At 64.2% G+C, this 57,671-nt stretch carries 43 protein-coding genes and 7 pseudogenes (2 of these 50 cut by a window edge); 18 read left to right on the top strand and 32 right to left on the bottom strand.

Annotation, left to right across the window (positions count from 1 at the left end; translation table 11 throughout):
• From AB5975_20995 to AB5975_20915, 17 genes and pseudogenes are all read right to left on the bottom strand, one after another.
• Positions 1 to 601 carry the 5' end (the start) of a Fic family protein gene (locus AB5975_20995; protein XDR19018.1) on the bottom strand. It extends 926 nt beyond the left edge of the window, so 601 of the gene's 1,527 nt are visible here — the first part of the coding sequence; the start codon lies at positions 599 to 601; the stop codon falls past the left edge of the window.
• Between the two features lie 148 nt (positions 602 to 749).
• Positions 750 to 1,646, bottom strand: coding sequence for a LuxR C-terminal-related transcriptional regulator (locus tag AB5975_20990; protein XDR19017.1), 897 nt, complete (start codon positions 1,644 to 1,646; stop codon positions 750 to 752).
• Positions 1,643 to 3,055, bottom strand: coding sequence for an aminotransferase (locus tag AB5975_20985; GenBank protein XDR19016.1), 1,413 nt, complete (start codon positions 3,053 to 3,055; stop codon positions 1,643 to 1,645). Before AB5975_20985 ends, AB5975_20990 begins: the two co-directional genes overlap by 4 nt.
• A 34-nt stretch (positions 3,056 to 3,089) precedes the next feature.
• Positions 3,090 to 4,192: pseudogene (locus tag AB5975_20980) on the bottom strand (polyamine ABC transporter substrate-binding protein).
• Between the two features lie 173 nt (positions 4,193 to 4,365).
• Positions 4,366 to 5,067, bottom strand: a complete 702-nt coding sequence (locus AB5975_20975; protein XDR19015.1) for an NAD(P)H-dependent oxidoreductase — start codon at positions 5,065 to 5,067, stop codon at positions 4,366 to 4,368.
• Positions 5,068 to 5,110: 43 nt separating this feature from the next.
• Positions 5,111 to 6,522 (bottom strand): annotated as a pseudogene (locus tag AB5975_20970) (aldehyde dehydrogenase family protein).
• Complete coding sequence (locus AB5975_20965; GenBank protein ID XDR19014.1) at positions 6,515 to 7,705, bottom strand: pyridoxal phosphate-dependent aminotransferase; 1,191 nt, start codon at positions 7,703 to 7,705, stop codon at positions 6,515 to 6,517. The pseudogene AB5975_20970 and the gene AB5975_20965 overlap by 8 nt, the downstream one beginning before the upstream one ends.
• 24 nt (positions 7,706 to 7,729) lie before the next feature.
• Complete coding sequence (gene alr / locus AB5975_20960; protein ID XDR19013.1) at positions 7,730 to 8,959, bottom strand: alanine racemase; 1,230 nt, start codon at positions 8,957 to 8,959, stop codon at positions 7,730 to 7,732.
• Between the two features lie 34 nt (positions 8,960 to 8,993).
• Positions 8,994 to 10,601 (bottom strand): 5-guanidino-2-oxopentanoate decarboxylase, encoded by a 1,608-nt coding sequence (locus AB5975_20955; GenBank protein XDR19012.1) that lies wholly within the window; start codon positions 10,599 to 10,601, stop codon positions 8,994 to 8,996.
• Positions 10,594 to 12,711 carry an acetate--CoA ligase family protein gene (locus tag AB5975_20950; protein XDR19011.1) on the bottom strand — a complete coding sequence of 706 codons (2,118 nt, stop codon included), beginning with the start codon at positions 12,709 to 12,711 and terminating at the stop codon, positions 10,594 to 10,596. The genes AB5975_20955 and AB5975_20950 overlap by 8 nt, the downstream gene beginning before the upstream one ends.
• A gap of 16 nt (positions 12,712 to 12,727) precedes the next feature.
• Positions 12,728 to 13,888, bottom strand: coding sequence for an acyl-CoA dehydrogenase family protein (locus AB5975_20945; protein ID XDR19010.1), 1,161 nt, complete (start codon positions 13,886 to 13,888; stop codon positions 12,728 to 12,730).
• 55 nt (positions 13,889 to 13,943) lie between these two features.
• A pseudogene (locus AB5975_20940) lies at positions 13,944 to 14,714 on the bottom strand (enoyl-CoA hydratase/isomerase family protein).
• 338 nt (positions 14,715 to 15,052) lie between these two features.
• Positions 15,053 to 16,459: an amino acid permease gene (locus tag AB5975_20935; GenBank protein ID XDR19009.1), complete on the bottom strand. Its 1,407-nt coding sequence runs from the start codon at positions 16,457 to 16,459 to the stop codon at positions 15,053 to 15,055.
• A 196-nt stretch (positions 16,460 to 16,655) separates the two neighbouring features.
• Entirely contained in the window at positions 16,656 to 18,908 is a 2,253-nt protein-coding gene (locus AB5975_20930) for an ATP-binding protein (GenBank protein ID XDR19008.1), read from the bottom strand.
• Positions 18,905 to 19,680: pseudogene (locus tag AB5975_20925) on the bottom strand (substrate-binding periplasmic protein). Before AB5975_20925 ends, AB5975_20930 begins: the two are co-directional and overlap by 4 nt.
• Positions 19,677 to 20,393, bottom strand: coding sequence for a response regulator (locus AB5975_20920; GenBank protein XDR19007.1), 717 nt, complete (start codon positions 20,391 to 20,393; stop codon positions 19,677 to 19,679). Before AB5975_20920 ends, AB5975_20925 begins: the two are co-directional and overlap by 4 nt.
• Positions 20,394 to 20,466: 73 nt before the next feature.
• Positions 20,467 to 21,111: a TetR family transcriptional regulator C-terminal domain-containing protein gene (locus AB5975_20915; GenBank protein XDR19006.1), complete on the bottom strand. Its 645-nt coding sequence runs from the start codon at positions 21,109 to 21,111 to the stop codon at positions 20,467 to 20,469.
• 99 nt (positions 21,112 to 21,210) lie between these two features.
• On the opposite strand from AB5975_20915, the gene AB5975_20910 reads away from it, so the two are divergent.
• Positions 21,211 to 21,957, top strand: a complete 747-nt coding sequence (locus AB5975_20910; protein ID XDR19005.1) for an enoyl-CoA hydratase-related protein — start codon at positions 21,211 to 21,213, stop codon at positions 21,955 to 21,957.
• Positions 21,958 to 22,117: 160 nt separating this feature from the next.
• On the opposite strand, the pseudogene AB5975_20905 reads toward AB5975_20910, so the two are convergent.
• From AB5975_20905 to AB5975_20895, 3 genes and pseudogenes are all read right to left on the bottom strand, one after another.
• Positions 22,118 to 23,172, bottom strand: a pseudogene (locus AB5975_20905) (lipocalin-like domain-containing protein).
• On the bottom strand, positions 23,162 to 25,624 hold the full coding sequence (locus AB5975_20900) for an FtsX-like permease family protein (GenBank protein XDR19004.1): 2,463 nt from the start codon (positions 25,622 to 25,624) through the stop codon (positions 23,162 to 23,164). Before AB5975_20900 ends, AB5975_20905 begins: the two are co-directional and overlap by 11 nt.
• Positions 25,624 to 26,289 carry an ABC transporter ATP-binding protein gene (locus tag AB5975_20895; protein XDR19003.1) on the bottom strand — a complete coding sequence of 222 codons (666 nt, stop codon included), beginning with the start codon at positions 26,287 to 26,289 and terminating at the stop codon, positions 25,624 to 25,626. The genes AB5975_20900 and AB5975_20895 overlap by 1 nt, the downstream gene beginning before the upstream one ends.
• Positions 26,290 to 26,503: 214 nt before the next feature.
• On the opposite strand from AB5975_20895, the gene AB5975_20890 reads away from it, so the two are divergent.
• Entirely contained in the window at positions 26,504 to 27,571 is a 1,068-nt protein-coding gene (locus AB5975_20890; GenBank protein ID XDR19002.1) for a Rieske 2Fe-2S domain-containing protein, read from the top strand.
• A 12-nt stretch (positions 27,572 to 27,583) separates the two neighbouring features.
• The gene (locus AB5975_20885; protein XDR19001.1) at positions 27,584 to 28,534 is read left to right on the top strand and encodes a 2Fe-2S iron-sulfur cluster-binding protein; all 951 of its coding nucleotides are present in this window, start codon (positions 27,584 to 27,586) and stop codon (positions 28,532 to 28,534) included.
• Between the two features lie 6 nt (positions 28,535 to 28,540).
• Here AB5975_20885 and AB5975_20880 read toward each other — a convergent pair whose 3' ends face one another.
• From AB5975_20880 to AB5975_20870, 3 genes are all read right to left on the bottom strand, one after another.
• Positions 28,541 to 29,254: a GntR family transcriptional regulator gene (locus AB5975_20880; protein ID XDR23007.1), complete on the bottom strand. Its 714-nt coding sequence runs from the start codon at positions 29,252 to 29,254 to the stop codon at positions 28,541 to 28,543.
• 110 nt (positions 29,255 to 29,364) lie between these two features.
• Positions 29,365 to 30,618: an OprD family porin gene (locus AB5975_20875; protein ID XDR19000.1), complete on the bottom strand. Its 1,254-nt coding sequence runs from the start codon at positions 30,616 to 30,618 to the stop codon at positions 29,365 to 29,367.
• Positions 30,619 to 30,721: 103 nt separating this feature from the next.
• Positions 30,722 to 32,062 (bottom strand): MFS transporter, encoded by a 1,341-nt coding sequence (locus tag AB5975_20870; protein ID XDR18999.1) that lies wholly within the window; start codon positions 32,060 to 32,062, stop codon positions 30,722 to 30,724.
• Positions 32,063 to 32,622: 560 nt separating this feature from the next.
• Here AB5975_20870 and mrdA point away from each other — a divergent pair.
• The 5 genes from mrdA (at position 32,623) to AB5975_20845 (ending at position 38,162) form a co-directional block, all read left to right on the top strand.
• The gene (gene mrdA, locus AB5975_20865) at positions 32,623 to 34,518 is read left to right on the top strand and encodes a penicillin-binding protein 2 (protein XDR18998.1); all 1,896 of its coding nucleotides are present in this window, start codon (positions 32,623 to 32,625) and stop codon (positions 34,516 to 34,518) included.
• 297 nt (positions 34,519 to 34,815) lie between these two features.
• Positions 34,816 to 35,376, top strand: coding sequence for an FMN reductase (gene msuE, locus AB5975_20860; GenBank protein XDR18997.1), 561 nt, complete (start codon positions 34,816 to 34,818; stop codon positions 35,374 to 35,376).
• A 9-nt stretch (positions 35,377 to 35,385) separates the two neighbouring features.
• Entirely contained in the window at positions 35,386 to 36,573 is a 1,188-nt protein-coding gene (locus AB5975_20855; GenBank protein ID XDR18996.1) for an acyl-CoA dehydrogenase family protein, read from the top strand.
• Between the two features lie 9 nt (positions 36,574 to 36,582).
• Positions 36,583 to 37,683 (top strand): sigma54-dependent transcriptional activator SfnR, encoded by a 1,101-nt coding sequence (gene sfnR, locus AB5975_20850; GenBank protein XDR18995.1) that lies wholly within the window; start codon positions 36,583 to 36,585, stop codon positions 37,681 to 37,683.
• A 161-nt stretch (positions 37,684 to 37,844) separates the two neighbouring features.
• Positions 37,845 to 38,162 carry a DUF2388 domain-containing protein gene (locus AB5975_20845; GenBank protein XDR18994.1) on the top strand — a complete coding sequence of 106 codons (318 nt, stop codon included), beginning with the start codon at positions 37,845 to 37,847 and terminating at the stop codon, positions 38,160 to 38,162.
• 61 nt (positions 38,163 to 38,223) lie between these two features.
• Here the strand turns inward: AB5975_20845 and glcC are convergent, their stop codons facing one another.
• Positions 38,224 to 38,988 carry a transcriptional regulator GlcC gene (gene glcC / locus AB5975_20840; protein XDR18993.1) on the bottom strand — a complete coding sequence of 255 codons (765 nt, stop codon included), beginning with the start codon at positions 38,986 to 38,988 and terminating at the stop codon, positions 38,224 to 38,226.
• A 194-nt stretch (positions 38,989 to 39,182) separates the two neighbouring features.
• Between glcC and glcD the strand changes: the two genes are divergently transcribed.
• The 4 genes and pseudogenes from glcD to AB5975_20820 all read left to right on the top strand — a co-directional run bounded on the left by glcD (position 39,183) and on the right by AB5975_20820 (position 43,369).
• Positions 39,183 to 40,682: a glycolate oxidase subunit GlcD gene (gene glcD / locus AB5975_20835; GenBank protein ID XDR18992.1), complete on the top strand. Its 1,500-nt coding sequence runs from the start codon at positions 39,183 to 39,185 to the stop codon at positions 40,680 to 40,682.
• Positions 40,682 to 41,734 (top strand): glycolate oxidase subunit GlcE, encoded by a 1,053-nt coding sequence (gene glcE, locus AB5975_20830; protein ID XDR18991.1) that lies wholly within the window; start codon positions 40,682 to 40,684, stop codon positions 41,732 to 41,734. Before glcD ends, glcE begins: the two co-directional genes overlap by 1 nt.
• Before the next feature lie 9 nt (positions 41,735 to 41,743).
• Positions 41,744 to 42,979, top strand: a pseudogene (gene glcF / locus AB5975_20825) (glycolate oxidase subunit GlcF).
• A complete protein-coding gene (locus AB5975_20820) occupies positions 42,971 to 43,369 on the top strand; it encodes a heme-binding protein (GenBank protein ID XDR23006.1) in 399 nt (132 codons plus the stop codon). Before glcF ends, AB5975_20820 begins: the two are co-directional and overlap by 9 nt.
• A gap of 85 nt (positions 43,370 to 43,454) precedes the next feature.
• Here AB5975_20820 and AB5975_20815 read toward each other — a convergent pair whose 3' ends face one another.
• Positions 43,455 to 44,033, bottom strand: a complete 579-nt coding sequence (locus tag AB5975_20815) for a flavin reductase family protein (protein XDR18990.1) — start codon at positions 44,031 to 44,033, stop codon at positions 43,455 to 43,457.
• A gap of 196 nt (positions 44,034 to 44,229) precedes the next feature.
• Here AB5975_20815 and AB5975_20810 point away from each other — a divergent pair, with 196 nt between their 5' ends.
• Together AB5975_20810 and AB5975_20805 are read left to right on the top strand one after the other, a co-directional pair.
• Positions 44,230 to 44,568: a hypothetical protein gene (locus tag AB5975_20810; GenBank protein ID XDR18989.1), complete on the top strand. Its 339-nt coding sequence runs from the start codon at positions 44,230 to 44,232 to the stop codon at positions 44,566 to 44,568.
• 83 nt (positions 44,569 to 44,651) lie between these two features.
• Positions 44,652 to 46,085, top strand: a complete 1,434-nt coding sequence (locus AB5975_20805) for a PLP-dependent aminotransferase family protein (GenBank protein XDR18988.1) — start codon at positions 44,652 to 44,654, stop codon at positions 46,083 to 46,085.
• Here the strand turns inward: AB5975_20805 and AB5975_20800 are convergent.
• Entirely contained in the window at positions 46,078 to 47,274 is a 1,197-nt protein-coding gene (locus tag AB5975_20800; protein ID XDR18987.1) for a CynX/NimT family MFS transporter, read from the bottom strand. The genes AB5975_20805 and AB5975_20800 overlap by 8 nt on opposite strands.
• Positions 47,275 to 47,475: 201 nt before the next feature.
• On the opposite strand from AB5975_20800, the gene AB5975_20795 reads away from it, so the two are divergent.
• On the top strand, positions 47,476 to 47,913 hold the full coding sequence (locus AB5975_20795; GenBank protein ID XDR18986.1) for a carboxymuconolactone decarboxylase family protein: 438 nt from the start codon (positions 47,476 to 47,478) through the stop codon (positions 47,911 to 47,913).
• Between the two features lie 4 nt (positions 47,914 to 47,917).
• Here AB5975_20795 and AB5975_20790 read toward each other — a convergent pair whose 3' ends face one another.
• Entirely contained in the window at positions 47,918 to 48,937 is a 1,020-nt protein-coding gene (locus AB5975_20790) for an AraC family transcriptional regulator ligand-binding domain-containing protein (GenBank protein ID XDR18985.1), read from the bottom strand.
• Between the two features lie 170 nt (positions 48,938 to 49,107).
• Here AB5975_20790 and AB5975_20785 point away from each other — a divergent pair, with 170 nt between their 5' ends.
• From AB5975_20785 to AB5975_20775, 3 genes are read left to right on the top strand one after another with little or no spacing between them, the layout of a single operon-like run.
• Positions 49,108 to 50,292 carry an acetyl-CoA C-acyltransferase family protein gene (locus AB5975_20785; GenBank protein ID XDR18984.1) on the top strand — a complete coding sequence of 395 codons (1,185 nt, stop codon included), beginning with the start codon at positions 49,108 to 49,110 and terminating at the stop codon, positions 50,290 to 50,292.
• Positions 50,293 to 50,305: 13 nt separating this feature from the next.
• Positions 50,306 to 51,154 (top strand): 3-hydroxybutyryl-CoA dehydrogenase, encoded by an 849-nt coding sequence (locus AB5975_20780; GenBank protein XDR18983.1) that lies wholly within the window; start codon positions 50,306 to 50,308, stop codon positions 51,152 to 51,154.
• A 12-nt stretch (positions 51,155 to 51,166) separates the two neighbouring features.
• Entirely contained in the window at positions 51,167 to 51,748 is a 582-nt protein-coding gene (locus AB5975_20775; protein XDR18982.1) for a TetR/AcrR family transcriptional regulator, read from the top strand.
• A gap of 150 nt (positions 51,749 to 51,898) precedes the next feature.
• On the opposite strand, the gene AB5975_20770 is transcribed toward AB5975_20775, so the two are convergent.
• The 5 genes and pseudogenes from AB5975_20770 to AB5975_20750 all read right to left on the bottom strand — a co-directional run.
• Positions 51,899 to 52,276, bottom strand: coding sequence for a response regulator (locus tag AB5975_20770; protein ID XDR18981.1), 378 nt, complete (start codon positions 52,274 to 52,276; stop codon positions 51,899 to 51,901).
• 44 nt (positions 52,277 to 52,320) lie between these two features.
• A pseudogene (locus tag AB5975_20765) lies at positions 52,321 to 53,546 on the bottom strand (ATP-binding protein).
• Positions 53,540 to 54,115 carry a chemotaxis protein CheB gene (locus tag AB5975_20760; GenBank protein ID XDR18980.1) on the bottom strand — a complete coding sequence of 192 codons (576 nt, stop codon included), beginning with the start codon at positions 54,113 to 54,115 and terminating at the stop codon, positions 53,540 to 53,542. The pseudogene AB5975_20765 and the gene AB5975_20760 overlap by 7 nt, the downstream one beginning before the upstream one ends.
• Positions 54,112 to 54,933 carry a protein-glutamate O-methyltransferase CheR gene (locus AB5975_20755; protein XDR18979.1) on the bottom strand — a complete coding sequence of 274 codons (822 nt, stop codon included), beginning with the start codon at positions 54,931 to 54,933 and terminating at the stop codon, positions 54,112 to 54,114. The genes AB5975_20760 and AB5975_20755 overlap by 4 nt, the downstream gene beginning before the upstream one ends.
• Positions 54,930 to 57,671, bottom strand: the 3' portion of a protein-coding gene (locus AB5975_20750) for a response regulator (GenBank protein XDR18978.1). It continues 726 nt past the right edge of the window; only the last 2,742 of its 3,468 coding nucleotides appear in the window; the start codon falls outside the window, past its right edge; the stop codon is at positions 54,930 to 54,932. Before AB5975_20750 ends, AB5975_20755 begins: the two co-directional genes overlap by 4 nt.

Raw genomic sequence — 57,671 nt, 5'->3', positions numbered from 1 at the left:
GCGACTCCTTGAAGGTCAACCAGCTGGCGCTGCGCAGCAGAATGTCGGCACCGAAGGCCTGGTCGAGTTCACCCAATGCAGCCGCCAGGTCGAATGCCAAGGCATTTTGAACCTCCTCGGTACGGCGTAGCACCGGGCAGAAACCTGACGTACCCGGCAAGTTGTCGTTTACCCGCCAGCGGCGCACACGCAGTGGCGAGGTACGAACCAAATATTTATGACTGGCGACGGCATCACAGTAGGCACCATTGCCGACATCCGGCACATCCAGTCGGGTGCCTGTGAGCCATTCGTAGAAAAAACCGGTACGGCGGGCAAACTGGCCAAAAGGGGATTGCCTGCACCAGGCCTCGACCGGCTCAGGGCCCACGGCAGCAAACAAGCGCGCAAAGAACTCGAGGTGAATGTCCTCGTATTTGAGGCCGAATTCGAAATGCCCTGCAAAATTGTCCGATGGCCGATAGCTTGGCGGGTATTGATTGCTCACAAGCCCGTCGCTGTCACGGCTCACCCGGGTGGTTCCGATCGTCGATTCGACACGAAGTGGCTGCACCATCGTGATGCCATATCGATCGGCCAACGCCCTGAATCCTACCTGCATTGCTGAATCCTTTACCTTTTGCCCGAAAACGCTATCTACTCAAAGAATTTACGCGAAAACATTAACGCCGCAAGTACGAAATGACTAACGGATCAACGAAAACATTAACAAATGGCGATTTCTGGTGAAAAACGCTAACAGGGTGGCATCAAGCGACTACCACCGCAGTCCCCTGTCGCAACCAGTCGATAAACCGTGCAAACAGCTCCGACTGCGAGTTGATCTCCAGCTTCAGGTACAGGTTCTTGCGGTGCATGCGCACGGTCTCCGGGGAGATACCCAGTTCCAGCGCAGTGGACTTCACCGAATGCCCACGCAAGATCATGTGTGCCACCTCTCGCTCACGGTCGGTCAGCACTTGGCAGCCAAAACTGTCGAACGCCGCCTGCAGGCTGCCGCGCTCGGCTGAGGCAGGCTCGGGGTCCAGGTTGTGCCTGGCATAGCGCCCCAGCAGTTCGCGGACCATCGGTTCCAGCGCACGCAACAGGTCGATTTGCCCGGCACTCAGGCGCGTGCCGCTGCAGCCCTGGAACAGGCTCAGCGACAGCTTGCGGCCTGCGCTGAGGTCGACGATGTAGTAGCTGTCTTCACTGCAACCGGTGCCCAGGTAATAGGCCTTGTAGTAGTCGCTGTCGAAGAAGTTGTCGGGGGCGATTTCCTGCAAATGGTAAAAGCCTTCGGCCAGCCCGCTTTGCACGGCCAGGCAGAACGGGTCGAGCAGGTAGCCTGCGCTGAAATAGCGCTCCAGCACTGCGGCGCGGTGCAGCTCGGGAATGCCTTGCTGATAGAGCAACTGCGGTGCGCGCCCCTGGCACTCGAGGCTGATCATCATCGACTCCACCTGCACCAACTGGCCGATGGCAGCGGCCACATATTCCAGTGCATCGGGGGTTTCGCTTTGCGCCAGCGCGCGCTGCAGCGCCGCGTGCCATTGCTGCAGCGCGCCCATCGTGAGGGTAAGCGGGGTGTCGGGAGAGGCCTGTGTCATGCCCGGCAGTCTAGCTTGCCAGGCACGCCCCCGCACAGCCCTTTGCGCCAGGTTCATCGGCCCTGGTACAGGCCAAGCGCAGTCAATTCACGTGCTGTTTCGATGATGCACTGGCGCAGGGTCTCGACGATTTCGTCCACCTGCGCATGGGTGATGATCAACGGTGGCGACATCACGTTCAGGTGCATGATCGGGCGTACCAGCAACCCTTTGGCCTGGGCCTTGCTGTGGATGCGCTCACCGATGTTCACCTCGTCCGGGAACAGCGCCTTGCTGGCTTTGTCGGCAACGAACTCGACACAGGCCATCAGCTTCATGCAGCGCACATCTCCCACCAGCGGCAGCTCGCGCAAGCTTTGCAGGCGCTGCTCCAGGTAACTGCCAACGTCCTTGACGTGATCGAGCAGTTGCTCGCGCTCGATGATCTCGATGTTCTTCAGCGCCGTCGTGCAGCACACCGGGTGACCACTGTAGGTGAAACCATGAGTGAAGCAGCGCCCCTTGCCCGGCTCGGCGATCACCTCCCAGATACGCTCGGAGAAGATGCACGCGCCCAGCGGCAAGTAGGCCGAGGTCAGGCCCTTGGCGGTGGTGATGATGTCGGGGGTGACGCCAAACAGTTCTTCACTGGCGAAGAAGGTGCCCAGGCGTCCGAACGAGGTCACCACTTCATCGGCGACGAACAGGATGTCGTAGGTCTGGCACAGTTGCCACATGCGCAGGAAGTAGCCCTCGGGCGGAATGATCACCCCGCCCGAACCCATGATCGGCTCGGCGAAGAACGCCGCCACGTTGTCGGCGCCCAGCGACAGGATCTTGTCTTCGAACTCGGCCACCAGGTAGTCGAGGAACTCGGCCTCGTCCATGTCGTCCGGCGCGCGGTACGGGTTGGGGTTGGACACGTGGTGGATCAGGTCGTGGTGATAATCGAACTCCGGTACCCGGTCGGCGGCCTTGTTGCCAATCGACATGGTCAGGGTGGTGGAGCCGTGGTAGGCGTTGTAGCGAGCGATGATGTGTTTCTTGTGCGGCTTGCCACGGCAGTTCTGGTAGTACTGGATCAGCCGGTAGGCGGTGTCGACAGCGGTCGACCCACCGGTGGTGAGGAACACATGGTTAAGGTCGCCCGGCGCCAGTTGCGCAAGCTTCTGGCACAGTTCGATGGCCACGTCGTTGGCCATGTCGGAGAACGGGTTGGAGTACGCCAGCTGGCGCACCTGGTCGGCGATGGCCAGGGCCATTTCCTCGCGGCCCAGGCCGATATTGGTGCACCACATGCCGCCGACGGCATCGAGGAAGCGGTTGCCGTGGGCGTCACGAATGTACGCGCCCTCGCCGGCGACGATGTTCAACGCACCTTGCGCGCGGTGCTCATCGAACACATGGTAGCCGTGCATGTAGTGGGCCTTGTCGGCTTCGACCAGCGGGTCGTGGGCAATGACGAATGCTTTGCTTGGGGTGGCCATGGGCAGCTCCTTGGCGGGAATCGTTGGGCAGTGTTCAGAAACCGGTCTTGACCGTGCTCCAGACCCGGGTGATGGCACGCATGTCCTTCGGGCTCTGGGTTTTCTGCGCGAACAGGCGTTCACGGGTTGACGCGTCCGGGTAGATGGCCGGGTCCTGGCGGATGTCATCACGCACCAGCGCGGTCGCGGCGGCGTTGCTGTTGGCGTAGTGGATGTAGTCGGTGACCTTGGCCATGGTCTGCGGCTGCAGCAAGAACTCGATGAAGCGGTGGGCGTTGGCCGCGTGCGGTGCATCCTTGGGGATGTACAGGTTGTCGAACCAGATCAGCGAACCTTCCTGGGGATGAAGAACGACAGTTTGATGTCCTTCTTCGCTTCCACCGCGCGAGCCTGGGCGGTGGCGTAGTCACCGGACCAGGTCAGCGCCAGGCAGACATCGCCATTGGGCAGGCTGGTGAGATAATTCACCGAGTCGAACTTGCGAATGTACGGGCGGATGCCCAGCAGCAGCTGTTCGGCCGCCTTGAGGTCAGCCGGCGACGCGCTGCGCGGGTCCTTGCCCAGGTACTGCAGGGCCAGCGGGATCACTTCGGTGGGTGCGTCCATCAGGGTGACGCCGCAGTCGGCAAAGCGCGAGACGATCTTGGGGTCGAACAGCATGGCCAGCGAGCCGATCGGTGCGTCGGGCATGCGCGCCTTGATCTTGTCGACGTTGTAGGTGACCCCCGAGCTGCCCCAGGTGTAGGGCGCCGAGTACTTAAGGCCCGGGTCGTAGCCCTGCAGGTTGTCGACCACCTGTTGGTCGAGGTTGTGCCAGCTGGGCAGTTGCTGCTTGTCCAGCGCCTGGAATACCCCGGCACTGATCAGCGGGGGAACGAGGGAGGCGTTGAGCATGACCAGGTCGTAACCGGAGCGGCCGGTGAGCAGTTTGGTCTGTACCGTTTCGTAGCCGTCGAAGGTGTCGTAGATGACCTTGATGCCGGTGGCCTTCTCGAAGTCGGCCAGGGTGGTTTCGCCGATGTAGTCGGTCCAGTTGTACAACCGTAACGTATTGGCGCTGTCCACCTCTGCCGCCTGGGCCAGGCTGGCGCCAGACGCCAGCAGCAGACCACCAATCACCTTCAGTACCTTGCGCATGGCAACTCCATCGTGTGAATGCTCCGGAATCGAGCCGATGGGTTCACTATCGTGGGATTTGCCGAGGGGGGACATACCCCGAATGTGTGGGTGGTCGCTTTTAGTGCCTAGCTGCGTGCGCGCTTTTTTGTAGGAGCGGCATCGTGCCGCTCATACGAGAAACCGCGCACGGCTCAAGGGAGTGGGTATAACGCCTCATCGAACTGTGCCAGGCGCGGGAACACCAATGGCTGGTCGTCCGACAGTTGCTCCAGGCGCTGCCGGTACTGCTGTAGAAAATCCTGCCGCGCCTCATCGCTGATATACGGCACATGCCAGGCCACGAACGGCGGCAGCACCTCGAACCCGACATAGGCCAGCGTGCCCCGCAGAATCGGCCGCAGCATGTCCTCCAGCGGGCCATGAATCGCCCCCTCGCCAAACATGTGCTCGCGCCCACCCAGGGTCACGGTCACCAGCGCCTTCTTGCCGGCCAACCCACCTTGGTCGTAGAAGCGCTTGCCGCCATAGCACACCCCCGACACCAGCACCCGGTCGATCCAGCCCTTGAGCATGGCCGGTGCCGAGAACCAGAAAATCGGGAAGTTCAGCACCAGCAAGTCGGCCCACAACAGCTTGTCCAGTTCCTGCTGGATATCTGCGGCAATGCCGCCGCGCTTCACGCCCTGGCGCTGCTCCAGCGCATACACCAGGTATTCGGGGTTCTCACGCTGGGTAAAGTCATCGGCACTGGCCACCGGGTTCCAGCCCATGGCGTACAGGTCGCTGACCTGCACCTGGTGGCCCTGGGCGCGAAAGGTTTCCACGGCCTGGTCACGCAGGGCTGCGGTGAACGATTGCGGCTCGGGGTGAGCATGGACGATCAGTACATTCACAAACACTCTCCTCATACAAAACTGGTTGTCTTGCCGCAGGGGCTCAGCACTGCACCGCTTTGACCTCGACGAACTCCGCCAGGCCCTCCTCACCCCACTCGCGGCCGTTGCCCGACTGCTTGTAGCCACCGAACGGCGCCTGGTAGTTGAACCCGCCTCCGTTGATGAAGCACTGCCCGGCACGTATCTGCCGCGCCAGGGCAAGGCCCCGCTCGCGGTTGCCGGCCCACACCGCGCTGGACAGGCCGAACGACGAATCATTTGCCAGCGCAAGCGCCTGGGCCTCGTTGGCATAAGGGATCAGGCACAGTACCGGGCCAAAGATTTCTTCCTGGGCAATGCGCATGCGGTTGTCGACGTCGGCGAACAACGTCGGCGCCACGTAGAACCCGCGCTCGAAGCCGCCGTAATCACCGCCGCACACCAAGCGCGCGCCCTCCTCCTGGCCTGCGCGAATGTAGTCGAGCACGGTACGCCGCTGGCCTGCCGAACACATCGGCCCGAGGAAGCTGGCCGGGTCACGCGGGTCGCCCATGACCAGTGCACGGGTTTCGGCCTCGGCAATGTCCAGTGCCTCGGCATAGCGGCTGGCCGGCAACAGCATGCGGGTCAGCGCCGTGCAGGTCTGCCCCGAGTTGATCATCACGTCCTGCACGCCATGGCGCACCGCAGCATGCAAGTCGGCGTCGGCGGTGATCAGCAGCGGCGACTTGCCGCCCAGCTCCAGGCACACACGCTTCACCGTCGGCGCGGCCGCTTGCGCCACCCGCACCCCGGCGCCGGTGGAGCCGGTGAACGACACCATGTCCACCTGTGGGTGTCGGGCCAGCGCCTCGCCGACCTTGGCCCCGGGGCCACTGACCAGGTTGAACACCCGGCCGGCAAGCCGATGGCATCGACCATTTCAGCCAGCAAAAACGCGTGCAACGGCGTTTCCTGGCTAGGTTTGACCACCACTGTGCAACCTGCAGCCAAGGCTGGCGCCAGCTTGCCGATCATCTGGTGCAGCGGGTAGTTCCAAGGGTTGATGAATGCGCATACGCCAACGGCTTCGCGGTACACCAGCGAGTTGCCGACTTCACGCACTTCATCCATCAGCCCGGCCAGCTCGGCGTACTGCGCCAGCCCGGCAATCGGGCCTTCGACCTGCACCGCCTGGCACCACTGCACCGGCATGCCCAGCTCATCGGTGATGACCGCTGCCATTTCCGCCGCACGGTTTTTCAGCTGCGTGGTCAATGCCCGGATATACCCTGCGCGCACATTGGACGGCGTGCGCGACCAGCTATCGAAGGCCCGTCGCGCCGCCATCACCGCCCGCTCGACATCGGCCTCGTCGCCCAGCGGTACACGGCCGATGGCCTGCTCACTGGCCGGGTCGATCACCTCGGCCACGCCCTGCCCGCTCGGCACCTGCCAGGCGCCGTCGATATAAAGCCGCGCATACTCACGCATCGGCCTGCTCCTGCATCAGTTCGCCAGCACAGCGGGCAATGCGCTGGCAGGCGTCGGCCAACGCCTCGCTGCCGAGCACCAGGCCCAAGCGAATGTGCCCGGCGGCGCTGGGGCCAAAGGCCTCACCCGCCAGCACCGACACGCCCTGGCTGTCCAGCAGGCGGTCGGCGAAGGCCTGGGCGCTGAGGCCGGTATCGCGGATATCGACCATCACGAACATGCCGCCGTCGGGCTTGAGCGCCTTGATACCAGGGCAGCCTGCCAACTGCTCGCACACCAGGTCGCGGCGCTGGCGGTAGGCCTCACGCATGGCATCCAGCTCGGGCAGTTGCTGTTCCAGCGCCACCACGGCGGCATCCTGGATAAAGTCCGGCGAGCCGTACAGCATGCACAGGGCGAGGTTTTCCAGGTGCGTGGCCAGCTCGGCCGAACCGACTACCCAGCCCATGCGCCAGCCGGTCATGGCATGCGACTTCGACAGGCTGTTCAGGGTCGCGGTGCGCTCGGCCATGCCCGGCAGGCTGGCGGGGCTGACATGCTCGCCTTCATACAGCAGCTCGCTGTACACCTCGTCAGAAATCAGCCAAAGGTCATGGGCGATGCACAGCTCGGCCAATGCCTCCCAGGTGGCACGCGGCAAGCTCGCCCCCGACGGGTTGTGCGGGCTGTTCAGGGCCAGCGCGCGGGTGCGCGGGGTAATACGCTCGGCAACGTCACGCGGGCACACGCGAAAGCCGTTCTCCGGCTTGACCGGCACCGGCACCACCTTGGCACCACAAGCCCCGAACACCGCCTCGTAGGTGACATACATCGGTTCGGCGACGATCACCTCGTCGCCTGCTTCGAGCACGCATTGGGCCACGCAGTACAGCGCGCACTGGGCCCCCGCCAGCACCGTCACCTGGTCGGCGCTTACCGCCTGGCCGCTGCGTTGCCGGTGGCGGTTGGCGATGGCCTGGCGCAGGGCCAGCTTGCCGCGCACATCGGCGTAATGGGTGTGGCCGGCCCGCAGGCTGTCGATGGCCGCCTCGACAATCGGCGCGGGGGTGTCGAAGTCTGGGTCACCCACCGACAGCAGCAGGATATCCTTGCCCTCGGCCTGCAGCGCCAGGGCGCGGTAGTGGATGTCCCAGGCCGCGGCCCCGTCGCCGGCGATGCGTTGAGTGAGCTTGGCGTAGCGCATGGCAATCTCCCTTCAATAGCGGTTTCAGTCGACGAGAATCTTCGGGTTGGAACTGCCCCACACGGTGTACAGATCGGCCAGCAGCGCGCCGTTGATTTCTTCCATCTCGGCCTGGGTGATTTCGCCCCCGGCCTGTTTGCCGAACAGCACCACTTCGTTGCCGCCCTTCACGTCCGGGAAGTCGGTGACATCCACCATCAGCGTGTTCATCGACACCTTGCCCACCACCGGCACACGGTGGCCGTTGATCAGCACATGGCCCTTGTTGGTGAACACCCGGCGGTAGCCATCGGAGTACCCGACCGTGATGTTGGCCAGGCGCGAGTCACGGGTCAGGGTAAACGTGCGGTCATAGCCGACGGTGTTGCCGGCCGGGTAGCTGTGCACCGCCGCCACGTGCGACTTGAACTGCATGGCGCGTTTGTACTCGGTACGCTCCGGCACGGTATCGCCGAACAGCGCGCCACCGGTGCGCACCATGTCCAGGCGCGCCTCCGGCACTTCCAGGGTGGCGAACGAGTTGGCCGCATGCAGGGTGAGCTTGCTGCGGTCGAGCTTGGCGTGCTTGATCAGCCAATCGGTCTGCTCATTGAATGCCGCCAGGCCCTTGCGCACATCGTCCTTGTCTTCGACGGCGAAGTGGGTCATCAACGCAACCAGCTCGAGGTGTTTCTGGTCGGTGATCTGCAGCGCTTCGCCACGGCCGGACCAGCTGCCCATTTCCACCCCATTGCGGCTCATACCGCTGGAGTTGAGTGCCATATGGATACGCAAGGTCTTGCCATGGCGCGCGGCGATGGCGTCAACCTGGCGGGCGAACTCGGCGCTACCGACCAGTTCTTCCATGTCGTACTGCAAGGCATCTTCCAGCTCGCTGAGGCTGGCCAGGCGCACCCGCACCAGTTGCCCGGTGAAACCGCTGGCGCGGACCACGCGGGCTTCCTCGTTGCTGGCTACCGCCACGCAGGGCACGCCCTGGGCGATGATCGACGGCATCACCAGGCCGATGCCGTGGCCATAGGCATCAGCCTTGAGCACGGCGCACAGTTTGGACTTGCCGGCCAGCTCGGCCTGCAAGGTGCGGATGTTGTGTTGCAGGGCGCTGGCGCTGACTTCGACCCAGGCGTTGCTGTTCTGCACGGTCAGGGCGTTGGTGCCGTTGTCCATCGACAACGGCGGTGCGGCATACAGGGGGGCCTGGCCAGTGATCAGCAGGGCCAGGGATGCGGCCAGAAGGGTGCGGCGAAATGGCATGATGTTCACTCTGGTTCTTGTCGTTGTGCGCGCCTTAGCAGACGCAGGTGTGTTTGAGTTCGATGAAGGTCACGCCTGGGGTGGCGAAGCCACTGGCCAGGTCGGCCTGCAGCGCGTCCAGGTCGCGTGGCTGGTGCACTGTGCAACCGAAGGCGCGGGCCAGGCCGATGAAGTCCGGGTTGCGTGGCAGCACGCCGACCGGCTCGATATCCAGGCCGAGCATATCGTCGCGGATCTGGCCAAGGGCGTCATTGTTCCACAGCAACACCACCAACGGCCGCTGCAGTTCTTCGACCGCCGTGGCCAGCTCCTGGGCGGTGTAGAGGAAGCCGCCGTCGCCCACCAGCACCAGGCCGGGGCGGTGGTCGGTGGCGAACATGCCGCCGATGCCGGCTGGCAGGCCATAACCGAGGGTGCCGTAGCCGGTGGGGTGCAGCCAACTGCGTGGCGCCCGGCTGGCGAAGGCGTAATTGCCGGTGTAGGCCAGCTGGGTCATGTCACTGCTGATGAAGGCATTGTCGGGTAGTACGGCGGCAATGCGGTCCAGAATGGCCTGGTGGGTCGCCTGCAACGGTGCATGCCCATTGCGGATGGCCTGGCGCAGGTTGGCTACCGCCTCGCTGGCCTGGGCAGGGTCGCGCTGGAGTGCTGGCAGGTGCTCCAGCAAGCCGGCCAGGGTTTGCCGGGCGTCTCCCAGCAGGGCAATGGCACAGGGATAGAAATCGTTGAACTTGCGCGGGTCGATGTCCACCCGCAGCAATTCGCCCGTGATCGGCAAGCGTTCGCGCCAGAAGTCGGTGTCGGCCATCTCGGTGCCCACCGCCAGCACCACATCGGCCTGGCTGATCAACTGCCAGCCAGGTTCCACGCACAGGCTGGCCCCCGCATTCAGGGGAGCCTGCGGTGGCAGCAGGCCCTTGCCGGCCACGCTGGTGAACACCGGTGCCGCCAGCCGGGCGCTCAACTGCGCCAATTGCTCGGCCGCGTGCAACGCACCGCCACCGGCGATGATCATGGGCCGCTTGGCCGTGGCCAGTTTCAGGGCAGCCTGGTCGAGGGTTTCGCGGCACGGCTGGCCACGCGCAGGGCGGCGCACCACCTCATCGCTCCAGTCACGGCTGACGCGCGCCGCCAGCACGTCCAGCGGCACCGAGATATGCACCGGGCGTGGCCGTTCGCTGTCGAACACAGCCCAGGCGCGGGCGATCAATTCGGGCAGGTCGTCGCCGCGCAAGGCCACAGCCGAAAACGCGGTAATCGGCGCAGTCATGGCACGCTGGTCCTGGGTTTCATGCAGGCAACCCCAGCCCTTGCCCAGGCTGGCGGTGTGGTTGACGCTCGAAATCACCAGCATTGGCACCGAGTCGGCATAGGCTTGACCGATGGCGGTGGCGGCGTTGGTCACACCCGGGCCGGTGATGACGAAGCACACCCCCGGCTTGCCGCTCACCCGCGCATAGCCGTCAGCCATGAAACCGGCGCCCTGCTCGTGACGGGTCAGCACGTGGCGGATGCCACTGCCCGGCAAGCCTCGGTACAGCTCCAGGGTGTGCACCCCAGGGATGCCGAACACGGTCTGTACGCCGTAGTTGGCCAGCAGGCGCACCAGTGCCTGGCCGGCGGTCAGGGTCAGCTCATTCATGTCGTTCTCCTTGCGCCTGGCCGAGGCGGATCAGCGCATCGACCGCGGTGGTGCCGTGGGCACCGACCATCAATGGGTTCACATCCAGCTCAAGCAGTTGCCCGGCGTTCTCACAGGCGTAGTCAGCCACCGCACGAATGGCCGCGACCAAGGCGTCGAGGTCGGCGGCCGGGCGGCCACGGAAGCCTTGCAGCAGGGTGGCACTGCGCAGGTTCAGCAGTGCGGTGCGGATGGCGCTGTCGGTGGTAGGCAGCAACAGGCTGGCACTGTCCTTGAGCAGTTCGACCAGCACGCCGCCGGCGCCGATTACCAGGGCAAGGGCAAAGTCGGGTTCACGCTTGATGCCGACAATCAACTCGGCCAAGGGCGCCTCGGCCATGGGTTCGAGCAACACCTGATCAAACGCGACCTGCGGGGCGTAGGCAGCGATGCGCTGGCGCATCTGCACCAGTGCGGCGTCCAGGGCAGCGGCATCGCGCAGGTTCAGCGCCACCGCACCGGCCTCGGTCTTGTGCGGCAGCTGTGCGCTTACCGCCTTGAGTACCAGCGGGTACCCCACGCCGGCAGCGTCTGCCACGGCACGCTCGGGTGTACTCAGCACACCCGCTGGCACGGGCAAACCGAAGGTGCGCAGGGCTTGCTTGGATTGCCATTCGTCCAGCAGCCGGCTTTCGCCCGCAAGGGCCTGCGGGCACAACGGCATGCGTGCGGCCTCGCCCTGCTCCAGCAAACGCTGGCGGTTGCGTTGGTAGGCGACGATGCGGCCCCAGGCCGCCAGGCCATCTTCCACGCCCTGCAGGGCCGCAATGCCCCGTGCATGCAGGCGCTCGCGCGCGCTGGCAGGCAGAAGTTCGGGGAATGCCGAGGTGACGAAACCGATTTTGCCGTGGCGTTCGAGGGCATCGCTGTACAGCCCCAGCAGCAGGTCGCACTCCTTGCGTTCACCGGTGAACGCCGCCGGGTAGTCCAGCACCAGCATGGCCGCACCCGCTGCGCCTCTCAGGGTGCTGTCGAGCATGCGTTGCAAGGCCGCTTCATCGCCCCAGATGGCAGTGGTGAAATCCAATGGGTTGACCAGGTTGGCAAATGCCGGTAGCACCTCGGCCAGCGCCGTCACCTGCCCTTGTTCAAGTTTCGGCAGGTGCAGTTGGTTGCGTTCGGCATAGTCGGCGATCAGGCCAGCATCGCCACCTGAACAGGCCAGCGCGATGAGTTCGCCGTCTGCGGGCAAGCGCCCGCAAGCGGCTGCCTTGAGCGTTTCGACAAAGCTCACCGGGCCGCTGACGCGGATTACACCCAAGCGTTGGAACAGGCTGTCGTACAGGGCGTCGGAGCCGGACAACGAGCTGGTGTGGCTCAGCGCCAGTTCAGCGCCGATCTGCGACACGCCTGTCTTCAGGGCAATGATCGGTATGCCCTGCTGCAACGCCTTGTAGGCGGCGCGGGCAAAACCCGGCACGTTCTTCAAGCCTTCCAGGTGCAGCCCGATGGCCGTTACCCGTGGGTCATCGAGCAGCACGTCCATCAGCTCGGCCACGCCCAGTTGTGCCTGGTTGCCGACCGAGGCCATGTAGGCTACCGGCAGTGAGCGGTCGCTCATGGACAGGTTGTAGGCAAAGTTGCCACTTTGCGTGAGGATCGCCACGCCTTTCTCCACCTGCTGGCCGCCATGCGCGACCGGCCACAGGGCAGCGCCATGCAGGTAGTCGAGCAGGCCGTAGCAGTTGGGGCCGAGCAAGGCCATGTTGCCGGCGGCGTCGAGCAGGCGCTGCTGCAGCTGGCGCCCCTCCTCGCCGCTTTCGGCAAAGCCCGAGGCATAGCAGATGGCGCCACCGGCGCCGCGTGCGGCCAGCTCGGCAACGCACTGCAAGGTCAGTTCGCGGTTGGTGGCGATGAACACAGCGTCCGGGGCATAAGGCAAGTCGGCCACCCGTGCCACGCAGGGGATGCCTTCGAGGCTTTCATGCTGTGGGTTGACCAGAAACAGCTCGCCGCCAAAGCCACCTTCGGCGCAGCGCTTGAGCGCCCGAGCCATGCTGCGCCCGCCGACGAAGGCCAGGTGCCGGGGCGCCAACAGGCGCTTGAGGTTGTCACGAATCGATTGCGACATGGGGTTCTCCAGGCGCTCAGCGCAGCAGCGGGCGCAGCAGTTCGCGGGCGATGATGTGCCGCTGGATTTCCGAGGTCCCCTCCCAGATGCGTTCGATACGCGCATTGCGCCAAATGCGCTCGACCGGCCCTTCGTCCATAAGGCCCATACCGCCAAATATCTGCACGGCTTCGTCGGCCACCTTGCCCAGCACTTCGCTGGCAAACAGCTTGGCCATGCCGGCCTCGCCGTCGGTCATGCTGCCCTGGTCCATCTTCCAGGCAGTGTGCAGGGTGAGCATCTCGGCGGCGCGGATCTGCGTGGCCATGTCGGCCAACTTGAACGACACACCCTGGTAGCTGCCAATGGCCTGGCCGAATTGCTTACGGTCGGCGGCCCATTGCAGCGACAGGTCGAGTGCGCGCTGGGCCTGGCCCACGCAGTTGGCGGCGACCATCACCCGGCCTGCGGTAAGCCAGGCGTTGGCCACTTCCCAGCCCTTGCCAACCTCGCCCAGTACCTTGCTGGCCGGCACCCGGCAGTCGTCGAAGAACAGTTCGTAGGTGTGGTAGCCACGGTTGCTGACGCATTTGGGGCCACGGCGGATGGTCATGCCCGGCGTACCACGGTCCACCAGCAACGCCGTGACCGCATTGCGCTTGCGCCCGTTGTGCTCGTAGGTGTCGGTGACCGCGAAGACAATGGCGAAATCGGCGTGGCCGGCGTGGCTGATGAAGTGCTTGCTGCCGTTGATGACAAAGTCATCGCCCTGGCGCACGGCGCGGGTCCTGATGGCGTTGGCATCGGAGCCGGCGCCCGGTTCGGTGAGGGCGAAACAGTCTGTTTTCTCGCCCTGCACGCAGGGCAGCAGGTAGTCGTTGATCTGCTCATCCTTGCAGGCCATGAGAATTTTCGACGGCCGTGCGACAAATACATGCAGGGCCCAGGACACCTTGGACAGCTCACGCTCGATCAACGCCTGAGACAAGTAGTCCAGGCCGCCGCCACCGACTTCCTCGGGCATGTTGAAGGCATAGAACCCAGCGGCGATGGCCTTGCCGCGGATCTGTGCGGCCAGCTCGGGTGACACGGCATCGGCGCGGTCCACCGCTTCCTCATGGGGCAGCAGCTCTTTGGCGACAAAGCTGCGTACCGCTTCCACCAACATTTCTTGTTCTTGGGTCAGTTGGAAATTCATCTGCAAAGGTCCTGGTCAGGGTCGGTATCGGGTTACTGGCCGATGAAACGGGGGCGCGGCGTTCAACCGAGGCTTGCAGCGCCTCGACGCCATCCTGGCTGCGGCCGCACAACAGGCCGGCGTGGCGCTCGGCTTCCAGCTGCTCGGCCAGGGTGCGCCGGGCGCCGTCACGCATCAGTTGCTTGGTCTGCGCAAAGGCGAAGGTCGGGCCGCAGGCCAGGCGCCCGGCCAACTCGGCGGCCACGGCGGGCAGTTGCTCGTCGGCACAGACTTCACTGACCAGCCCAGCCGCCAGGGCGCGCTCGGCGCCCCACAGTTCATCGAGGAACAACAAACGCTTGGCCTGCTCGCTGCCGATCAGCCGTGGCAGGTGCCAGCTGGCGCCGGCATCGGGGCTGTAGCCCATGCTGGTGTAGCCGGCCTTGAAACGCGCCGAGGCGGCGGCGATGCGCAGGTCGCAGCACAGGCTGAGGTCCATGCCACCGCCCACGGCGGTGCCGTTGATGGCGGCGATGGTGGGTTTGGCGAGGCTGTGCAGGCGCAACATCAGAGCATGGGCGGTTTCGGTCCAGCCGTAGCTTTCCAGGGTGCCTGCGGCTTCGGCGGCAGCCCATTCGGCCAGATCGGCGCCGGCGCAGAAACTGCGCCCGCTGCCGGTGAGTACCACCACGCGTACCGCCGGGTCGCCGTTATGGCTGTCGAGCAAGGCATGCAGTTGCTTGAGGGTTGGGATATCCAGCGCGTTGCGCTGCTCGGGGCGGTTGAGGGTGATCCAGGCAACGCCGGCTTCGACGTTGCTCAACAGTGACGACGACGGGGTGGTCATGGGGGCCTCGGTGTTGTTGTGATGGTTTGGGGAGGACTTGATGAGGGAGATACTAAACGAGTGTTCAGCAAGACGGCAATTGCCCGAAACTTGGCCTGCAATAGTCCGCGACAACAATATAAGTAATTGTTTTTAATGGATTTATTTGATTTTATGAGAGCAAATCTCGTGGCGGTTGTTACAACTTTGTACAACCGCGAGATTGCCGGGCGCTCTGCGCCCCTTTCGCGACACAAGGCCGCTCCTACAGGTTTTTCACAGATTTCAGGTCTGCGCAGTACTTGTAGCAGCGGCCTTGTGTCGCGAAAGGGCCGCAAAGCGGCCCCGACGATCGTGAATCAAACCCCAGGCGCACTCGGCGCAAAGGCGCCCTGGCGGCGACGATTGACGAAGTAGTACGCCGCGTAGCACAGGGCAATGAAGCCAAAGCCCCAGTAAAGCGACGGCCGCTGGGTTTCATCCAATGCCAGGAACACGAACAGCGAGCTGCACAGGGTGATGCACAGCAGCGGCACCAACGGATACAGCGGCGCCCTGTACTTCAGGTCCTGCAACTGCCCACCGTCACGCAGGTAGGCTTTGCGGAAGCGATACTGCGCCAGGGCGATGACGATCCAGGTCACGGTACCGGACATGCCGCTCACCGCCATCAGCACCATGAACAGCGTGTCGGCGGCAATGAAGCTGGTCATCAGCGAGATCAGCGCAAAGCACAGGGTGATGCTCAGCGCCCGCAGCGGCACGCCGCGCTTGCTCAGTGGCGACAGGCTTTTCGGCGCCATGCCGCTCTTGGACATCGCCCAAAGAATGCGCGTAGAGGCATACAGCCCGGAGTTGCCCACCGAAAGAATGGCGGTGAGGATGACGAAGTTCATCACGTCGGCAGCAAACGGGATGCCGACCATGTCGAACACCTGCACGAACGGGCTTTCCATCAGGCCAGCCTGCTCGTACGGCACGATGGCCGACAGCACCGCAATCGCCAGCACGTAGAAGATCAGCACGCGGAACACCACGTTGCGCACCGCCCGCGGGATGCTCTTTTCCGGGTGCTCGGTCTCGCCGGCCGCCACGCCCATGATTTCACAGCCCTGGAAGGCATAGACCACCGTCATCATCACCGCGAACACCGCCGACAGGCCGTGGGGGAACAGCGACTCGCCCACCAGGTTGTCCAGCATCGGCGCCGGCGCCCCGCTGGTCAACGGGATGGCACCGAAGATCACCAGCAGGCCGATGATGATGAAACCAAGGATGGTCGCCACTTTGATGCCCGAGAACCAGTACTCGGCTTCACCAAACGCGCGAGTGGCCAGGGCATTGAGGCCGAACAGCACCACCACGAACAGTGCCGACCAGTACCAGATCGGCACGTCCGGGAACCAGCGGGTCATCAGCATGCCGGCGGCGGTGAATTCCAGGCCCACCGTAGTGGCCCAACTCATCCAGTACACCCAGCCGATCATGAAGCCGGTGGCCGGGCCGATGAACTTGGTGGCATGGGCCTGGAACGAGCCGGACACCGGCATCTGCACCGACAGTTCGCCCAGGCAGACCATCACCAGGTACATCAGCAAACCCGCGACCAGGTAGGCCAGGATCGCACCCACCGGCCCGCCCTGGTTGATGGTCACGCCCGAGCCCATGAACAGGCCGGTGCCAATCACTCCGCCAAGCGACAGCATGAAGATGTGCCGGCTTTTCAGGGCCCGGGTGAGCTGGATTTTTTCAACGGTATCAGTCATGGCGCACCTCGCCATTGCGGCAGGCACGTGGGGCGGTGCGAAGGAGGGGCTGAGCGCTACGGCATGTCATTATTCTTGTCTCCAATAAGCCTCATGGACCGCGTGCAACACGGTTGCCATGGATTATTGGAAACGGATGTAAGGTGCCGTTGTACGAACGGATCGAAGATGTAAAAAGTGGTAAGTTTTTTGTACGTCAGCTCTGGATCAGCTGTTCCAGCGTGGCGCGGGCCTGACTTAGCTGGGTGGCCAGCGGCCCGTCGAGGGTTTGCATCGCCTCGATGTCCTGCTGCCGGGCCGCCTCTTCCAGGCGATGCAACAGCGCTGCCAGCCCGGCGAACCCCAAGGAATCGCAGCTACCGGCCAGGCGATGGGCCAGGTGCAGCACTTCGGTGAAGTCCTGGGCCGGCAGCGCCTCGGCCAGCGCCGTGGCATGCTGCTCCAGTGATTGGCGCAGCACCTTCAACAGGCCTTGCAGCTTCTGTTTGCCCAGCAGCGAGCGGTGGGTGTCCAGCAGTGACCAGTCCATGTCTGCGTCAGCGCTGGTCACTTCGCCGCAGGCTACTTCGGCCAGCGCCTCGCGCAGGTTGTCCAGCCGCAAGGGCTTGGCCAGTACCCCTTGCATGCCAGCATCCAGGTAGCCCGATACCTGCCCCGGCTGCACGCCAGCCGTCAGTGCCAGGATCCGACTGTGGCGGTTCGGGCCAGGCGAGGCACGCAGCTGTCGGCACAACTCCACCCCGCTCATGCCCGGCAAGTGCACGTCAAGCAAGACCAGATCGAAGCGCCGCTGCGCACACGCCTGCAGGGCTTGCCCGGCATCTTCGGCAAAGCTCACCCGGTGGCCATCGCGCAGCAGCAGGCCACCCGCCACCTCGCGGTTCAGCGCAACGTCCTCGACCACCAGGATATCCAGGCTGAGCAAGGACAAAGGGGCAGGTGAGCCCGCAGGCACGGGCTGCCCGCGCGCCATGTCGAGCTCGAACCAGAAGCAACTGCCCTGCCCTTGCACACTGTCCAGGCCGATGCTGCCGCCCAGTTTTTCCACCAGGTGCTTGCAGATCGCCAGGCCCAGGCCAGTGCCGCCATAGCGACGCGCCACTGTTTCGCTGGCCTGGACGAAGCGGTCGAAGATCTTCGCCTGTACGGCGGGCTCGATGCCGATGCCATTGTCACTGACCGACAACCGCAGGCGCTGCGAGCGTTCGTTGCTGGCCAGCACCTGCACCGTAAGCTGTACCTGGCCGTGCTCGGTGAACTTGATGGCATTGGCCAGCAGGTTGCTCAGCACCTGGCGCAGGTATTGCTCGGCGCCGTGCTGGTGCGCGGCCAACTGCTCATCTACCTGCAGTTGCAGGGTGTCGGCGTTTTCCATGGCCATGGGTTCGAGCAACGCCAGCACTTCCTGGCACAACTGGCGCAAGGAAAAACCTACCAGCTCGGCGCGGCTTTCGCCTTCTTCGAGCCGGGCGAAATACAGCACCTCGTTGAGAATCGCCAGCAGGCCCTCGCCGGCTTTGTACAAGGCCTCGACACGCTGGCGGTCGGCCGCCTCCAGGCGCCCGCCGCGCAGCAGTTCGGCCATGCCCAGAATACCGTTGAGCGGCGTGCGCAGTTCATGGCTCATGGTCGCCAGGAAGCGTGACTTGGCCAGGTTGGCAGCCTCGGCCTCGTCCTTGGCGCGGGCCAGGCTGGCCGTACGCCGCTCGACCATGGCCTGCAATTCGTCGCGCTTGCCCTGCAGCTCCAGGCGGTCGCGCTCACGGCGCTCGATATCGCTGAGGATGGCGCGGCGCATATCGTCCAGGGCATTGGCCACCGTGTCGATCTCGTCGGGGCGCGCTGAACGGCGGCGCCCCAGGCGCAACGGCTCCTGCCACTGGCCGGCGCCAATACGACGGGCAAATTCGGCCATCACTTGCAGGTGGCGGGTGACCAGGCGGTAGAACAGCCCCGACAGTGCCACTGCCAGGCCGCACAGAAACACGCCCATCCACAGCAGGCTGGCAAGGCCTGTGGCGTACAACCGGCGGTGCACCGCGCCCAGGTCGATGCTGACTTCCAGCTCGCCCAGGTGCCTGGGCGGCCCCGAGGGTGGCTGATAATCAAGGGGGAAGCGCTCGATGCGCAGCGGCCCTGTGGCTTCGGCCTCACCGCGCAACAACTGGAAATCATCACTGACCAGGCGCACCCGCGCCACATCGGAAAAGTCCACCAGGCCGCGCAGTTGCACATCCAGCTGCGCCTCGTCCAGGTCCCACAGGCTACGCTCCAGGCTGGCCAGGTAGCCGGCGCGGATCAACGCCATGCGTGCGTCTATGTCACGCATTTCGCGGCGGTACTCGAAGTACAGCTGCACGCCACTGGCCAGCACGGTGAAGCACAGGCTGAACAGCAGGATGAACAGCAGCAGGCGACGCAGCAGGCCGTCGGTGCGCAGGCGTATCATCGGGCATCCGCCGGCAGCTTGATCATGTCGCGGTAGGTGACTTCGCTTTGCTCCAGCCAGCGCTCGATCTCGCCAGCCCGGTTCATGCGCTGCAGCTGCTCGTCGATTTCATCCATGTGCTGGCTCAGGGGGGATTGCCGCGACACGGCTACACGCAGATAGTCCACGCTCAGTGCAGTGGGCAGCACGCGGATGTCCTGCGCGCCGGGCAAGTGTTCGATGAACAGTTGGCCAGTACGCCGCTCCTGGATCACGTAGTCGATGCGGCCGCGGATCAGCTTGCCAAAGTTCTGCTGGCTGGACGACACCCGCTCGATGTTCTGGTGGCGGGCGACGAAGCGGTCGAACTCAGCGCCGTAGCTTTCACCGTATAACAGGCCGCCACGGTAGCCGGCCAGGTCCTCCAGTTGCTGGAACTGCACCGGCCGCTTGCGGTTGTAGAACACAGCCACTTCCTCGCGCAACACCGGCACCGTGGAAAAACGCATGCGCTGGTCGCGCTGGTCGCTGTTGTAGGCCAGCACCACGTCCACCCGCCCGGCGGCGGCGTCCAGCAGGCAGCGCTTCCAGTTGCCCAGTACCACGGTTTGCACCGGGTAGCCCAGGCGTGCGAACAGCTCACGCACCACGGTTGGGCAAGCCCACGCACTTGGTGGCCATCGCTCCAGGAAATGGGTGGGTACACCGGGTAGTCGCAATACCGCACCGGCTCGCTGGCATTGGCCTGCGCAACACACAGCGCAAGTGCCGACAGCCAGGCGCAGTGGCTCATGCCGCCACACTGGCGGTGAACAGGTAGCCGGTGCCGTGGATGGTGATGATCAGCTGTGGCTCGGCCGGATCGTCATGCAGCTTGCGGCGCAGGCGCCCGACCAGCACATCGATGGAGCGGTCGTTGGGCACCCACTCGCGGTTGCGAATCTGGTCCATCAGCTGGTCGCGGCTAAGGGTGTGGCCGCTGTTGCGCAGAAACACGCTGAGCAGTTGAAACTCGCCGTGGGTCAGCAGGGTTTGCCCGCCACGGGCGTCGATCAGGCGACGGCGATCGGTGTCCTGCGCCCAGTCGGCGAACTGCTTCAGCGATTGCGCGCAGGCCGGGGCCGGGTGTACCTCGCGGGCATGGCGCACGCGGCGGATCAGGTTTTTGGCACGGGACACCAGCTCGCGGGGGTTGAGCGGTTTGATGACATAATCGTCGGCGCCGCATTCCAGGCCGACGATGCGGTCGATGTCGTCATTGCGCCCGGTGATGAGGATGATGCCGACCTCCGAGCGCACCCGTAGCTCGCGGGTCAGGGTGAGGCCGTCCTTGCCAGGCAGGCGGATGTCCAGCAGCACCAGGTCGACATCCTGGCTGCCGAGCAGGGCTTCGGCCTTTTCCGCCGTGTCGGCGCAGTGCACGTCGTAGCCTTCCTGGGACAGATAGGCCTGCAGCAAGTCACGAATAAGCGGATCGTCATCGACGATCAATACCCGAGGCGTCATTGCGTGTCGTCTCTTTTTATTGGTGTTGTTCTACACACTCGCGACAGCAGCGTACTCGTTACTGAACGGGCGATCAACAGCCCTCGGGCAGGCTGAAGCGCCGCCGACCGCCGGCCTGCAAGCCATCGACCCAGGCCTCGCAGATGACCACGCCCTGCTCGGGGGTGAAGGTGCCGGGGTTGAGCCCCGACTCCAGCCACAGGCCATCGAGCAAGGCGCTCAGGCTGATGGCCGCCAGGTCGGCATCGAAACCCTGCCAGCCCTCTTCCTCGGCCAGTTTGGCCAGCAGCCGGCTGAGCTCGTTGCGGTACTCGCCGTAAGAGTGGTCGTGTACCTGGTTGATGGCGTCGGCGGTCTTCACCGCACCCCAGAAAGCCAGCCAGGCATCGAGCAATTGCGGGTCGAGCAGCTCGGCGCAGAACGAGGCGCGGAAGAACGCCGACAGCCGCTCGCGGGCATTGGGCGCAGCCTGGGCCATGGCCTCGCGCAGCAGGCCCATCACCCGGCCGGTAACGGCCATGTAGGCCTCGGCCACCAGTTCGTCCTTGCCGGCGTAATGATGGCTGATCAACCCCACCGAAACCCCGGCTTCAGCCGAGATCTTGCGGATCGACGCCCCCTGAAAGCCATGGCGCTTGAGGCACACCAAGGTCGCCTCGACCAGGTTGGCTTTGCGCAGTTCCGGCAGCATGCGGTGGTAGCGGGCTTCCTGAGTCATCGGTGGGTCTCGGGTTAGGGGCTGGACTGAACGACTGTACAACAAGCCGGACAGCGTGATAAACCCTTGCACCTGCCCACAACAATAAAAGCGGCTGCCATGAACGACCTGATCACACGCGACCTGGACCAAGGGCTGCTGACCCTGGCCTTCAACCGCCCCGACAAGCTCAATGCCCTGAACACCGCCATGTACCAACAGCTGGGCGACCTGCTGCTGGCGGCGGGTGAAAACCCTGATGTCGACGCCATCATCATCACCGGTGGGCCGCACTGCTTCAGCGCTGGCAACGACCTGCGCGACTTCCTCGACAACCCGCCCAGCGACCTGGACAGCCCGGTGTTCCGCCTGATGCGGGTAGTCATGGGGCTGGACAAGCCGCTGATCGCAGCGGTCAGTGGCGCGGCGATCGGCATCGGGGCCACCCTGTTGCTGCATTGCGACCAGGTGCTGGTCAGCCGCTCGACCAAACTGCGCATGCCCTTCGCGCCATTGGGTGTGTGCCCGGAGTTCGGCTCCAGCCTGTTGCTGCCGCGTTTGCTTGGCCAGGCCCGTGCGGCGCGCTTGCTGCTGGCCAACGCGTTGCTCGATGGCGAACAGATGGTGGCCTGGGGGCTGGCCAATGAACTGCATGAAGACGGCGCGCAGTGCCTGGCGGCTGCCCGCACCCTGGCGCGGCAGCTGCAAGGCTATCCGCAGGCGGCATTGCGCATCAGCAAGCGGTTGCTCAAGGACAGCCAGCGAGCGGAGCTTGAAGACACAGTGGCGCGGGAAAGCCGGTTGTTCATCGAGTGCTTGCGCAGCGAAGATGCACGAGCTGTGCTGCGCGCACTCATCAAGGATTGAACAGGCTGGCGTGGCCCCTTGTAGGAGCGGCCTTGTGTCGCGATCGGGGTGCGAAGCACCCCCAGGATCTTCGAATCGCCCCAACATTGTTGGGGCCGCTTTGCGGCCCTATCGCGACACAAGGCCGCTCCTACAAGGGACCGCGTCATGACCAGACTGACTAATATCCAGTCATCTCCAGATACCCGCGCCCACCCGCGCTCCCGCTCAACCGCACCGGCCCTTCCCAGTAAGGGAATCGCGTCTGCATCCATGCCTGCGGCTCCACGGCATCAACCTGCACATCCACTCCATGCCCAGGCACCTGCACCCGCCACCGTGTCGGCACCTTTTTGCCGTTTTTCTGCGCAGACCAGGCTTGCGCCTGCAGCTGAATCTGCGCTGCGTCCAGCGCCACCACCTCACCCTGCGGCCCAACCCAGGTCCCAGCGCGGTACGCGTCCCCCGCGCCTCGCGTACCTGAAACAGCATCAGCTTGGCACCACTGTCCAGGTGCAGCGAAAACCAGTCCCAGCCCGTTTGCCCTGACGCCAGCGGTTGGCTGCTCCATTCCCGGTCCAGCCAGGCCTGCCCAGTGACCGCGATGCACTGGCTGCCACGCTGAATGTGCCCCTGCACTTGGTAGAAAGGCTGGCTGTAATAGTACGAAGCCTGCCCCTTGCCAGATTTCTCGCTGTAACCTTGCTCCCCGTGCAGCACCAGAGGGTGATCGCTGTGCAACTGCAAGTCATAGCGAAAACCATCGCCACCGGCGACCATCCGCAGGTTTTCTATACTGCCCCTGCCCTGCAACGACCAGTCATCGATCCACGCTCGGAACGGCTGAGCCTGCACTCCGGCCTGGCCGATACCGCCGCGCGCCAGGGTTTCGCCAGACTGGTGGCCGCCCGGACCGGTCAAGGCCGCGTGCCCCATCCACAGGTTCGGGCTGTTCCAGTCGGTGGTCTCCGGGCCTGGGCGCAGGGCCGAGCGGAACAGCGTCCACTGGGCGCCCCAGTCACGGCCTTGGGCGTCCTTCAGGTTGGCGGTGACATACCACCACTCGATACGAAAACCATCGTGTGGACCGTGGTCCTGTGGAAATGCCAGCCGATGGTCGCGGGTCACCTGGCTGAATTCGCCGGCCTGCTGCCCAAGCCCGGCATAACTCTGTGGTGCTGGTTGATCACAGCCGCACAACAACACGCTGAGCAACAGCCACGCATTACGCTTCATCGGCAAATGGCCTCAACAGTTCGCGCGGCTGGCGGCGCGCCAGCTGCCACAGCGGCCAGGCGCTGGCCAGCAGGCTGGTGAACAACCCCAACATGGCCAACTGCAGCAACTGCACGGGAAAGACATAGAGCGGCAGGCGCCAGCCAAACGCCTGAACATTGACCACCGCGACCAGGCACCAGGCCAGCAGCAACCCCAGCGGGATCGCCATCAACACGGTGAGGCTGCTCAGCATGAGTGTCTGGCCAAGGCTCAGCCAGACCAGTTGCATACGCCGCACACCCAGCGCCCATAGCGGTGCCAGCTGGCCCAGCCGGGACTGGCCCAGGGTCAACAGGTTGATGAACAACGCCACGCCAGCCACGCCAAGGGTGAGGCTGTTGAGGGCAGCGGTGGCGGCAAAGGTGCGGTTGAACACGTCGGTCGACCAGCGCTTCAGGCGCGCCTGCTCGACCACGCGGCTGTCGTCGAGGGCAAAATGCCGTTGCAGAGCGACCTTGAGCGCCGGCACCCGTTCAGCGGCCAAGTCGACGCTCAAGCCGGTCAGGGTTGCCTGTGGCCAGTTTTCGCGCAACCAGCCGGCATTGACCAGGACATGCCCCTTGGGGTTGCCGTAATCGGCATAGATCCCCACAACAGGCAAGGCCGGCGACGTGTTCGCAGGCAGCTTGAGGTTATCGCCCAGTTGCAGTTTCAACCGCCTGGCCAACTGTTCGCTGAGCATTACAGCCTGCCCGCGGGCCAGTCGCTGCCAGGCATGTGGCTGCTGTTCCAATAGTGGCCAGCGCGTTCGATAAACGGAGTGATCGACAATGCCCTGCACTTGTACCGGCCAACCTTGTAGTTGAATGTCCACGCGCCAGCCGGGCAGCACCACACTGGCCGCAGGCTGCTGCTCAAGCCACTCGACTATCTGCAGGCCTTGGGCTGTATCGCGTGGGGTGACATACAGGTCGGCGGACAGGCGCTGGCCAAGCCAACCGACAAACGTCTTGCGGAAACCCTCGGTCATGCTGCCCACGCCAACACTGGCAGCCAGCGCCAGCAAAAGGGCCATCAACGCCAGGCTCAGGGCCGGCAGTTGCTGGCGGCTGTCGGCAACGAACCATTGCGCCAATGGCCGCTGGCAGCGGCGCGCCAGCCAGGCCAGCACCCGGTCGAGCATGCCCGGTAACAGCAGCGCTGCCGCCAGCAGCAACCCCGCCAGCATGGCGAACGCGCTGGGCAGGCTGGCTCCGAACACGCCACAGCCCAAGGCCAGCAACAGCAGCAAGCCCGCGATCAATGCCTGACGCCTCAGCCATGGCCCCTGCGCCAGCCGCCAGGCTTGAGGTTGCGCCAGCGCCAGCAACGGCAATCGGGCCGCACGCATGACGCTGCCCAGCCCTGCCAGCAATGCCCCGAATACACTCACCAGCACGCCCAGCAGCCACCACCACGCGGGCAGGCTCAGCGTACCCGCCACCTGTGCGCCATACAGGCCGCGCAAACTGGCGGCCACATCGGGCAGCAGCCACGCGGCCAAGGCATAACCACTGGCCACCCCGGCAAGCCCGCCCAGCACCGCGAACAGGCCCAACTCCAGCAACAGTGCATACAGCAGGGTCTTCAGGCTGATGCCGCTGGCGCGCAAGTTGCGGATCAGCCCACGCCGCTGTTCCAGCGCCAGACCGATGGCGGCGTGGGCGATGAACAAGCCGACGATGAACGCCAGCAGGCCGAGCGCAGTCAGGTTGAGGTGGAAACTGTCGGTCAGGCGCTGCAAACCGCCATCGTCCTGCTGTGTTTGAAGTTCGAGGAAGGGGGCGATATCTGCCGGCAATGGCCCAGGTGCCCCGGCCAGCAGCAGGCGTGACAACTGCCCAGATGCATGCAGCAACGCCTGCGCGTGGCCGATGTCCACCACCATCACCCCAGGCGCCAACGCGGGCTGCAAAACCAAAGGCGGCAGCAACTGCCCTTCGCTGTCGCGGGCCCGCTGCGCGGGGTTTGCGCTCAACTGACGCAAGGTGTCTGGCCCAACCCAGGCTTGCCCGGGCGTGCCGATAAAAGCCTGCAGGTCGAATGCCTGCAGTTGTACACCGGCAATGCTGCTGGCCGGCGACAGGCTCAATGGCTCGATGCCAATCAGCCGCACGCTGCGCGCCGGCTCGCCCGGCAGGCGCAAGCGCCCTTCCAGCACCGGTGATACCGCCCAGCCCAGCCTGCGCAGTTGCACGTACAAACCCTGGTCGAAGCGCTCGCCAGTGCGCGGCAGCAATTGCGCCTGCAACGGCCCGGCCAAAACCGCGCTGGCCCGAGCATAGTCACTGCGTGCCTGGCTGTTCAGCGCCTGCACCCCGGTCCACAACGCCGTGGCCAGCCACAGGCCAGTGAAGATACTCAAGCACTGCACGCGGTGGCGCCGCCAATGGCTGAGCAACGCCATCAATGCCAGCGACAACAGCCTCATCAGCCCTGCTCGTGCCGCACGCAGCCGGCCTGCAGGTAGCAGCGCTGCTGCAAACGCGCCGCCAACCGTGGGCTGTGAGTCACCATCAACACACCGCTGCCGGCTTCGGCAACCAACTGCAGCAACAGGTTCAGCACCTCGTCGCTGCTGGCCTCATCCAGGCTGCCGGTGGGTTCGTCGGCTAGCAGCCATGCCGGTCGCCCGGCCAGCGCGCGGCCGATGGCGACCCGCTGCTGCTGGCCGCCCGACAAGTGTTCCGGGTAACGCGCAAGCAGGCCCGCCAGGCCCAGACGTTGCGCCAGGTAAGCCGCCCAATGCGGGTCATACCGCCCGGCCAGGCGAGCCTGGAAGGTCAGGTTCAGGCCGACGTCCAGGCTGCTGATCAGGTTGTATTGCTGGAACACCAGGCCAATCCCCTCACGCCGCCACTGTGCCAGAGACGCTTCCGAACGGCCGTCGAGCGCAACGTCGTCGATCAGGATGCGGCCGCTGTCGGCCCGGTCCAGGCCAGCCACCAGGTGCAGCAAGGTGCTCTTGCCGCTGCCCGACTCGCCCATCAGTGCCAGGCTGCTGCCGCGTGCCAGGCGCAGATCGACGCCCTGCAGAACCGGGAGCGGGCCTTGGGGAGTGGGGAATGATTTGTGAAGGTTTTCGATGGCGAGCATCGAGGGGCCTTGGTGTGTGATGTGTCTGCTAAGTAATAGCAGGTACGTGGTCGCAGAGGCGTATTGCGATTCTCATCGCTAGCCGACAATGGATCCACAGAGATCCGATAATCGCACAAAACCTACCATAAACACACAATATAGATTGACCGTGATTTTCTTTAACGGCTCTAATGGATCCATTAAATAAAAACAAAACCCCGGAGAGCCTCCCATGTACCCCAAAAACACCTGGTACGTTGCCTGCACCCCCGACGAGATCGCCACCAAGCCCTTGGGCCGGCGGATCTGCGGGGAAAAAATCGTGTTCTACCGTGGCCACGAGAACCGTGTAGCCGCCGTCGAGGATTTCTGCCCGCACCGTGGTGCGCCGTTGTCGCTTGGCTATGTCGAGGACGGCAACCTGGTATGCGGCTACCACGGCCTGGTCATGGGCTGCGATGGCAAGACCGTGTCGATGCCCGGCCAGCGGGTACGGGGCTTTCCCTGCAACAAGACTTTCGCTGCAGTCGAGCGCTATGGCTTTGTCTGGGTATGGCCAGGCGACCAGGCGCAGGCCGACCCGGCGCTGATTCCGCACCTTGAATGGGCGGTGAATGATGAATGGGCCTACGGTGGCGGGCTGTTCCACATCGGTTGCGACTACCGCCTGATGATCGACAACCTGATGGACCTCACCCACGAAACCTACGTGCATGCCTCCAGCATCGGCCAGAAGGAAATCGACGAGGCCCCGCCAGTCACCACCGTCACCGGCGACGAAGTGGTCACCGCCCGGCACATGGAAAACATCATGGCCCCGCCCTTCTGGCGCATGGCCCTGCGTGGCAACGGCCTGGCCGATGATGTACCGGTGGACCGTTGGCAGATCTGCCGCTTCACCCCGCCTAGCCATGTGCTGATCGAAGTGGGTGTGGCGCATGCCGGCAAGGGTGGCTACCACGCCGAGGCGCAGCACAAGGCGTCGAGCATCGTGGTGGATTTCATCACGCCAGAGACCGACACATCGATTTGGTACTTCTGGGGCATGGCACGCAACTTCGCCGCGCATGACCAAACCCTGACCGACAACATCCGCGAAGGCCAAGGCAAGATTTTCAGCGAAGACCTGGAGATGCTCGAACGCCAGCAGCAGAACCTGCTGGCCCACCCCGAGCGCAACCTGCTGAAGCTGAACATCGATGCTGGCGGCGTGCAGTCGCGCAAGGTGCTGGAGCGCATCATCGCCAAAGAGCGTGCGTCACAACCGCAACTGATCGCTACCAGCGCCACCCCTGCCTGAGGAACAGCCGACATGATCGATGCCGTAGTGGTGTCCCGTAACGACGAAGCGCAAGGTATTTGCAGCTTCGAGCTGGCGGCAGCGGATGGCAGCTTGCTGCCGGCGTTCAGCGCTGGCGCGCATATCGACGTGCATTTGCCCGATGGGTTGGTGCGCCAGTATTCGCTGTGCAACCACCCCGAGGAGCGCCACCGTTACCTGATTGGCGTGCTCAACGACCCGGCTTCGCGGGGAGGCTCACGCAGCCTGCACGAGCAAGTGCAGGCCGGCGCACGGCTGCGCATCAGCGCGCCGCGCAACCTGTTCCCGCTGGCCGAGGGGGCGCAGCGCAGCCTGCTGTTTGCCGGTGGCATCGGCATTACCCCGATTCTGTGCATGGCCGAGCAGCTGTCCCACAGCGGCCATGACTTCGAGCTGCACTACTGCGCCCGCTCCAGCGAGCGTGCGGCCTTTGTCGAACGCATTCGCAACGCGCCGTTCGCCGACCGCCTGTTCGTACACTTTGACGAGCAACCGGAAACCGCACTGGATATCGCCCGGGTGCTGGGCAACCCGCAAGAGGATGCGCACCTGTATGTCTGCGGGCCCGGCGGGTTCATGCAGCATGTGCTGGACAGCGCCAAGGGACTGGGCTGGCAGGAGGCCAACCTGCACCGCGAGTATTTTGCCGCAGCGCCGGTGGATGCCAGCAACGACGGTAGCTTCTCGGTGCAGGTGGGCAGCACGGGGCAGGTGTTCGAGGTGCCGGCCGACCAGACCGTGGTGCAGGTGCTGGAACAGCACGGTATCGAGATTGCCATGTCGTGCGAACAGGGTATCTGCGGCACCTGCCTGACGCGCGTGCTGCAGGGTACGCCGGACCACCGCGACATGTTCCTTACCGAAGAGGAGCAGGCGCTGAACGATCAGTTCACGCCCTGCTGCTCGCGCTCGAAAACGCCGCTGCTGGTGCTGGATATCTGAACCGGTTTACGCCGAGGGCAGGATAACCTTCATGCCTGCGTCTGCCGTCGCCCCGCCAAAGGTCTCGGCGTAGCGCAAGGTGGCATTGGCGTGCTCGCGCATGATCGCTTCGGCGCGGGCACCCTGGCGGTTGGTCAGGGCATCGAACACCGCGTGATGCTGCATGTGAGCAAAATTGAAGCGCCGGTATTCGCGGGCCAGGTCATGGCGGTCCACCGCCAGCGCGGTGACCGAGGCGAACGGCAGGTGGTCGTTGCGCGCCAGGGCATCGGCAATGGCCGGGTTGTGGCTGGCTTCGATGATCACCTGGTGAAAGCGCATGTTCAGGTCGTGGTAAGCCTGCAGGTCTTCTTCAGTCACGAAGCCCTTGTCGAACAGCTGGTCGCCATCGACCAGGCACTGCTGCAGCGCCGCGCGTGCTTGCACCGACAAACCACGCTCTGCAGCCTGGCGCGCGGCCAGCCCCTCCAGTACGCCGCGCACCTCGACCGCACCGGCGATGTCATCGGCACTGACTGAGCGCACCTGAAAGCCCCGGCCGCCAAAACGCACCAGCAAGCCTTCCTGCTCAAGGGTACGAAACGCCATGCGCACCGGCATGCGAGAAACGCCGAACAGCTCGGCGGTGGGGACTTCCATCAAGCGCTCGCCGGCCGCCAGCTCGCCCGAGGCGATCATCTTGCGCAACGCGACCAGCACCATTTGACCGGGCTTGCTCATCCAGGCTACTTCCAGGGACATGAGCGGGCATCTTAGCGCAAGGTGAGGGGTTGTTGGTGGCCTGTTAGCCCACATCGCCGGCAGGCCAGCCAACGATTAAGTCGCGGCGTTTACAACGTCAGCGGATAGCTGACAATCAGCCGCGTCTGGTCGAAATCACTGTTAAAGCTGCGCCGGTTGGTCGCATTGTTCAGGCGGATGTTGAGGTTCTTCAACGCCCCGCTCTGGAAGGTGTAGTTCACTTCGGTATCGCGCTCCCACTCCTTGCCATTGCTGCCGGCCGCCGTGGTGGCATTTTCACCATGCCCGTAGCGCACCATGGCCAGCAACCCAGGCACACCCATAGCGGCAAAATTGTAGTCGTAGCGCACTTGCCACGAGCGCTCGTCGGCGTTGCTGAAGTTGCCGTTGAACATGTCGTTGCCCAAGGTCCGCCCGCTACTGCCATACACCGACATCCACGGGCTGTCGCCACTGACCTTCTGCAACCCCAGGTACAGGGTATGGCCACTGTGCGAGGCCGACAGCAAAGCGTAGCCAGTGCGGCTCTGGATATCACCAATGCGCGCCTGTCCATCATCCCGGTCGATGAAGTAGCCAAGGTTGGCCGCCAGTGTCCACTCCCCCAGCCGCTGGCTGTGCAGCAGGTTGAAGTAGCTTTGCTGGTAAATGTCCTCCAGTTGCGAATGCCAGGCGCCGATCTGCGTGCGCTGCTGGTTGAAGCGGTACTCGGCGCCGACATAGTTGAAACCATCCGAAGTCACCCCAGGCGCGGCCCAGGCGGAAAGGTCCTGCATGTCGGAAGAATTGCGCAGGCTCACCTCGCGATACTGGCCGGCCTGCAGGCTCAGGCCTTCGATCTCCCGCGAATCGAGCATTGCCCCGCGGAACGTCTGTGGCAGCAGGCGGCCATCGTCGTAGCGCAGCAGCGGAATATCCGGCAACAGCTCACCGACCTTCAGTTCGGTCGCGCAAATACGCAGCTTGGCCGCCAGACCGGCGCGACCATAGTCGCCGGCCGCACGCCGGTCATCGTGCACCGGCAGCAGTTCGGAGCCGCTGGTACCACGGCCGCTGTCCAGCTTCACGCCGAACATGGCGATACCGTCCAGGCCAACACCGATCAGCCCCGATGTGTAGCCAGAGCTGAACTTGAAAATGAAACCCTGGGCCCATTCTTCGACCTTGCTCTTGGCCGCCCCTGCGTCGCGGAAGTCGCGGTTGAAGTAGTAGTTGCGCAGTGTCAGCCCGGCCTTGGCATCTTCAAGGAAGCCGCCCTCCTCGGCCCAGGCCGGCAAACCCAGGCCAAGCGCCAGCGACACCGCCAGGGCCGAACGGGCCAGCGTGCAAGTTGTGTGCATCATTATTATTGTTCTCCGCTTTTCATAGGCGCAGCCAACCGCCCCAGGCCGGTATGGGCTTGGGGCGACGTGCTGCATTCAGGTACCCGGCCAGGCCGGGTTGCACTCAGTGGCTCAGTGCATCGGTAGAGAGGGCGGCCGCTGGCTTGGCCATTGGCCGCAGTAGCAACAGGCAACCTGCGGCCAGCACGAACACGCTGGCGAACACCCCGTACAGGTGCAGCGGTTGCCAGCCGCCATCGAGCAATACGCCAGCCACGGTCGGCGACAGGATCGCGCCCATGCGGCCAATACCGATGCCCCAGCCCACGCCGGTGGCGCGTACCGAGGCGTCATAGACCACTGGCGACAAGGCATACAGGCCGGCCACGCAGCCGTTGGAAAACAGCCCGATCAGCAACCCCAGCGCCAGCGCAGCAGTGACCGAGGCCCCATTGACCACGAACAACACCAGCAGTGCGGCGGTGATGAGCATGAACAACGCCAGTACCCCCGTCAGTGGCCAACGCGATGCCAGCCCGCCGATCAGCGCCGCACCGAGGATGCCGCCGACACTCAACAGCACACCGCCGGTGATGCCCTGCTGGGCCGACAGGCCAGCGGCCACCAGCAGTTTCGGCGTCCAACTCATGACGAAGTAGAAGCCGAACATGACCAGGAAGAACAGCAACCAGATCACCAACGTGGTGCGGCGCATATCCGGCGCCAGCAGTTGCCTGAAACCACGGGTGGTACCCTGCGCCCTCGCCGCCAGTGCCGGCAGTTGCGCCAGTGCCGGCTGACCGAGGCGCACTGCCAGGCGGTTGACCCGGGCCAGGGCATTGGCTGGCCGGCGAGCCAGCAGGAAGTCCAACGACTCCGGCAGCCACAGCAATACCAGCGGGATCACCAGCACGGTGACGATGCCGCCGAACAGGAACACCGAGCGCCAGCCCCAATGCCCCAACAGCCACACCGCGAGCAACCCGCCCAGGGTCGCGCCCAGGGCATAGCCGGTGGACTGCAGGCTCACCGCAAGGCCACGCCAGCGCTTGCTGGCGTACTCGCTGGCGATCACGTTGCTACTGGCCAGGATGCCGCCAATGCCCAGCCCGGTCAGGCCTCGCAACAGCGCCAATTGCAGCGGGGTTTGGCTCAGTGCCGAGAGCAGCATGCCAATGCCCGAAAGCGCCAGGCACAACAGGATCAGTGGGCGTCGACCAAACCGGTCGGCCCACGGGGCGATGAACAACGACCCGGCTGCCATGCCGAACAGGCCGGCGCTGAGCAGCAGCCCTACCTGTGCGCCGTTCAGGCCCCACTCGGCGGACACCGAGGCGGCGGTGAAGGCCATGACCAGCACGTCGAAGCCATCGATCATGTTGAGGATGATGCAAATACCAATGGCCAGGCACTGGAAGCGGCCCATTGGGTCGTTGTCCAGGCGTTGCTTGAGGTCGGTATTCATGGGGCCACCTGCCGGTTCACAGGTGGGAGAACTGATGCGCACACGCCGGCAAAGCGCATGGAACCCTGACGGTTCCGTACCCTTGGAAAGCCATTCATGACTGGACCCTTTTTGTAATTGTTGTCGCATACGGCAGGAGGGCTCCGGCCGTTGTCAGGCGCTAATCAATCAGATAATGGATCCACAAACAACAAACCAAAGCCAAGCGCTTTGAGAAAACCACCAAAACTCTATGTGACCGATCTACCAATTTTATTTTTTATCTATTTATTTCAATAGGTTATCCGCTTAAGCCTAATATGATTTTTCGTTCGTTAATCGAACACGATTCATTTATGGATCCATAATGACGCAAAAAACCAGCATCGAATCCTCCATGCGGCTCAGCCATGAACAAATCTTCATGTTTGCCGCCAGCGCCCTGATCATGGGACACACAGGCGTTATCAGCCTGCGGCCAGCCGCGCCTCGCCTTGAGAGGGCGGGATGTGTTGCGTAGCATCCCCGGCCCGATCGCGCGCCCGCACGGCCAGCGCGATGCCTGTAGGAAAGAGCCCCTGATGCCGCAACCCATCCCTCTCAAGGACCACGAAAAGGAAAAACACCTGGTGAACCGCCGGCTTCTGGCCTGCGCCGCCCTGGTGTTCAGCCTGTGTGCCGTATTGGTGGGCCGGCTCTATGTGCTGCAGGTACTGCAGCACGACCAGCAGACCGCGGTGTCGGAAAACAACCGCGTGCACGTGCTACCCATCGCCCCCGAACGCGGGCTGATCTACGACCGCAATGGCGTGGTGCTGGCCGACAACAAGCCCAGTTTCGACCTGACCATGACCCGTGAGCGGGCCGGCGGCGATTCGGCCAAAGTACTCGACACCTTGACCCAGGTACTAGGCCTGACCGAAGACGACCGCAAGCAGTTCGACAAAGACCTGCGCCGTGGCCGCAAGCCGTTCGAGCCGGTGACCCTGATGGTGGGCCTGAGCGAAGAGCAGATCGCCCTGGTCGCGGTAAACCAGTTCCGCCTGCCGGGCCTGGAGGTCGAGCCGCAGTTCATCCGCGAGTACCCGCTGGCCGAGCATTTCGCCCATTCGGTCGGCTATGTGGGGCGCATCAACGAGAAAGAAGCCAAGGTCCTCGACAGCACCGAGTACCGCGGCACCCAGTCAATCGGCAAGACCGGCATCGAGCACTTCTACGAGAGCCAGCTGCATGGCCACGTGGGCTATGAAGAGGTCGAGACCAACGCCCAGGGCCGGGTGATGCGCGTGCTCAACCACAAGGACCCAACCCCTGGTCAGGACATTGTCCTGACCCTGGACGCGCACTTGCAGGTGGCCGCGGAAAAGGCCCTGGGCGAGCGCCGTGGCTCGGTGGTGGTGCTGGACCCGGCCAATGGCGACGTACTGGCGATGGTCAGCAACCCCAGCTTCGACCCCAACCTGTTCGTCAAGGGCATTAGTTTCAAGCAGTACGCCGCCCTGCGCGATTCGATCGACCGCCCGTTGTTCAACCGCGTGCTGCGTGGCCTGTATGCGCCCGGCTCGACGGTTAAACCTGAAGTTGCCATCGCCGGCCTCGACAGCGGCGTGATCACCCCTGGCAGCCGGGTGTTCGACCCTGGCTACTATGAGTTGCCCAACTACGACCACAAGTACCGCAACTGGAACCGCAGCGGCGACGGCTGGGTAGACATGTACACCGCCATCATGCGCTCCAACGACACCTACTTCTACGACCTGGCTCATAAACTGGGCATCGACCGCCTGCACGATTACATGGCCGAGTTCGGCCTGGGCCAGAAGGTGTCGCTGGACATGTTCGAGGAGGCCTCGGGGCTGATGCCTTCGGCCGAGTGGAAGCGCGCCACGCGGCGCCAGGCCTGGTTCCCGGGTGAGACACTGATCCTCGGCATTGGCCAAGGCTACATGCAGGTCACCCCGCTACAGCTGGCCCAAGCCACCAGCCTGCTGGCAAGCAAAGGCGTGTGGCATCGCCCGCACCTGGCCATGACCGTGGGCGGCGATGTGCCGGTGGACCCCAACCCAATGCCCAATATCGTGCTGCATGACAAGCACGCCTGGGACCAGGTCAGCCAAGGCATGCAGATGGTCATGCACGACCCGCGCGGCATCGCCCGCGCCGCAGCCGCCGGTGCGCAGTACCGGATTGCAGGCAAGAGCGGTACCGCGCAGGTGGTGGCAATCAAACAGGGTGAGCGCTACAACCGCGACAAGACGCTGGAAAGGCACCGTGACAACGCCCTGTTCGTTGGCTTTGCCCCGGCTGACCACCCGAGCGTGGTGGTGGCCGTGATGATCGAGAACGGCGAGGCTGGGGGCCGAGTGGCCGGGCCGGTGGTGCGGGAGGTGATGGATGCTTACCTGCTGGATGAACAGGGGCATTTGAAACCGGAATTTGCGGGTGGGGTATCCCCTCGCAACGCCCCCCACATCTAGGGTGCTTGGGGCTGCTGGGCAGCACCACGCAGCACCTTGAAGATAAAAATAGAATAAGAATATGACTTCTTATTCTTTTTTACCTATTCATTAATCCTCTATAACTCTCCCAACTGTACAGCCGCCAACACCCGGCCAACTGTTTGCAGCGCAACACCTGATCAACACAAAACGCCCGCACGGCAACAGCAGCGCAGCCACTAATACCCGCTAACTCGTTGATCTATAACAACATTAGAACCAGGCACGACGATTGCTCAAGCAAAGTCCCGCTCAACCAGAACCGGAGACTAGCCCATGAGCACCCCACTGAACGTCGTAGCCCTGTCCGGCGGCACTTCCCGCCCTTCGCGCACCCTGGCCCTGACCGAAGCGATCCTCGCCGAACTGGCCGAACACCTGCACATCAAGCCGCACCTGATCGAACTGGGCGAGATCGCCCGGCCACTGGGCAGCGCCCTGTGGCGCAGCGAACTGCCCGACACTGTCGAGCAGCAACTGCGCCTGGTGGAACGGGCCGACCTGCTGGTGGTGACCACGCCGGTGTACCGCGGCAGCTTCACCGGCCACTTCAAGCACCTGTTCGACCTGATCGGCCAGGACGCCTTGGTCGACACCCCGGTGTTGCTCGCCGCCACCGGTGGCAGCGAACGCCACGCGCTGGTGCTCGACCACCAGCTGCGCCCGCTGTTCAGCTTCCTGCAGGCCCTGACCCTGCCCATCGGCGTATTCGCCAGCCAGGCGGAAATGGCCGACTACCGCGTCTCCAGCGACGCCCTTGCCGCCCGTATCCGCCTGGCCGCCGAGCGTGCCGTGCCACTGTTCGGCGCCCACCACGCCCTGCGTAAAAGCGCCTGAGGAGCGGCCATGAATGCACCTGTGACTACACCACTGCGCCCGGCCTTGGCGATTGCCCGCGAACTGGCCGGGCAGTTTGCCCAGACCGCTGTGGAACGCGACGAACGCGGTGGCACACCCAAAGCCGAGCGCAACGCTTTGCGTGACAGCGGCTTGCTGTCACTGGCGATCCCACAGGCGTTCGGCGGCCAGGGTGCCAGCTGGCACGACACCTTCGCGGTGGTGCGCGAGTTCGCGCGGGTCGACAGCTCCATCGCCCATGTTTTCGGTTTTCACCACCTGATGCTGGCCACCGTGCGCCTGTTCTCGCGCCCGGACCAATGGCAACCGTGGTTCGAACAGACTGCTCGCAAACAGTGGTTCTGGGGCAATGCCCTGAACCCGCTGGACACCCGCACCGTGGTCAAGCATTTCGACGGCTGGTGCGAGTTTTCGGGCAAGAAGAGTTTCTGCTCCGGCGCCAGCGACTCGGAAATGCTGATTGCCTCGGCAGTGGACGAACGTGCCGGCGGCAAGTTGCTGATTGCCGCCATCCCCAGCGGCCGCACCGGCATCAGTCTGCACAGCGACTGGAACAACATCGGCCAGCGCCAGACCGACAGTGGCAGCGCCACCTTCGAGCGGGTACGGGTCGAGCACAACGAACTGCTGCTTGATCCAGGCCCCTTGAGCACCCCGTTCGCCGCCTTGCGTCCACTGATCGCCCAGCTGCATTTCGCCAACCTGTTCCTCGGCATTGCCGAAGGCGCCTTCGATGAAGCCCGTCAGTACACCCTCAAGGAAAGCCGCCCGTGGTTCCGCTCCAGCGCCGCCAGCAGCGCCGAAGACCCTTACGTACTGCGCCATTACGGCGAGTTCTGGGTTGGCCTGGAAAGCGTGCGCCTGCTGATCGAGCGGGCCGCGCGCCAGCTGGACGCCGCCTGGGTCAAGGAACATGCACTTACCGCTGATGAGCGCGGCGACCTGGCCCTGGCCATCAGCACTGCCAAGGTCGCCGCCAGCCGCCACGGCCTGGACATCTGCAACCGCCTGTTCGAGGTTACCGGTGCCCGCGCCACGCATGCCTCGCTGCGCTTCGACCGGCACTGGCGCAACCTGCGCACGCAAACCCTGCACGACCCGGTGGACTATCGCATCCACGAACTTGGCGAGTGGGCCCTCAACGACAAACGCCCTGCCCCATCCTTCTACTCCTGAGGACTGCCCATGCAACTGCTGACCCTCCCCCCGTCACCGACACTGGCTACCTCGATCCGGGCGACCGCACAGGTCTTCGAAGACCCAAGATCACAGGCGCTGCTCGCCCACCTGCAACAGGTCGCCCCCAGCGAGGCCAGCGTCCTGATCATCGGCGAAACCGGCACGGGCAAGGAGCTGGTCGCACGCCACATCCACAACCTCAGCGGTCGGCGCAACGGCCCGTTCGTTGCGGTCAACTGCGGCGCATTTTCCGAGTCGCTGGTGGAAGCCGAACTGTTCGGCCATGAAAAGGGCGCCTTCACCGGCGCCCTCGCGGCCAAGGCCGGCTGGTTCGAAGAGGCCAACGGCGGCACCTTGTTCCTCGACGAAATTGGCGACTTGCCGCTGCCGATCCAGGTCAAGCTGCTGCGTGTACTGCAAGAACGCGAAGTGGTGCGGCTGGGCTCGCGCAAGAGCATCCCGATCAACGTGCGGGTCCTGGCGGCGACCAACGTACAGCTGGAAAAGGCCATCAACGCCGGACATTTCCGTGAAGACCTGTACTACCGGCTGAACGTGGTGACGTTGCAGTTGCACCCGTTGCGCGACCGTCCGGGCGACATCCTGCCACTGGCCCGGCATTTCATCCGCAGTTACAGCGACCGGTTGGGCTACGGGCCGGTGGAACTGAGCCCCAAGGCCCAGGCCAAGCTGGTCGAGTACAGTTGGCCGGGCAACATCCGTGAGCTGGAAAACGTGATTCACCACAGCTTGTTGACCTGTGGCGATGGCACGGTGCAAGCGCAGGACCTGCGTTTGTCCAACTTGCGTATCGAACGGCAAGAGGAGGAGCCGGCAGGCAATGGCGTGGATGACTTGCTACAGCGCGCGTTCAGCCGGCTGTACGAGGAGCAGTCGGGTGATCTTTACGAGAAGGTGGAAAATGCCCTGCTGCGCTCGGCGTACCGGTTCTGCCATTACAACCAGGTGCATACCGCGCAGTTGCTGGGGTTGTCGCGCAACATCACGCGCACCCGGCTGATTGCGATTGGTGAGCTTGTAGTGAACAAGCGGCGGGGACAGGAGCAACAGGTGCTGGACAACCGGGTGGTGCGGTTGTCGATTTGACCCTTGAGCCGCTTCCACAGAGGCCTCACTGAGATCGAGCCCTGCGCTGTACCTGCCCCTCTCGTCATTCCAGCCAGGAAAGGGAACTACCCGCACTCACCTGCTCTCTTAAACACTGAGTGGTTTATTTCCCTGTGCTTCACGCTACTGGAGAACACGACATGCGCCACCTATTCCTCGCCCCTGCGCTGCTGCTCCTGCTGCCTGCCGGTGCTGCCCTGGCCCGCGTCGATGCGGGCGACGTCGCCACCTCGGCCGGTGTTTCCGCCTCGCTGTATTCGACCTTCAAGGATGACAAACGGATCATCCCGGCCCGTGACGAGCTTTCTGCGTTCGTCGCCAGCGGCGGTGCCATCCGCGGCGCCTATGTGGAGTCGGCTTTGGAACAGGCCCGCAAGGACCACCCAGGGCTGCAAGCCAATGATGAAGAGTTGGCCAGGGCAATCCTGTCTCAGGATGACCCTGTGGCTGACCATTGAGTGAACCTGTACCGGCCTGTGCTCGGCATTGTCCGCGAACAGGCCGGTGCGGGGTTACAATTCAACCCCAGCCATCCATGCGCATGGTCGCCCTGACCAAGCGCTGCTCTTCCTGCTCTATCTCTCGCAAACTGTCACGTATCCCGTTGATGTGCTCGCGTGCGGCCCGCTGAGCCTGCTCCGGCAGTTGCTCCATCACTGCGTGATACAACCGTGCATGCTGGCGATCGATCTGGCGTTTCTGCGCAGGCCGGCAGTACAGGTTGTTGACCGAAGCGAACACAGTACTCAGGGTCAGGTCACTGAGCGATTGCAGGGTATGCACCAGCACCGGGTTATGCGACGCCTCGCTGATCGCCCGGTGAAAGGCATGGTCACGGTGGGCATGCTCGCGAGCATCGAGCGCCTGCGCGGTTTCATGGGCAGCCAGCATTTCTTCGTAGCGCCGACGGATCAGCAAACGGTCGACCTCGGTGGCGCGCAAAGCCGCCAGCCGCGCCGACTCCGCCTCCAGCAACGCCCGCACCTCCAGCAAGTCGAACAACGTGCGCGGTTGCGAGCTGAACAGGTGCATCAACGGCGTGCTCCCCACCTGCCCCGTCAGGTCGGCGACGAACGAGCCACGCCCTTGCTCGGTGTCGATGATGCCGCGCCCACGCAGGATGCGCAGGCCCTCCCGCAGAGCCGAGCGCGAACAGCCTAGTTTTTCCACCAGCCGCCGCTCGGACGGCAGCGCCTGGCCCACCTTCAGTACGCCTTCGACGATCAACCGTTCGACCCGTTCGGCGACCTGATCGGCGACCTTGGCCTTGCCTTCAGTACCCATCTCAACGCCCCTACTGGTAGGACCAGTTGCATCACTGGCTTCAATCTAGCCGGACAAAGCCGGTAATAGCCACAGCCTGGCAGAAAAACTGGTAGGACCAGTACCTGCCGCACTCGACTACAGCCGCCGGCACGCGCACGCTGGCAGGGTGATCGCTTTGCCAACAACAACAAAAACCGTTGCCGAGTGAGCCGATGAATATCCTGTACGACGAGCGCGTCGATGGCGCGTTGCCCAACGTGAACCAGGCTGACCTGTTGCAGGCGCTGCGCGATGCCCTGCCAGACCTCGAAATCCTGCACCGCGAAGAAGACCTCAAACCCTACGAATGCGACGGCCTGTCGGCCTACCGCACCGTGCCACTGCTGGTGGTGCTGCCCGAGCGCCTGGAGCAGGTGCAAACACTACTGAAACTGTGCCACCAACGTGGCGTACCGGTGGTCGCCCGAGGCGCCGGTACCGGCCTGTCGGGCGGTGCCCTGCCGCTGGCGAAGGGCATCCTGCTGGTGATGGCGCGCTTCAATCGTATCCTTGAGGTGAACCCGCAGGGTCGCTACGCCCGTGTGCAGCCGGGCGTGCGCAACCTGGCCATCTCCCAGGCCGCCGCACCTCATGGTATGTACTACGCACCAGACCCCTCCTCGCAAATAGCCTGCTCCATCGGTGGCAACGTCGCCGAAAATGCCGGTGGCGTGCACTGCCTCAAGTACGGCCTGACCGTGCACAACCTGCTCAAGGTGGAAATCCTCACGATCGAGGGCGAGCACCTGACCCTCGGCAGCGATGCCCTGGACAGCCCAGGTTTCGACCTGCTGGCGCTGTTCACCGGCTCCGAAGGCATGCTGGGTATCGTCACCGAAGTTACCGTCAAGCTGCTACCCAAGCCCCAGGTGGCGCGAGTGCTACTGGCCAGTTTCGACAGCGTCGAGGACGCCGGCCGGGCAGTCGCCGACATCATCGCGGCCGGCATCATCCCCGGCGGCCTGGAGATGATGGACAACCTGGCGATCCGCGCCGCCGAGGACTTCATCCACGCTGGCTACCCGGTGGACGCGGCGGCGATCCTGCTGTGCGAGCTGGATGGCGTGGAGGCCGACGTACACGACGACTGCGCGCGGGTCGCCGACGTACTGACGCATGCCGGGGCCCGCGAGGTGCGCCTGGCCTGCGACGAAGCCGAGCGCGTGCGCTTCTGGGCCGGGCGCAAGAACGCCTTTCCAGCGGTAGGGCGCATCTCCCCGGACTACTACTGCATGGACGGCACCATCCCGCGCCGCGAACTGCCCCGGGTGCTCAAGGGTATCAGTGACCTGTCCGCTGAATACGGCCTGCGCGTGGCCAATGTGTTCCATGCCGGCGACGGCAACATGCATCCGCTGATCCTGTTCGATGCCAACCGCCCCGGCGAGCTGGAGCGTGCCGAAGCCATCGGCGGCAAGATCCTCGAACTGTGCGTGGCAGTGGGCGGCAGCATCACCGGTGAACATGGCGTGGGCCGCGAGAAGATCAACCAGATGTGCGCGCAGTTCAACAGCGACGAAATCACCCTGTTCCACGCGGTGAAGGCCGCCTTCGACCCGCAGGGCCTGCTCAACCCCGGCAAGAACATTCCCACCTTGCACCGCTGCGCCGAATTCGGCGCCATGCATGTGCACCATGGGCAGCTGCCCTTCCCCGAACTGGAGCGTTTCTGATGAGCATGGACCGCGACATGAGCCAGGCACTGCTGGAACAGGTAAACCAGGCGCTGAACCAACGCACGCCACTGCGTATCCAGGGCAGCAACAGCAAGGCGATGCTCGGCAACCCAGTGGCCGGTGAAGTGCTCGATACCCGCAGCCACCGCGGCATCGTCAGCTACGATCCGACCGAACTGGTGCTCACCGCCCGCGCCGGCACGCCGCTGCGCGAAATCGAGGCGGCCCTGCACGAAGCCGGCCAGATGCTGCCCTGCGAACCACCGCACCTGGGCCCGGAAGCCACGCTGGGAGGGATGGTCGCGGCCGGGTTGTCTGGCCCACGGCGGCCGTGGGCCGGGTCGGTGCGTGACTATGTGCTTGGCACCCGCGTGATCACCGGCCACGGCAAGCTGTTGCGCTTTGGCGGCGAGGTGATGAAGAACGTGGCCGGTTACGATGTATCACGCCTGATGGCGGGCAGCTTCGGCTGCCTGGGGCTGCTGACCGAAGTGTCGCTGAAAGTGCTGCCACGCCCACGTCAATGCCTTGGCCTGCGCCTGCCGATGAGCCGCCATGAAGCCCTGGCGGAGCTGGCCGAATGGGGGCAGCAACCGCTACCGATCAGCGCCGCCTGCCATGACGGCGAAGCACTGTACCTGCGCCTGGAAGGCGGCGAAGGCTCGGTGCAGTCGGCGTACCGGCGCCTGGGTGGCGAAACACTCCACAACCGGTTCTGGAGCGACCTGCGCGAACAACGGCTGCCATTTTTTGCCGGCGCCGCTCCGCTGTGGCGCCTGTCCGTACCCAACGCCTGCGGCGAGCTGGACCTGCCCGGCCAACAGCTGATCGACTGGGGTGGCGCCCAGCGCTGGCTCACAACCGGCGCACCGGTTCAGGCCATTCGCGACCAGGTCGCCAAGGTGGGCGGCCACGCCACCTGCTATGCCCCCGGTGCAGCCAGCAGCCCGCCGCTGTCCGCCGCCCTGATGCGCTACCACCGCGCCCTCAAGCAGCAGCTCGACCCCCAGGGGGTGTTCAACCCCGGTCGCCTGTACCCGGACCTGTGAGGCCAGACCATGCAAACCAACCTCAGCGAAACAGCCCGCCGCCTGGCCCGCGCCGAAGAAGCCGAAAGCATCCTGCGATCCTGCGTGCACTGCGGCTTCTGCACCGCCACCTGCCCCACTTACCAGTTGCTAGGCGATGAACTGGACGGCCCGCGCGGGCGTATCTACCTGATCAAGCAGGTGCTCGAAGGCAAGCCGGTCACCGCCAGCACCCAGTTGCACCTGGACCGCTGCCTGACCTGCCGCAACTGCGAAACCACCTGCCCATCCGGGGTGAAGTACCACGACCTGCTGGACATTGGCCGGGCGGTGGTCGAGCAGCAGGTGCCGCGCCCGCTCGGCCAGCGCCTGCTGCGCCAGGGCCTGCGTGCGGTAGTGCCGCGCCCGGCATTGTTCAAAGCCCTGACCCGCAGCGGCCAGGCGCTGCGCCCGCTGCTGCCGGCCACGCTCAAACGCAAGCTGCCGGCCCGCATCACGCCACCCGGCGACCGCCCCGCGCCACGCCATGCACGCCGGGTGCTGATGCTGGAAGGTTGCGTGCAACCAACCCTGTCACCCAATACCAACGCCGCGGCTGCGCGGCTGCTCGACCGCCTGGGCATCAGCGTGCAACCGATCCAGCAGGCCGGTTGCTGTGGCGCGGTGGACTATCACCTGAATGCTCAGGAGCAGGGCCTGCAGCGGGCACAGCGCAATATCGACGCCTGGTGGCCCGCCATCGAAGCAGGTGCCGAGGCGATCGTACAAACTGCCAGTGGCTGCGGCGCATTTGTCCGCGACTACGGCCACCTGCTGGAAAAAGACCCTCACTACGCTGCCAAGGCCGCGCGGGTCAGCGCACTGTCCCGCGACCTGGTAGAAGTTTTGCGCGATGAACCCGTCGAGCAACTGAGCCTTTGCGCCGAACAGCGTCTGGCCTTCCACTGCCCATGTACACTGCAGCACGCCCTGAAACTGGGCGGTGCGGTAGAAGCATTGCTGACGCGGCTGGGCTTTACCCTGACCTCGGTGCCCGACGGCCACCTGTGCTGCGGCTCGGCGGGCACTTATTCGCTGACCCAGCCTGAATTGTCGCTGCAACTGCGCGACAATCGCCTGAATGCGCTGGAAAGCGGCAAACCGCAAGTCATCGCCACGGCCAACATCGGCTGCCAGGCCCACCTCGACGGGGCTGGGCGCACGCCTGTGCGGCACTGGATCGAAATCGTCGAAGCAGCCTTGAACCCGGAGACCCCCATGCATAGCAAGTTCGTGATCGGCCAGGCCGAAATTGCCCGCGTACTGAGCGCCGCGCGCCAGGAAGCCCAGGCGCAGCAATGGAACGTGACCATCGCCGTGGTCGACGACGGCGGCCATCCGCTGGCCCTGGAGCGCCTGGACGGCTGCGCGCCCGCCAGTGCTTACATCGCAATGGAAAAGGCGCGCACTGCCGCATTGGGGCGCAAGGAGACGCGGGATTATGAAGAGATGGTCAATAGCGGCCGTACTGCTTTCGTGACCGCGCCGCTGCTGACCAGCCTGGAAGGCGGCGTGCCGCTGCGGGTGGAAGGCCAGGTGGTAGGCGCGATTGGCGTGTCCGGGGTCAAGTCCGAGCAGGATGCCCAGGTGGCCAAGGCTGGGGCTGCCGCGCTCTGAGTTCCGTGCCAACCTCTTCTGGGGCCTTACAGCCTGTTGCTATGCGGTTGGAGCGGGCATGCCCGCGAAGAAGCCAACACAGGTGTTACTGCGGCTCAACCACCACCGCCTCGCCAATCGCATAAAAATGCCCACCCGCGACGTAGTGCAGGCTGCGCCACTGCGGGTCGGCACTTTCATAGGCCCAGTGCCCATCCCGGAACACCCGGTCATCCGCCCAGGCGGCCACCACTTCGCCTATGAACAAGTCATAGGTGTTCTGGTTATGCGGTTCGTCGATCACTCGGCACATCAACCACGCCGAGCAGCCTTGCACCAATGGCGCCGCATGCCCTTCGACCCTCGCCAGCTGCACACCGATGCTGGCCAGTTTGTCGGGCTGGTCGAACAGGCTGCGGGTCCCCACCTGGTGGGTCAGTTGCGCCTGCGCAGCGGTCGGCACCTGGATCACGAACCAGCCACTGCCCTCCACCAACTGCCGGGTGCGGGCGATCTTGTCGAGCACCACGGTTACCTTGGGCGGGTCGAAGTCCAGGGCACAAGCCCAGGCAGCTGCCATGACGTTGTCTACCCCCTCGTGGCTGGCCGAAACCAGCACTGTCGGGCCGTGGTTCAACAGGCGATAGGCCTTTTTCAGGTCGACGGGCTGGAAATGGCTGTTCATGGCAATCCTCGGCAAGGCGGGTATCAGACGCCGAATTGTGCCGCAGACACCTGCCTCCCGCCAGTCAGCGGTGGCCTTCCAGCATCCTCAGAAATTTCCCACAAAGTTATAGGAAGCGTCTTACTTGCTGCCACTGCGCGCAGAAAACAAGATCGGCACTGGACAACGCAAGGTCGCGATCCAGAGGAGGCTCCGTATGCACCTGTACGCCCGCTCCATTGCCGCACTGCGCAGCAGCCTGCGTGAAATGCTGGCCCACGACATCAGCAACCCCGATGAAGACCCTCACCTGTCGGGGGTGATGTTCTTCTGCGCCACCGACGAACACTCCCGGCAACTGGTCGAACGTATCGAGTTGCTGGCCAGCGAAGTGTTCTTCGACCCGAACGGGCGAGCCATCACAGAGCATCTGAAAGCTGCCGCGGTGGATGGCGTGCGCATCAAGCGCAGCCGCAAGGCACCGGCGGACGAGACAGTGATACGCATTGCGCTGGCGGACAAAGGCTTTATCACCGTAAGCACCGCTCGGCTCTGAGTATCGGCATGCAGCCGTGCCTGCAGATATTGCGCACACCCCTGATCCGCTATCCTGAGCACTCCCCTGCTCTGGACCGCCCCATGGAACTGCACATTCGTCTGGAGGGCCGCAAAGGCCTGGCCGATCAGCTTTACCAGCAATTGCGCGACGGTATCGACAGCGGCCACTTGGCCGCCGGCACCCAACTGCCACCTACCCGCCTGCTGGCAGAACAACTGGGCGTCTCGCGCAAGACCGTGGCCGAAGCCTATTCACGGCTAACCTACGACAACCTGCTCAGCGGCGTGGTCGGCCGTGGCACCTTCGTCACCCCGCGCCATCCGCTGCGCAATAACGAAGCAGACACCATCCCCCTGGCCGGCGCCGCCTCCCTCGAGCGCTGGCAGCAACGCGCCACCGTGCTCGGCCAACGCCAGCTGCACGCACCCTCGCGCTATGACTTCGTCGGCGGTGCTTCGAGCAAGGCGCAGTTCCCGTTTGACCAGTGGCGCAGTTGCCTGAACTACGCGCTGCGCCGTAGCCAGCGCCACCCCGAGCGACAATTTCCGGCCCAGGGCCTGCCGGAGCTGCGCGAAGCCATTGCCCACCACATCGCCTACGCGCGCGGTGTGCACTGCAGCGCAGCCGACCTGCTGGTGTGCAACGGCGCCCAGCAGGCACTGGACCTGATCGCCCGGGTGCTGGTCGAGCCAGGCTGCCAGGTGGCGATGGAAGACCCCGGATACCCGCCGGCACGGCAACTGTTTCTGGCCCTGGGTGCACGGCTGCAGTCGGTTCCGGTGGATGGAGAAGGCCTGTGCGTGGAGCAGATCGCCGACGGCACCCGGCTGATCTACGTGACGCCCTCGCACCAGTTCCCACTCGGCATGCCGATGAGCGAGCCACGCCGGCACGCCCTGCTGGCACGGGCTGCCGAGCTGGGCGCACTGATCATCGAAGACGATTACGACTGCGAATTCCGTTACCACGGGCCGGCCTCGGATGCACTCAAGCGCCTCGACCGCCATGGCCTGGTGGCTTATGTGGGGACTTTTTCCAAGACCTTGCTGCCCGAGCTGAGGCTGGGCTATGCCGTGTTGCCACCCGCCGTGTTGCAGGCCGCTTGCGTGGCCAAGCACCTCAGCGATTGGCACAGCCCGACCTTGCTGCAGTGGGCGCTGGCGCGCTTTCTGGGCGAAGGCCACCTGAACAAGCACATCCGCCGCTGCCACGAAGTCTACAGTGCCCGCCGTGAGCGTATCCTGGCACGCCTGGGCGGCGACCTGGCACCCTGGTTCAGCGCCATCCCCGCCAGCGCCGGCTTCCACCTCAGTGCCCTGGCCTCACCCGGGGTGGATGTGGAGTTGCTGGCCAACCTCGCACGCAAGGTGGAGGTCGGCCTGTATTCGCTGGCGCCGTTCTTCAGCGAAGCGCCGTTGCGCCCTGGGCTATTGCTGGGCTTCGGCGCCATCGAATTGCTGGACATCGACCCAGCACTGGACAGAGTGCGCGATACCCTGCAACGCCTCAGTTGACCGGTGCGGCCTTGCCCACTACCGCCGGGCGGGCGATGGCCGCCGCATAGCCACGCGGGTTGAAGCACACGGTCACCAGCAACATTGCCAGAACAGTCACGGTCAGCAGTGTCCACGAAGCCTGGAAGTCGCCACTGACATCACGCAGCCAGCCGGTGATGTACGGCACGATACCGGTGATGATAAAGCCGATGCCCTGCACGAACGCCGCCAGGCTGCCCGCCTCGGCAGGCGTTTTCAGGTGCTCCAGGGTCAGCGTCAGGCTTTGGCTGAAGCAGGCGCCCAGTCCAAAACCGATCATGGCTACCCACAGCCCCGAAGCCTGCGTAGGTACCAGCAGCAGGCCGAGGAATCCCGCCAGCTGGATTGCCAGCGCCAGCCACAGGCCTGGGCGCCGGTCGGCCCAACGCCGCAACAGCAGCGGCAGGCCGAGCGCACCTGCCACCTGGAACACGGTCATCAGGCCCACCAGATCGGCACCGCCCTGGGCGCTGCCGCCGTGCTCGGTGTGGTAAGCCGGCAACCAGGCCACCATGCTGGTGTAGCCGCCGTTGATCAGGCCGAAGTACAGGGCCAGCAACCACGCCCGGCGGGTGCCGAACCAATGCCCGCCAGTAGCCCCCGCCAACTTCGGCGCTTCCTGGCGCGGCCGCAGCACGGCCCAGGCCAGCACCGCCAGCACTGCCGGGATCGCCCACAGGCCCAGGCCGGCTTGCCAGTGACCGAAATGGCCGCTGATGTGTGGCCCGAGCACTGCAGCCAGGCCGCCGCCGCTCATCAGCGCGGCCGAATACAAGCCCATCGCCCCAGCCAAACGCCCGGGGAACCAGCGGTTGACCAGGCCCGGCATCATGCCCTGCACCACTGCCACGCCCAGGCCGGCGACCACCGCACTGGCGATCAGCGCCCAGGCACTGTCCAGCTGCAGGCGCCACAGGCAGGCCAGGGCAATCGCGGCCAGGCCCCCGAGCACACCGCCATGTTCGCTGACCCAGCGTCGCAGCCACGGTTGCAGCAACGGCACCAGGCCCATGCACAGCACCGGTAATGCCGTCAGCAAGGCGGCCTGCTGGTAGCCCAGGCCGGTGCTGGCGCGCATGGGTTCGAGTAACGGGCCGATACTGGTCAGAATCGGCCGCAAGTTCAGCGCCAGCAAAATCACCAGCAACAGGTTCAAGGCAGCTCTCATGGTGGATCTTTTCTCTTGTAGCAAGACCTGGCCATTATCCCGGCTTGGCTGGCCCGGCAGAAATAAAGAGATTGGATGCGTGTCAGTGGCCAGCTGAATAGGCGATTGGCCTCCTGATCATGCGAACGATTGGCTATCGGGGTGGCCAATGGTCGGCGCTACAGTAGCGCCATTACCACCCCGCACCTTTTGGAGACTGCCATGCACAACCGTATCGAATGGGCCAAACACGCACCCGAGGCCTACAAAGCCATGGTCGGCCTGGAGCAAGCCCTGGCCAAGAGTGGCCTTGAGAGTTCGTTGCTGGAGCTGGTACGCCTGCGCGCTTCGCAGATCAACGGCTGCGCCTACTGCGTCAACCTGCATGCCAACGATGCGCGCAAGGCGGGTGAAACCGAGGCACGTTTGCAGACCTTGTGCGTGTGGCGCGAAACCGCTTACTTCACCCCGCGTGAACGTGCGGCGCTGGCCTGGGTCGAAAGCCTGACCCGCCTGCCTGAGCACGGCGCGCCGCAGGGGCGATATGAAGCCTTGCAGGAGCACTTCGAGCCGGCCGAAGTGGCGAACCTGACCTTGGCGATTGCCACCATCAATGCCTGGAACCGCTTCGGGGTCGGGTTTGCCATGGTGCCGGCCTGATCATTCATTGATTGCCTGTACCGGCCAACCGCGCCCGATAGCTGCCGGGGCTGTGGCCGGTCCACTTCTTGAATGCCCGGTGAAACGCGCTGGGCTCTTGAAACCCCGCTTGCTCGGCAATTTCGGCAATGCTCAGCTCGCCTTCGCGCAACCGCTCGAAGGCCATCGCCCGGCGCACCTCATCCTTGATCTGCTGATAGGACCGCCCCTCCCGCTCCAACTGCCGGCGGAACGTACTGGCACTGATCCCCTGCTGTTGCGCCAGGGCCGTCAACGTCGGCCACTGCCCATAGCGCAGGGCCCGCAGGTGCCGGTACACCTCGGCCACCAGGCCGTTCTGGTTGCGAAAACGGATCACCAGCCCCTGCGGCGCACTGCGCAGAAAGGTCTTCAAGGCCGCCAGGTCCTGCACCACTGGCAGGCGCAGATAGGCGCTGTCGAACTCCACCTCGGTGCGCCCGCTGCCCAGGCGCAGGTCTGGCCCCCACAGCAGCAGGTCGTCCTCCTGGGCCGGGCGTAACTCGGCCAGCTCGGTGCGATCGATGGCGATCCGCCGCCCGGCCAGCCAGCACAGCATGCCGATCATCAGCACCAGGTAGGTTTCCTCGGCATACACCCGAGTCAGCGGGTCGGCAATGTTCGACTGCACACTGATCAGCGCCCGCCCGCCACGTACGGTCAGGCTGCCCTGCAAATCACGCAGGAACAGGCCGAAACCGCCCATGCACTGGCGCAAGGCCTTTTCCAGGTTCGGTTCGAGGATCAAGCCCCGGCAGATCAGGGCAAAACTGCCCAGCGGCATGCCATGGCTGTCGAGGCGGAAAAATTCATCGTCCAGGCGCTGGATCAACGCCAGCCATAGCTGGGCGAACGCCTTGGCCGGCACCCGTGCCTGGGGCTGGTCGAGCAATTGCGGGGCGATGCCCACCGCCAGCAGCTGAGCGTCGCGCTCGGCGGGGCTGTCGCGCAGGGCATGGAGCATGGCGTTGAGGAAGTACACGGCGACCGAATCGCTATCGCGCATGGTGGTTTTCGCTGTCTATGCTGAGTGGCAAAAAGTGCCAGGTTGTTTGAACAGATCCGGCATAGGCTGCCACAGAGCCTTTGCCTAGACTCGGACCCACTCCGGGATATCGTCGGCCATTCTCGCAGAGCCTGGCCCAGTCCCGCCATGCCTTCGCAATCGGAGCCCCTATGAGCAGCGCAGAAATCTACGTCGTCAGTGCCGTCCGTTCAGCCATTGGTGGCTTCGGCGGTTCCCTCAAGGACCTGCCGCTGGCCGACCTGGCCAGTGCCGTGACCCGCGCCGCCATCGAGCGTTCGGGCCTTGCCGCCGAGCAAGTCGGCCACCTGGTGATGGGCACGGTGATCCCTACCGAACCACGTGACGCGTACCTTGCGCGGGTAGCGGCAATGAACGCCGGCATCCCCAAGGAAACCCCGGCATTCAACGTCAATCGCCTGTGCGGCTCTGGCCTGCAGGCCATCGTCTCGGCAGCCCAAGGCTTGCTGTTGGGCGACACCGAGGTGGCCGTGGCGGCCGGCGCCGAATCCATGAGCCGTGGCCCGTACCTGTTGCCACAGGCCCGCTGGGGGGCGCGCATGGGTGACTTGCAAGGCATCGACTACACCGTCGGCGTACTGCATGACCCGTTCCAGCACTTCCACATGGGCATCACCGCCGAAAACGTCTCGGCCAAGCACGGCATCACCCGCGAAATGCAGGACGAACTGGCCCTGACCAGCCAGCGCCGCGCCGCCCGTGCCATTGCCGAAGGCCGCTTCGACAGCCAGATCGTGCCGCTGGAGCTGAAAACCCGCAAAGGCAGTGTGCAGTTCAGTGTCGACGAACACGTACGTGGCGATGTCACCGCCGAACAACTGGCCGGCATGAAGCCGGTGTTCAAGAAAGACGGCACCGTTACCGCCGGCAACGCCAGCGGTATCAACGATGGCGCCGCCGGCCTGGTGCTGGCCACTGGTGACGCGGTGCGCCGCCTGGGCCTGAAGCCGCTGGCACGCCTGGTGGGTTATGCCCACGCCGGTGTCGAGCCCGAATTGATGGGCCTTGGGCCGATCCCGGCCACCCGCAAGGTGCTGGAAAAGACCGGCCTGAAGCTGCAGGACCTGGACGTGATCGAGTCCAACGAAGCTTTCGCCGCCCAGGCCTGCGCCGTGGCCCGCGAGTTGGGCTTCGACCCGGAAAAGGTCAACCCCAACGGCTCGGGCATTTCCCTGGGCCACCCGGTAGGCGCCACTGGCGCGATCATCGCCACCAAGGCCATCCATGAACTGCAGCGCATCCAGGGCCGCTACGCCCTGGCCACCATGTGCATCGGTGGCGGCCAAGGCATCGCCGTTGTCTTCGAGCGCGTTTGAGGGAGCCTGGTACATGAGCATTGAACAGATCGCCGTGATCGGCGCCGGCACCATGGGCAACGGCATTGCCCAGGTGTGCGCGGTCGCCGGCTACCAGGTGCTGTTGGTGGATGTTTCCGACGCTGCGCTGGAGCGCGGTGTAGCCACCTTGAGCAAAAACCTGGAACGCCAGGTCAGCAAGGGCACCCTGGAAGCGGACAAGGCGGTGGCGGCGAAAGCACGCATCCGCACCAGCACCGACTACACCCAGCTCAGCAGTGCGCAGCTGGTGATCGAGGCCGCCACCGAGAACCTGCAGCTCAAGCAGCGCATCCTGCAACAAGTGGCCGCCAACGTCGCCGCCGACTGCCTGATCGCCACCAATACCTCGTCGCTGTCGGTCACCCAGCTGGCCGCCAGCATCGAACACCCCGAGCGCTTCATTGGCGTGCACTTCTTCAACCCGGTGCCAATGATGGCGCTGGTCGAGATCATTCGCGGCCTGCAGACCAGCGACAGCACCTACGCACAGGCGCTGGTGGTGACCGAAAAAGTCGGCAAGACGCCGATCACCGCTGGCAACCGCCCAGGCTTCGTGGTCAACCGCATCCTGGTGCCGATGATCAACGAGGCGATCTTCGTGCGCCAGGAAGGCCTGGCCAGTGCCGAGGACATCGACACCGGCATGCGCCTGGGCTGCAACCAGCCGATCGGCCCTCTGGCCCTGGCCGACCTGATTGGCCTGGATACCCTGCTGGCGATCATGGAGGCCTTCCATGAAGGCTTCAACGACAGCAAGTATCGTCCTGCCCCGCTGCTCAAGGAAATGGTCGCGGCCGGTTGGCTGGGGCGCAAGAGCGGTCGCGGTTTCTTCACTTACTGAGGACAAGGCGCCATGCCCCCGGTCAATGCCGCAATGCGCTGTGCCAACTTTGAAGAGCGACGTGACCGGGCCATGGCGCTGTTTGCCGAAAAGGGCTTTGGCCAGGTCAGCATGCGCGAGCTGGCGGCCCATGTGGGGCTGACCGCCGGCTCGCTGTACCATCACTTCCCCAGTAAGCAGGACCTGTTGTACGACTTGATCGAGGAGTTGTACGAGGAGCTGCAGGCCACCCTGGACCAAGGACGACGGGCCATGGCACGTGGTGCGTCGGCATTGAGCTGCCTGATTGCCGCGCACTGGCAGTTGCATGCCGAGCGCCCGCTGCAGTTTCGCCTGGCCGAGCGCGACCTGTGCTGCCTGAGCGATGACCAGCGGGCACGCCTGGCCTTGTTGCGCAAGCGTTACGAGGCGGGGTTGCTGAGGTTGATCGCGCCGCAGGCGGCGTTGCAGGGGGAGGCTTTGGTGGCCACCGCGCATGTTGTGGCGACGCTGCTGAACCAGTTGCCGGGGATGTTGAAGGCACTCCCCGAGGAACAGGGGCTGGGGTTGATGGAGAGCATGTTGATGGGTGGATTGGAGCGGACCCTGCGTTAGACACGGCCACTGTAGGAGCGGCCTTGTGTCGCGAAAGGGTCGCGAAGCGGCCCCAGGATTTCAGCCTGCAGCCGATGTTGCTGGGGCTGCTGCGCAGCCCTTTCGCGACACAAGGCCGCTCCTACAGGAATAGCGTTTTACCTGCAGGCTTCAGCGCAGCAGTGCCTGGATCTGCTCGTGCAAGGTATCCAGGTCGAATGGCTTGGCCAGGATCGGAGCCTTGCGGGTGATCGGGCTGCCAGACTCGAGAATCTCCGCCGGGTAGCCGCTGATGAAGATGACCTTCAAGTCCGGTCGTAACTTCACGGCGGGCTCGGCAATCTCCACCCCGGAGATACCTCCCGGCAAGCGGAAGTCCGTCACCATCAGGTCCAAGTGCGGTTTGCTGGCCAGGATAGCGAACGCCTGCTCGCCATCTTCGGCCACCAGTACGTGGTACCCCTCGCCCGCCAGGTAGTCGCGCAGAATCATGCGAATCGCCGGTTCATCCTCGACGACCAGAACCACATCTTGTGCATCTTCACTCATGTTAACGCCTTGAAATGCTTACAGTTGGCCATCAGACCCCAGGCTTACGCAGAGGTTGCCCGCGCCTGGTCGTTTTGTTGTTCGTGTTTTGCCAGCGGTAATTGCAAGGTGAAGGTGGCGCCTTTGCCCTCTTCACTTTCGACCTGTATACGCCCGCCGTGGGCCTGGACGATCTGTTCCGAAATATACAGCCCCAACCCCAACCCGCCACTGGCCTGCTGGGCGGCGACCCGCTCGAACTGCTGGAAAATGCGCTGCTGGTTGGCTGCATCAATGCCGATCCCCTGGTCTTGCACCTGCACACACGCCAGGCCGTCCTGTTTGAATACGCGCACCTGCACCGGCTTGCGTTCACCGTAACGCAACGCATTGGACAACAGGTTGGCTACCACTTGCTCAATGCGAAATTCGTCCCACTCGCCTTGCAGCGGTTCGCAGCGTTGCAGCTCCACGTAGGTTTCCAGCGCCGTGGCCTGGGCGGTGAAGTTCTCTACCAGCCCCCGCACCAGTTGCCCAGGTCGAACACCTTGGGCCGCAGGGACAGTTTGCCGGTCCGGATGCGCGATACATCGAGCATGTCTTCGATCAGGCGTATCAGGCTGTTGATCTGCCGTTCGTCGCGCTCGACCATGGCCTGCAGCTTATCGCCACTGAAGGCAGCGAGGTTGCCGCGCGCCAGGTGCATCTTGCGCAGTTGGGTTTCCAGGATCAGCCCATTGAGTGGGGTGCGCACCTCGTGGGAGACGATCGACATGAAGTCATCACGCATGCGCACGGCATGTTCCAGCTCAACTCGCGCCGTCTGCAGTTGGGTCAGCAGCAGCTCCTGCTCCTGACGGCTGCGCTCCAATGCCTGCAATTGGCGGTCCAGCACTTTACGCTGGCGGTACAGGTCGACGAACACCGACACCTTGCTCTTCACCGCCAGGGTGTCGAGCGGCTTGTACAGGAAGTCCACCGCACCGCTCTCGTAGCCTTTGAAGGCATAGTTCATCTCGCGCCCGGCAGCAGTGACGAAGACGATGGGGATATTGCGGGTTTTTTCCGTGCCGCGCATCAGTTCGGCCAGCTCGAAGCCGTTCATGCCCGGCATCTGCACATCGAGGATGGCCAGGGCGAACTCGTGTTCAAGCAACAGCGACAACGCCGCTTCGGCAGACTGAGCCTGGTGCACCTCGCGGTCTTCTCCCTGGATCAGGGCGGCGAGGGCCAGCAGGTTCTCCGGCAGATCGTCGACGATCAGCAGTTTGGCGATGGTGTGGCTTAGCATGCGCTGGGTTCCAGGGCAGCGAGCAATTGCTCGATGCCACTCAGAGAAAGAATATGGTCGGGCTGGTGCAGGGCCAGGGCGGCCTCCGGCATCAGCGCAACCTGTGCGTCACGAGGGTCCTGGACGAGGGTCCTGCCCCCATTGTTCTTGATATAGGCAAGCCCTTGGGCGCCGTCTTCATTGGCACCGGTGAGCAGCACGCCAAGCAGGCCGTCACCATAGGCGTCGGCAGCGGACATGAACAGGTAGTCGATTGCCGGCCTGGAAAAATGCACCGGCGGCTCCTGGCTCAACGACAGGGTGAAATCACGCTCCACCGACAGGTGGTAGCCGGGCCCGGCCACGTAGATCAGGCCGGGGCGCAACGGTTCCTTGTCCTGTGCCTCGTGCACCGGCCGGTGCAGACGGCGCTGCAGCACTGCAGCCAACTGACTGTGGCGGTTATCCGGCAAATGCAGCACGCACAGCACAGGGATGGCGAAGCTGGCCGGCAACCCGCCCAGCACCGTGAACAACGCCGTCACGCCGCCTGCCGAGGCACCGATCACCACCGCACGCACGCCGTTCATGATTTACGGTAGATCCGCTCGGGTTTAACCAGCGGCTCAAAACGCTCGCTGTAGGCCGAGAAGTCCACCGACTCCTTGCTGCCCAGCACCAGGAAGCCGCGGTGGCACAACGACTCGTGGAACAACCCGAGGGCGCGATCCTGCAGCTCCTTGTTGAAGTAGATGAGCACGTTGCGGCACGACACCAACTGGGTTTCGGAAAACACGCTGTCGGTGGCCAGGCTGTGGTCGGCAAAGGTCACGTTGTCGCGCAGGGTGCTGTCCATGATGGCGTTGCCGTAGGCCGCCGTGTAGTACTCGGAAAAGTCCCGGCGACCACCGGCCATGCGGTAGTTCTCGGCGTACTCGCGCATGCTCTGCATCGAGTAGATGCCCTGCTTGGCCTTGTCCAGCGAATGCGGATTGATGTCGGTGGCATAGATGATGGTGCGCTCCAGCAGACCCTCTTCACGCAGCAGGATGGCCATCGAATACACCTCCTCGCCCGTGCTGCAGCCGGCAATCCACACCTTGATCGACGGCCAGGTGCGCAGCAGCGGCACCACTTCGTTACGCAACGCCAGGAAGTGCCCCGGGTCGCGAAACATCTCGCTGACAGGGATCGTCAGGTACTGCAGCAACTGCATGAACATGCCGGGGTCGTGCAGCACGCGCTCTTGCAGCGCCGACACCGTCAAGCAGTCGAACTGGCGCAGCGCGTGCAGGATCCGGCGCTTGATCGAAGCGCCGGAATAGTTGCGAAAATCGTAGCTGTACTTGAGGTAGATGGCCTCGATCAGCAAGCGGATTTCGATGTCGGTATTACGTTCGCTAGTCAAATTCGCTCCAGTTGCGGCAACCATACACGGATCAACGAGAACAGACGGTCCAGGTCGATCGGCTTGGCCAGGTAATCATTGGCCCCGGCCTGCAGGCAACGCTGCTGGTCATCCTTCATGGCCTTGGCGGTCACGGCGATGATCGGCAGCTTGCGCCAGCGCGGTTGCTGGCGGATCAGGCGGGTGGCCTCGAAACCGTCCATTTCCGGCATCATCACGTCCATCAGCACCAGGTCGATGTCGTCATGCTGCTCCAGGCGTTCGATGGCCTCACGGCCGTTACGGCCGATCTCGACGATTGCGCCCTTGTGCTCCAGGGCGCTGGTGAGGGCGAAGATGTTACGCACATCATCGTCTACCAGCAGCACCTTGCGCCCCTCGAACACCTTGTCGCGGCTGCGGGCGGTCTTGAGCATGCGCTGGCGCTCGTTGGACAGCTGCGACTCGACCTTGTGCAGGAACAGCGTCACTTCGTCAAGCAGGCGCTCCGGCGAGCGCGCGCCCTTGATGATGATCGAGCGCGAGTACTTGAGCAGGTCGGCTTCTTCTTCGCGGGTCAGGTTGCGCCCGGTGTACACGATCACCGGCGGGAAGGAACGGATATCCTCGGCGGTCATGCGCTTGAGCAGCTCGTTGCCAAGCATGTCCGGCAGCTTCAGGTCGATGATCATGCAGTCGTAGATGTTCTCGCGCAGCAGCGCAAGCGCGTCCTGGGCAAACGCCACGGCGGTGATCTCGACATCGTCGTCGCCGATCAGCCGGGCAATGCTCTCGCGCTGCAGGTCGTCGTCTTCCACCAGCAGGATGTGCTTGAGCTTCTGGGTCAGCTTGGCTTCCAGGCGGGCGAACACTTCCTTGAGCTCTTCGCGGCTGGTGGGCTTGACCGCATAACCGACAGCGCCCATGTGCATGGCGGCCTCGACCCGGTCTTCCACAGAAATGATATGCACCGGAATATGCCGGGTGCCGGCTTGCTCCTTCAGGCGTTGCAGCACGGTCAGGCCGGAATGGTCGGGCAGGCGCATGTCCAGCAGGATCGCATCGGGGATGTACTGGGCGGCCAGCTCGAAGCCTTCGTCGGCGCCCTGCGCCACTAGGCAGCTGTAACCCAGCTCGTGGGCCAGGTCGAAGAGGATGCGGGCAAAGTTCGGTTCGTCTTCGATCACCAGGATGCAGCGGTTGCTGAACGGTGCGCGCTCGCGGTCGTCGACAAATGCCAATGCCAGGCGTTTTGGCGCTGACACCACCGGCACCTGCGGCGCGGGTGGCAACGTATCGACCGCCGGACGCAGGCTGAGCGGCTCGACGTCCTGCGCCAGGCGCTCATAGTGCTCCGGCAGAATCAGACTGAACACGCTGCCCTGGCCGGGGCTGCTGTCGACGTTGATCTGCCCGCCGAGCAAATGCGCCAGGTCTCGGGAAATCGACAGGCCCAGGCCGGTGCCGCCATAACGGCGGTTGCTGGTGCCATCGACCTGATGGAAGGCACCGAAAATCGCCTGCTGCTGGTCGGCCGCAATGCCGATACCAGTATCGCGCACGGCAAACACGATGCCCGTGCCAGGCTGGTAGCCAATGTTCAGGCTGACCTTGCCACGCTCAGTGAACTTGATGGCATTGGACAGCAGGTTCTTGAGGATCTGTTCAAGGCGCTGGCGGTCGGTGAACAGGGTGGCCGGCACCTGTGCCTCGGCCGTTACCTCGAAGGCCAGGCCCTTGTGCCCGGCCAGCGGTTCGAACATCCCGCGCAGGCCCTCGACCAGGCGCTCCACCTGGGTGCTTTCTGGCCGCACTTCGAGCTTGCCGGCCTCGACCTTGGCGATATCGAGAATATCGTTGATCAAGTTGAGCAGGTCGTTACCAGCCGAGTAGATCGACTCGGCAAACTTCACCTGCTCGTCGCTGAGGTTGCCTTCGGCGTTCTCCGCCAGCAGCTTGGCCAGGATCAGCGAGCTGTTCAGCGGCGTGCGCAGTTCGTGGGACATGTTGGCGAGGAATTCGGACTTGTACTTGCTAGAGCGCTGCAACTCGTCGGCACGTGCCTGCAGTTCTTCCTGGGCCTGGACCAGTTCGTCATTCTTGCGGTCCAGCGCCTCGGTACGCTCGGACAACTGCTCGTTGGTCTGCTCCAGTTCCGCCTGCTGGGTTTCCAGGTGGGCCTGGGACTCCTTGAGCACGCGCGATTGCTCTTCCAGCTCTTCGTTAGCGGTTTTCAGTTCTTCCTGCTGCACTTGCAGCTCTTCGTTCAACTGCTGGGTCTCGGCCAGCACTTCCTGCAAACGCTGACGGTAGCGGGCGCTTTCGATGGAAATACCCAGGTTGCCGCCCAGTCGCTCCATCAGCTCGTTGTCGCGCGCCTGCAAAGGCCGCAGGAAGCCCAGTTCGACCACGCCGTTGATCCCACCATCGTCGATCGCAGGCATCAGCAAGGCATTACGTGGCAGGCCGCTGCCGAGGCCGGAACTCAGGCGATAGTAGTCTTCGGGCAGGTCTTCAAGGCACAGCAGGCGACCTTCGCGCACCGCTTGTGCCAACAGGCCATCATGATCGCCCTTTACCTGCTCCCGAGCCTGCTCTTCAGCATCCAGGCCATAGGTAGCCACCCGTACCAGGCGGCCATGCTCATCACGCACATACACCGCCCCCACCACACTGCCCATGTAAGCGGCAAAAAAGCGCAGGATGTTGTCACCCAGCATCGGCAGGGTCAGTTGGCCCAGTACCTGTTCGGCCAGCTG

The sequence above is a fragment of the Pseudomonas putida genome (assembly GCA_041071465.1).
Lineage (GTDB): Bacteria > Pseudomonadota > Gammaproteobacteria > Pseudomonadales > Pseudomonadaceae > Aquipseudomonas > Aquipseudomonas putida_P.
This window is presented reverse-complemented; position numbering and strand designations above follow the sequence as displayed.

Coding starts and splice junctions, on each gene's coding strand:
- AB5975_20780 (XDR18983.1), top strand. CDS start 50,306: ATGAGCATTGAACAGATCGCCGTGATCGGCGCCGGCACCATGGGCAAC.
- glcE (XDR18991.1), top strand. CDS start 40,682: ATGAGCATGGACCGCGACATGAGCCAGGCACTGCTGGAACAGGTAAAC.
- AB5975_20880 (XDR23007.1), bottom strand. CDS start 29,254: ATGAGCAAGCCCGGTCAAATGGTGCTGGTCGCGTTGCGCAAGATGATC.
- AB5975_20770 (XDR18981.1), bottom strand. CDS start 52,276: ATGAGTGAAGATGCACAAGATGTGGTTCTGGTCGTCGAGGATGAACCG.
- AB5975_20910 (XDR19005.1), top strand. CDS start 21,211: ATGAACGACCTGATCACACGCGACCTGGACCAAGGGCTGCTGACCCTG.
- AB5975_20945 (XDR19010.1), bottom strand. CDS start 13,888: ATGAATTTCCAACTGACCCAAGAACAAGAAATGTTGGTGGAAGCGGTA.
- AB5975_20760 (XDR18980.1), bottom strand. CDS start 54,115: ATGAACGGCGTGCGTGCGGTGGTGATCGGTGCCTCGGCAGGCGGCGTG.
- AB5975_20805 (XDR18988.1), top strand. CDS start 44,652: ATGGAACTGCACATTCGTCTGGAGGGCCGCAAAGGCCTGGCCGATCAG.
- glcC (XDR18993.1), bottom strand. CDS start 38,988: ATGGGTACTGAAGGCAAGGCCAAGGTCGCCGATCAGGTCGCCGAACGG.
- msuE (XDR18997.1), top strand. CDS start 34,816: ATGAGCACCCCACTGAACGTCGTAGCCCTGTCCGGCGGCACTTCCCGC.
- AB5975_20795 (XDR18986.1), top strand. CDS start 47,476: ATGCACAACCGTATCGAATGGGCCAAACACGCACCCGAGGCCTACAAA.
- AB5975_20895 (XDR19003.1), bottom strand. CDS start 26,289: ATGCTCGCCATCGAAAACCTTCACAAATCATTCCCCACTCCCCAAGGC.
- AB5975_20935 (XDR19009.1), bottom strand. CDS start 16,459: ATGACTGATACCGTTGAAAAAATCCAGCTCACCCGGGCCCTGAAAAGC.
- AB5975_20985 (XDR19016.1), bottom strand. CDS start 3,055: ATGGCCACCCCAAGCAAAGCATTCGTCATTGCCCACGACCCGCTGGTC.
- AB5975_20875 (XDR19000.1), bottom strand. CDS start 30,618: ATGATGCACACAACTTGCACGCTGGCCCGTTCGGCCCTGGCGGTGTCG.
- AB5975_20810 (XDR18989.1), top strand. CDS start 44,230: ATGCACCTGTACGCCCGCTCCATTGCCGCACTGCGCAGCAGCCTGCGT.
- AB5975_20990 (XDR19017.1), bottom strand. CDS start 1,646: ATGAACCTGGCGCAAAGGGCTGTGCGGGGGCGTGCCTGGCAAGCTAGA.
- AB5975_20900 (XDR19004.1), bottom strand. CDS start 25,624: ATGAGGCTGTTGTCGCTGGCATTGATGGCGTTGCTCAGCCATTGGCGG.
- AB5975_20870 (XDR18999.1), bottom strand. CDS start 32,062: ATGAATACCGACCTCAAGCAACGCCTGGACAACGACCCAATGGGCCGC.
- mrdA (XDR18998.1), top strand. CDS start 32,623: ATGCCGCAACCCATCCCTCTCAAGGACCACGAAAAGGAAAAACACCTG.
- glcD (XDR18992.1), top strand. CDS start 39,183: ATGAATATCCTGTACGACGAGCGCGTCGATGGCGCGTTGCCCAACGTG.
- AB5975_20845 (XDR18994.1), top strand. CDS start 37,845: ATGCGCCACCTATTCCTCGCCCCTGCGCTGCTGCTCCTGCTGCCTGCC.
- sfnR (XDR18995.1), top strand. CDS start 36,583: ATGCAACTGCTGACCCTCCCCCCGTCACCGACACTGGCTACCTCGATC.
- AB5975_20950 (XDR19011.1), bottom strand. CDS start 12,711: ATGTCGCAATCGATTCGTGACAACCTCAAGCGCCTGTTGGCGCCCCGG.
- AB5975_20965 (XDR19014.1), bottom strand. CDS start 7,705: ATGCGCTACGCCAAGCTCACTCAACGCATCGCCGGCGACGGGGCCGCG.
- AB5975_20775 (XDR18982.1), top strand. CDS start 51,167: ATGCCCCCGGTCAATGCCGCAATGCGCTGTGCCAACTTTGAAGAGCGA.
- AB5975_20890 (XDR19002.1), top strand. CDS start 26,504: ATGTACCCCAAAAACACCTGGTACGTTGCCTGCACCCCCGACGAGATC.
- alr (XDR19013.1), bottom strand. CDS start 8,959: ATGCCATTTCGCCGCACCCTTCTGGCCGCATCCCTGGCCCTGCTGATC.
- AB5975_20800 (XDR18987.1), bottom strand. CDS start 47,274: ATGAGAGCTGCCTTGAACCTGTTGCTGGTGATTTTGCTGGCGCTGAAC.
- AB5975_20855 (XDR18996.1), top strand. CDS start 35,386: ATGAATGCACCTGTGACTACACCACTGCGCCCGGCCTTGGCGATTGCC.
- AB5975_20820 (XDR23006.1), top strand. CDS start 42,971: ATGCATAGCAAGTTCGTGATCGGCCAGGCCGAAATTGCCCGCGTACTG.
- AB5975_20930 (XDR19008.1), bottom strand. CDS start 18,908: ATGATACGCCTGCGCACCGACGGCCTGCTGCGTCGCCTGCTGCTGTTC.
- AB5975_20790 (XDR18985.1), bottom strand. CDS start 48,937: ATGCGCGATAGCGATTCGGTCGCCGTGTACTTCCTCAACGCCATGCTC.
- AB5975_20915 (XDR19006.1), bottom strand. CDS start 21,111: ATGACTCAGGAAGCCCGCTACCACCGCATGCTGCCGGAACTGCGCAAA.
- AB5975_20785 (XDR18984.1), top strand. CDS start 49,108: ATGAGCAGCGCAGAAATCTACGTCGTCAGTGCCGTCCGTTCAGCCATT.
- AB5975_20885 (XDR19001.1), top strand. CDS start 27,584: ATGATCGATGCCGTAGTGGTGTCCCGTAACGACGAAGCGCAAGGTATT.
- AB5975_20815 (XDR18990.1), bottom strand. CDS start 44,033: ATGAACAGCCATTTCCAGCCCGTCGACCTGAAAAAGGCCTATCGCCTG.
- AB5975_20920 (XDR19007.1), bottom strand. CDS start 20,393: ATGACGCCTCGGGTATTGATCGTCGATGACGATCCGCTTATTCGTGAC.
- AB5975_20955 (XDR19012.1), bottom strand. CDS start 10,601: ATGAATGAGCTGACCCTGACCGCCGGCCAGGCACTGGTGCGCCTGCTG.